Genomic DNA, 48,182 nt, shown 5'->3' on the forward strand with positions numbered 1-48,182 from the left:
AGCCTCAGCTCCGTCCGGCCGCCGGCCGCGTGGAACGTCACCGCCTGCTGGTCGACCGCCTGCATCGTGAGCTCGCCCGGGTCGAACACCGCCGGCTCCTCACGCGGAGTACGCCACCGCACCGGACCGTCGCCGACCACCAGCCAGCCTCGCCGCTCGCGGCCGGACGTCAGCTCCTCGTCGCGCAGCACGCACGGGTACTCCACGGGCTCGCCGCGGGCCGCGGCCGCCGCTCGGGCGCGGCGGCGGCGTCCGCCGAACAGCTCGACCGTGTCGATCATCGTCAGCAGGTTGCCCGCCAGCACGATGACGCCCTTGACCAGCACCCCGACCAGTTCCCCCATGCGTCCAGTAATACCGGACCGTGCCACGCTGGGGCGCATGACCGACCGCATCGTCAGCGACCACTCCGGCGGCGTCGCACTGCTGACCGTCGACGCGCCCGGCAGCCGGAACGCGCTGACCCTCGACCTCTCCGCGCAGCTCGCCGCCGCCGTCGAGGCCGCGGAACGGGACGAGTCCGTGCACGCCGTCGCCGTCACCGGGACGCCGCCCGCCTTCTGCGCCGGAGCCGATCTGTCCGCGCTCGCTACTGCCGGCGAAGCCGGCCTGCGTGCCATCTACGAAGGCTTCCTCGCCGTGGCGCGGTGCGAGCTCCCGACGATCGCTGCCGTCGGCGGGGCTGCCGTCGGGGCCGGGCTGAACCTCGCCCTCGCCGCCGACGTCCGGCTGGCCGGGCCGCGCGCGAAGTTCGTCGCCCGGTTCCTCGAACTCGGGCTGCACCCGGGCGGCGGCATGACCTGGATGACGCAGCGGCTCGCCGGCCCGCAGCAGGCCGCCGCCATGACGTTGTTCGGCGAGGCGCTCGACGCCGAGGCCGCGGTGCGGGCCGGACTGGCGCTGCGTGTGGTCGAAGGCGGCCATGACGAACTGCTGACGGCCGCGCGTGAGCTCGCTCACCCCGCCGTCGCCGCTCCACGGGAGGCGTTGATCGCCGCCAAGCGCAGTCTTCGCACCACCGCGGGCCTGGCCGAACACAGTGCCGCCGTCGACGTCGAGATCCGGCCGCAGCTGGCCTCACTGGCGTCACCGGAGTTCGCCGAACGGCTTTCCCTGCTGCGGGACCGGATCCGTTCTCGCCCGTGACTCGAGCCGACGGCCCTACCCTCCGGGAGACACGCATCACAACGCGGTGCAGCAGCTACCCGTTACCATCGGTTACAGGTATCTGACGTACCTGCGAAAGAGGCATTGAAGAGCATCGATGAGGTCGCCCAACAGCCGGGACACTACCAACATCGGTGTTGAGGGCGAGCTAACCTCGAGAGTAGACCTGGTGAGCGCAGCCGCGGCACCGGCAGGCGAACGGAAGCCGTACCGTCGGGAGAAAGGGAATCCCTGACCCATGAGCACGAGCGCGAGTGCGAACGGCAACGGCGCTGGTCACGGCTCGCTCGCCGCAACCAGGCCGACCGAGGTCAGCAAGCTGGACCGGGTGGTCATCCGGTTCGCGGGCGACTCCGGTGACGGCATGCAGCTGACCGGCGACCGCTTCACGTCCGAAGCCGCCGCGTTCGGCAACGACCTGTCGACGATGCCGAACTTCCCCGCCGAAATCCGCGCCCCACAGGGCACCATCCCGGGCGTCTCCAGCTTCCAGGTGCACTTCGCCGACTACGACATCCTCACCCCCGGCGACCGGCCGGACGTGCTGGTGGCGATGAACCCGGCCGCGCTGAAGGCGAACCTCGCCGACGTCCCGCACGGCGGCACGATCATCCTCAACACCGACGAGTTCATCAAGCGCAACCTGACCAAGGTCGGCTACGCGACGGACCCGCTGGACGACGACACGCTCGCGCCCTACCAGGTGCACCGGGTCGCCATGTCGGCACTGACCCAGGGCGCGCTCGCCGACACCGGCCTCGGCAAGAAGGACGCCGAGCGCTGCAAGAACATGTTCGCGCTCGGCCTGCTGTCGTGGATGTACCACCGGCCGACCGAGGGCACCGAGCGGTTCCTGCGCGAGAAGTTCGCGAAGAAGCCGGACATCGCCGAGGCCAACATCCTCGCCTTCCGCGCGGGCTGGAACTACGGCGAGACGACCGAGTCGTTCGCGACGACGTTCCAGGTCGCGCCGGCGAAGCTGAAGCAGGGCACCTACCGGCAGATCACCGGCAACACCGCGCTGGCCTACGGGATCGTGGCCGCCGGGCAGCGCTCCGGGCTGCAGATCCTGCTCGGCACGTACCCGATCACCCCGGCGTCGGACATCCTCCACGAGCTGTCCAGGCACAAGCACTTCGGCATCATCACCTTCCAGGCCGAAGACGAGATCGCCGGCATCGGCGCCGCGCTCGGCGCGTCCTACGGCGGCGCGCTCGGCGTCACCTCGACGTCCGGGCCGGGTGTCGCACTGAAGTCCGAAGCCGTCGGCCTCGGCGTGATGGTGGAGCTGCCGCTGGTCGTCATCGACGTCCAGCGCGGGGGCCCGTCCACCGGGCTGCCGACCAAGACCGAGCAGGCCGACCTGCTGCAGGCGATGTTCGGCCGCAACGGCGAATCGCCGGTCCCGATCGTCGCGCCGCTGTCGCCGGCGGACTGCTTCGACGCGGCCGTCGAGGCGACCCGGATCGCGCTGAAGTACCGCACGCCGGTGCTGCTGCTCTCGGACGGCGCGATCGCGAACGGCTCCGAGCCGTGGCTGATCCCGGACGTCGAATCGCTGCCCGACCTGCGGGTCGAGTTCGCCACCGAACCCAACGCGGACAACGACTCCGGCGAGTTCTGGCCGTACGTCCGCGACCCCGAGACCCTCGCTCGCACGTGGGCGGTCCCGGGCACCCCCGGGCTGCAGCACCGCATCGGCGGGCTGGAGAAGGCCGACAAGACCGGCCACATCTCCTACGACCCGGACAACCACGACAAGATGGTCCGGCTGCGGCAGGCGAAGATCGACGGCATCGACGTCCCCGACCTCGTCGTCGACGACCCGAGCGGCGGCAAGGCCCGCGTGCTCGCGCTCGGCTGGGGCAGCTCGTTCGGCCCGATCGGCGCGGCCTGCCGGCGCGTGCGCAAGCTCGGCCTGCCGATCGCGCAGGCCCACCTGCGGCACCTCAACCCGTTGCCGGCCAACCTCGGCGACGTCCTGCGCAGCTACGACAAGGTCGTGGTGCCGGAGATGAACCTCGGGCAGCTGTCGCTGCTGCTGCGGGCGAAGTACCTCGTGGACGTCCACTCGCACACCAAGGTCGCCGGAATGGCGTTCAAGGCCGAAGAGCTGCAGAACCTGTTCTCGGAGATCATCACCGGCGTTGCTACGGAGGCGGCGAAATGACCGCAATCGATCTGGGGATACCCAACCTCGGTGGCCTGGACCTCGTGCCCACCACCGACGAGCCGCAGAAGGCCAAGGACTACAAGTCGGACCAGGAAGTCCGGTGGTGCCCGGGCTGCGGTGACTACGTCGTCCTGAACGCCGTCCAGTCGTTCCTCCCGACGCTCGGCCTCAAGCGCGAGAACATCGTGTTCATCTCGGGCATCGGCTGCTCGTCGCGGTTCCCGTACTACCTGAACACCTACGGCATGCACTCGATCCACGGCCGCGCGCCGTCGATCGCGACCGGCCTGGCCACCACGCGGCCGGACCTGTCGGTGTGGGTCGTCACCGGCGACGGCGACGCGCTGTCCATCGGCGGCAACCACCTGATCCACGCGCTGCGGCGCAACGTGAACATCAAGATCCTGCTGTTCAACAACCGGGTCTACGGGCTGACCAAGGGCCAGTACTCCCCGACGTCCGGGCCGGGCATGGTCACGAAGTCGTCCCCGATGGGTTCGGTGGACACGCCGTTCAACCCGCTGTCGCTGGCGATCGGCGCGGAGGCGTCGTTCGTGGGCCGGGCCATGGACTCCGACCGCAAGGGCCTCACCGAGGTCCTGCAGGCCGCGGCGCAGCACCGCGGGTCGGCGCTGGTCGAGATCTACCAGAACTGCCCGATCTTCAACGACGGCGCGTTCGACGTCCTCAAGGACGCCGACGAGGCCGCGGCGCGCCTGATCCCGCTACGTGCGGGCGATCCGATCCGCTTCGGCCCGAACCAGGAGTTCGGCGTCAAGCGCGGCGACTGGGGCGGGCTGGACGTCGCCAAGGTCGCCGACATCGGCGAAGACAACATCGTGGTGCACGACCCGTCGATCGCGGACACGTCGTACGCGTTCGCGCTGTCGCGCCTGGGCGACCAGAGCCTGAACCACGTCCCGACGGGCATCCTCCGCCAGGTCGAGCGCCCGACGTACGACGACGGCGCCCGCGCCCAGGTCGAGGAGGCCCGTGCGGCCCGCAAGCCGGACCTGCAGGCCCTGCTGCGCGGCAAGGACACCTGGACGGTCGCGTAACCGAGAACCGCCGAAGGCCACCATCGGGACTCCCGATGGTGGCCTTCGTGGTCTCACGGTCACGCCGGTCGGACAGCTGTCCCGGATTCCGGGCCGCCGGGCCGGACCTCAGCCGAGCGGCCGGAACCCGACCCGCTCGGCGTCCTCCGCGGTCCGGAACCAGACCTCGGCGACCATCTTCGGGAACTGCGCCGATTCCTCGGTGCAGTACCGCAAAGCCGTCACGCTGGCCTTCACGGCGAAACTGTCGCTGGGTGCGCCGCCGCCCGGGCGCGGCATCGCCGAACCGGGTCCGAACGGGCCCGGCGGGACCGAGTCGCCCGCCGCCTGGCGGGCCGGGGGCGGCTCCGGCGCCACGACGCCGGCGGCCGCCTGGTTCGGCTGGACCGACGGCTCGAACAGCGAGCCGCTGTGCGCACCCGCCAGGTCGGGCTCGCGGCGCTCCACCGTGCGCATCGACGGCTGGATCGGCTGCGGCGCGTCGAACCCGCCGCGCACCGCCTCCCGCGGCTGCCGCTTCGGCAGCACCTGCGTCGCTTCGGCGGGGGTCTCCGGCGGCACGTCCAGCTCGGCGGCGATGTCCCCACCGAACGCGTACTTGGGCGGCTCGGCGTCGTCTTCCTCGTCCCGCACGGAACCGGGGTGCTCGCCGATGTAGCGCGTGCGCTCCACCGGCTCTTCGAACGCCGACCGCTGGGACGGCGCCTCGTGGTCGAACCAGTCCGGCTCGGCCGCCGCCTCGCCGGACGGCGGCCGGAACAGCGAGCCCGCGGGGTCCGGGCCGGGTTTCTGCGCGAGCCGCGACAGGGCGGGCAACTCGGGCTCCGCGTCGTCGTCGAACGAATCCCCGGCCGGGACCAGGTACTGCGTCGCGGTGGCGCGGTGGGGGTCTTCGGGCTTCGGTTCGGCGTCCGGCGTCAGGAACTGGGTGGCCGCGCTCCGGTACGGGCCGTCCTCCTCGAGCTCCGGCTCGGGCACGCGGACGGGTTCCGGCTCCGGCGGGATCCGCGGCGGCACCTGGGCGTCCAGCTCGGCGAAGTCCTCGTCGATGTCGTCGTGGACGTCGTCGCGGTGGATCGGCGGCGCGGCGACCAGCGTGCCGGGGTAGGAGGTCTCCTGGCGGGAGGGCTCCGGTTCGGGCCGCCGGAAGGCCTGGCCGCCACCCACCGCGGCGGCGTTCGCCGGGGTGCGCGCGGCGTCGGCGTGGGCCTGGGCCAGCGAGCTCTCCAGCCGGCGGACGCTCTTGCGGAGCGGCAGCACCAGCACCAGCCAGGTGAGGATGGCCCCGACGAAGAACGCGGCCAGGCTCCACAGCCAGACCTGTCCGAATATGGACATCTTTTCCTGCCCCTGTTAAGTGCTCAGCGCGTGCGCGCGACCAGGTAGTCGGCGACCGACTCGCACGCGTCCCGGGCGGGTGACGCGGGGAGCGCGGTGAGCTCGGCTCGCGCGCGCTGAGCGTAGTCGGAAAGGGTGACGCGTGCTCGATCGAGTCCGCTACTGACCCGCAGCAGCTCCAGCGCCTCCTGCACGAGCGCGTCGTCGGCGATCGGGCCGGACAGCAGCTCCACCAGCCGGGGGTCGGTGGCCGGGTCGGCCAGCGCGTACAGCATCGGCAGTGTCCGGACGCCTTCGCGCAGGTCGGTGCCCTGTGCCTTGCCGAGCTCGTCGGACGGCGACGCGATGTCGATGATGTCGTCGGAGATCTGGAACGCGGTGCCGATGATGTCGCCGAACCGGCGCAGCGCCTCGACGTGCGCCTCGGCGGCGCCGGACATCATGCCGCCGAAGCGGCCGGACGTGGCGATCAGCGAGCCGGTCTTCTGGGCGATGACGGTGAGGTAGTGCGCGACGGCGTCGTCACCCGGTCCGGGTCCGACGGTCTCGCGCATCTGGCCGGTGACCAGCTCACCGAAGGTCTCGGCGATGATCCGCGCGGCGTCCGTGCCCAGGTCGGCGACCAGGCGCGAAGCGTGCGCGAAGAGGAAGTCGCCGGTGAGGATGGCGATGGTGTTGTCCCAGCGGGCGTTGACGCTCTCGGCGCCGCGCCGCATGGTGGCCTCGTCCATGACGTCGTCGTGGTAGAGCGTGGCCAGGTGCACCAGCTCGACCGCGGCGGCGGCGATCACCACGTGGTCGTCCTGCTTGGGGCCGAACTGCGCGGCGAGCAGCGTGAACAGCGGACGGAAGCGTTTGCCACCCGCCTCGACCAGGTGCAGCGCGGCGTCGTTGACGGCCTGGACGTCACTGCGGACGACGTCACGCAGCAGCTTCTCGACCTCGGTCAGCCCGCCGGCGATCGAGCGCAACAGGGTTTCGTCGGCGATCTGAAGCCCGACCGACGCCCGCAGGTCGTCGAGGGCGCCGCCCGGCGCAGCGGGGAGGGATCCCGCCCCGGGGGCTGGGGAAGGCACAGACACGTCGGCTCCGCTCTACTCGTGCACCGGTCGGTTGCCCCTTGAGCGTAGTGGCTACGCCGCGCGGTCGTTTACCCGCTGTCCTGCGGAAACGGTGACGAACATGACACCGGCCACCGCCACCCACCGGGTGGTTCGTGATCCTCGAAAGGGTGATCGGCGATTCCGGGCGCAACGGACGTCTCCGGCGCGCGGATATTCAGTCGTGGAAGAGCGGCGGCCCACGACCGCTCTCCGGGCGGCGAGGAGAACAGCGGATGCGCAGCACGATCGTCACGGCCTTGGCGGTGACGGGCCTGGCAGCTTCGGCCGTGACGGCCTCGGCGGCCCCCCAGCCGGGCGCGGCGGACATCGGCTCGGCATCGTTCACGAAGGCGGGCTCCCCGGTCACGGTGCCGGCGCAGGGACGGTGCGCCCTCGGCGGCCCGGCAACCGCAACGGCGGCGAGCATTTCGAAGCCGGGAATCACCTTCGGCGGCGGCACCTCGTCGTGCGAGGAAACAAAGCTGACGGCGACGGGCAAGAACTTCGAGCTGACGGCGCTGATGAGCGCGGGAGGGCCGAGGGTGAAGCTGTCGAGCTTCACGGTGACGTGCGAGGCGGCCCAGACCCAGACGACCGCGAACTGGTCGTACGGCGGAATGTCGGGAATCCCGAACCCCCCGAACCCGGTACCGGCGGGCTACGTGGCCCCGATCAAGAAGGCGGACGGAACGGCACTGGCGAACGCGGTGTTCAACACCCAGGAGCTCCCGGGCGACGGAAGCATCGGGTTGACGATGTTGCGCATCGAATTCCTCCCGCAATCGGGCATTTCCGGCCACGTGACATTGGGCCGAACAAGCTGCGCACCAACCCCATAGCCGTCCCGAGGGCCGCGGCTTGGGAGAAAGCCGAGAGGACCGCCGCGGCCCTCGTGACCTCGCTTTTCCGAGGAGGGAACCCTGGTAGGGTGCGAAACGTCGGATACGCAGGGTGCTCGGGGTGGAGCACACTGCAAGCTAGGGGAGAGCTGATGACGACGGTGCGCTGTGTCTGAAGGACCGGTTTACGACCCGGGCGGCAATTGGCAGCTACCGGGCCCGAACGGCGTTCCGCACGCCGGGACCTACGGCGGCGGTGATGCGGGGGCGGGGTTCGAGTACGACGAGCAGACGCTTCGTGAGCTGATGCACGAGTGGAACGACCTGGCCAACGAGTTCCGCGACGATCAGCAACGCGCACAATTGCTGGCTCAGGCGCAGGGTCCTGGGCTCGAGTACGCAAGCGAAGGCAATGCCGAGCAGATCCGCAGCTCCGGCATAGCGTTGCTGGCCACACTCGGCGAGCGAGAACGATACTGCCGGTCGATGGCGAAGAAGTTCGAAGCGGCATTAGGCAGATACGCAGCCATCGAAGACGCGAACAACACGGAGATCAGGCAGACCGGAGGCACGCTTTGATCCGCCGGATTGTCGTTCTGCTCTGCGTCTCAGTGCTGGCGCTGGCGGCCTGCACCGACCGCATGGATGGCACTGCATCACCGTCTACTTCCGGCTCGCAGCCGACTACTGCGCCTTCATCGGCTGTCCCGGGCCCCGGCGTGCCAAAGGTCGCCAACCCGCTCGACGTCAGCCACTTCCGGCAAGCGCCGTGTGACTCACTCACCGCCGAGCAGGGCCAGGAGCTTCTCGGCCCGGACGTCACAACCCATCCGGCGGTCGACGATCAAGCCGGCCCCACTTGCCGTTGGAACGTCCCCGCGGTGTCCCAAGCCGGCGTCGCGGTGACCTACTTCAAGACAACTCAGCTCGGACTGACCGGCGTCTACCGGGCGAAGGACACCGTGTATCCGTTTTTCCAGCCACTCGACCCGATCGACGGCTACCCCACAGTGGCTTTCGGTCAGATCGACGAGAGAAGCACCAAGGGGCGATGCCTGCTCGCGCTCGGCACGAGCGACACTCAGCAAGTCGATATCGCCATCTCCCTGTCAGAAGGGAATATCGGGAAGAAGGATCCTTGTACAGCCGCCCATGATGTGGCGGCAAAAGTTCTGGAAAACCTGCGGAAGGCGAACTGATGGTCACCGAGGGCCCGTTGACGGCAGCGCAGATATACGAACAGGTTACCGGCGGGGCCGGCAGCGATTCGCTCGCCAGCGCGCAAGACGGTGCTACGGACCTGACCACCCGGATGGTTGAGCGGGCTCAGCGGATCAGCGCTCTCCGCGCCAAGACCATGGCCGGATGGCAGGGTAATGCCGGCGAAGCGGCTGCTGATGCCACTCGGCCTCTTGTTCATGCTGCCGCTGATGATGCCGTTCATCTTCAGAATGCGCAGAGTGCCGTTGGGGCTCAGATGGATGCCTTTGGTACCGCCAAGAACTCCGTCAAGCCCGTTGCCGCCCAGCCGCCTGAGCTTGACAAGAATGATGTTGTCAATGTCATCACCGGCAAAGGGTGGGATTCCTACAACACCAAAGTTGCCGGGTGGCAGGCGGACAGCCAAGCCAACATCGATGCCTTCAGTGCCTACCACGCCGCCAGCACCGACAACGGTGGGCAGATGCCCGCGCAGTACGCGCAGCTCGCCGGCTCCGGGGCTCCCGTCTCCATGACCACCGACGACGACAAGAAAACCGGGTCCACCGATACCGGCGAGTGGACGCGGAATCCACGGGACACCCAGATTCCCACCCAGGATCGGCAGATCGTTCGACCAGGGCAAACCCAAGTCGAGGACAAGCAGAACCAGAAGCAGACCACAAACCAGCAATACCAGCGGCACCAGCAAAATCAACAGGAACAGCAGATCCGGCCCGGCACCACGGATCCCGGCAACACCCACGCCGACAGCTACGTCCCCAAGCCCGTCCTGCCCGCCGCCCAGGGTGGGTACGAGTTCGGGCCTACCGGGCAGCCCGTCAGCAACCTGACCGGCACCGGCACCGGCACCAACTGGGCCGGCGGGTTCGGGCCCGGGACCGGGCCGTACTCCGGCGGTGGGTACCAAGCCGGACCCGGGACCCCAGGGAGCAGCACAGGCAGCCGGCCAGGTCCAGGAAACGGGCCGAACCAGCCCGGTACCCGGCCAAGCCCCGGCAGCGGACCGAACCAGCCCGGGCCGGGGAACAGCACCGGCACCCGCCTCCCCGAAGAACGCTTCCCCACCTCCGCCCGCGGCTCTGCCGGGCCCCGGGGTGCCAACGGTTTCCCCATGGGTGGTGGCCCCATGGTCGGACGCGGTGGCAAAGAAGAAGACCACGAAAAGAAGAAGGCACCTTACCTGCAGAACCCCGATCCCGACGAAACCTTCGGCGGCTTCACCGAAAAGCCCATGCCGCCGGTCATCGGGGAAAACCGGAACAAGAAACCGTGATGGCCGTTTTCTCGCTGACCACCCTGCTCACCGCCATGCGGCACGTCGGGTGCGGGGATCCGCACCCCGTTTTCGCGAAAGGGCTTCGGTACGTCCCGCCCTCCGCGAAACAACAAGTCTCCCGGGAAGCCTTCGAGGAACTCGGCCCTTACGGCTTTACGCAAGGTGACGGCTTCTCCCCCGAATTCGAAGATCTCCTGCACCTCATCGACCACCCCGCACAGGAATACTCCGCCTACGCCCGTGACACCACCGGGCAGATCGGGGTGCTCGTGGCCGTCAAGGGACCGGACGCGGTCTGCGTGGTCTGCCGGGACGATCAGGTCGAACTCACCGACGTCGACACCCATCCCGCCGATGCCCTCGTCGCCCAGCTGCCCGGCTACCCGCCCGCGGACATCAGGCCCTTTTCGCTGCCGCAAGAGCAGCACTCCCCGGCAAGCGACATCTTCGACGAAGCACGCAGCAGGGAGGCGGAAGAACTCGACGCGCTCCTGCAGCAACCGCACTTCGGCGTCGGGCAGCTCCAAACCGGCGACAAGACCGTCAGCTACCTCGATCTGGAAGCCGGACGAATCGGGATCGCCGTTGCCGACGGCTACATCAGCGTTCTGCCCGGGGCCAACAAGGATCTGAGCCGGAAACTGAAATAAGGCCGCCACTCCCCCGGAACGGGAGAGTGGCGGCCCGGAGAAAGAAACCTCAGAAAGCGAACCCGCCCGAACCGGCCCAGCCGAGTGCGAAGGCCGGGACCAGGCCCAGCACCAGCGTCACCGCCGTGCCGAGGAAGATCGCCGTTTTCGTGCCGAAGCCCGGGACCGAGACCGAAGGCCCGTCCGCCGCCGGCTCGGAGAAGTACATCAGCACGATCACGCGCAGGTAGAAGAACGCCGCCACCGCGCTGAAGACCAGCGCCACGACGACCAGCGGCGCCATGCCGTCCGACAGCGCCGCCGAGAACACCACGAACTTGCCGACGAAGCCCGACGTCAACGGGATGCCCGCCAACGCCAGCAACAGGAAGGTGAAGACGCCCGCCAACAACGGGGAGCGCTTGGCCAGCCCCGCCCACGCCGAAAGGTGCGTTGCCTCGCCCGAGGGATCCCGGACCAGGCTGATCACGCCGAACGTCGCCAGCGTCGTGAAGCCGTACGCCAGCAGGTAGAACAGCGTGCTCGAAAGCCCGTCGCGCGTCATCGCGATCGCACCCACCAGCAAGAACCCGGCGTGGGCGATCGACGAATACGCCACCATGCGCTTGACGTCCGTCTGGGTCAGGCCCAGCACCGCGCCGATCACCATCGAGATGATCGCCACGCCCCAGAGGACTCCGCGCCACTCCCAGCTGGTCGAGCCGAACGCCACCGACAGCACCCGCAGGATCGCGCCGAACGCCGCGACCTTCGTGCACGCCGCCATGAACGCCGTCACCGGCGTCGGAGCGCCCTGGTACACGTCCGGGGTCCAGGTGTGGAACGGGCCGACCGAACCCTTGAACAGCAGGCCGACCACCAACAGACCCAGCCCGGCGAACAGCAGCGTGTCCGACCGGTCCGAACCCGCCGCCGCGGCCGCGATGTCACCCAGCTTCACCGAGTTCGCGTAGCCGTACAGCAGCGCCAGCCCGTACAGGAAGAACGCCGAGGAGAACGCGCCGAGCAGGAAGTACTTGACCGCCGCTTCCTGCGAAAGGAGACGGCGGCGGCGGGCCAGGCCGCACATCAGGTACAGCGGCAGGGACAGCACTTCCAGCGCGATGAACATCGTCAGCAGGTCGTTCGCCGCGGTGAACGCCATCATGCCGCCGAGGGCGAACAACGTCAGCGGGAACACCTCGGTCTGCATGACCGTCGCCGTCTGGGCGCGGTCCTGGACCGTGCCCGGGCGGATGCCGGCCTGGGCGACCAGTGCGCCGCCCGGCTCGACCACGCGATCCGAAATGAGCAGCACCGCGCCGACCGCCAGCGCCAGCAGCGTGCCCCAGAGGAACAGCGCCGGCCGGTCGATCGAGATCGCGCCGCTGAACGTCGTGACGCCGGCCGCGGGCGCGCTGCCCGTCGCGTAGATGACCAGGCTGACGCCGGCCGCGACGATCGACGCCAGGCTGAGCCCGACCTGGATGCCGAACCGGGACCGCTTCGCGGCGAACGCCTCGACCAGCACGCTGACGCACGCCGCGCCGAAGACGATCAGCACCGGCAGCACGGCCGGGTAGTCGATCGACGGCACCTGCACCGGCGGCTCCGGTGCCTGGGTCAGGAGGATGTCGAGCACTTTTACTTGCCTCCCTGGACCGCGGACAGCGTCTGCTGCACCGTCGGGGTGACTGTGTCGAGCACCGGCTTCGGGTAGAAGCCGAGGACGATGATCAGCACGACCAGCGGCGCGAGGATCGCGATCTCACGGCCGTTCAGGTCGCGGATGGCCTTCTTGGCGCCCAGCTCCGGCGCGATCGCCGTGCCCGGCCCCCCGCCGACGCCCACGAGAGCGTCACCACGGACCGGGCCCTGCATCACGCGCTGGTAGAGCCACAGGACGTACGCCGCGGCCAGGACCATGCCCACCGTGGCGAGGATCGTGTACACCGGCTGGTCCACGAACGCCCCGATGAGCACCAGGAACTCGGAGACGAACGAGTTGGTGCCCGGCAACGAAAGCGTCGACAGGCCGGCGAGGAGGAACATGCCCGCCAGCAGCGGAGTCACCTTCGCCATGCCGCCGTAGTCCGAAATCTTCGAAGACCCGCCGCGCGCGATCACCAGGCCGATCACCACGATCAGCATGCCGGTCGCGAGGCTGTGGTTCAGCATGTACGTCGCCGAGCCGACCATCGCCTGCTCGTTGAACGCGAAGATGCCGAGCGAGATGAACCCGAAGTGCGCGATCGAGACGTAGGCGATGAACCGCTTCATGTCCCGCTGGCCCGCCGCGAGGATCGATCCGTAGAGGACACCGATCACCGAGAGCACCAGCACCAGCGGGGCGAGGGTCCTGCTCGCGTCCGGGAACATCGGCAGGCAGTAGCGCAGAAAGCCGAACGTGCCGACCTTGTCCAGCACGCCGACCAGCAGGACGGCGACGCCGATCGGCGCCTCCCCCGCCGCGTCCGGCAGCCAGGTGTGGAACGGCACCAGCGGCGCCTTGATCGCGAAGGCCAGGAAGAACCCGAGGAACAGCCAGATCTGCGTGGACAGCGGCGCGTCGCGCACCACCGTCACCAGCGTGGCCCAGTCGAAGGTGCCGTGCCCGAGCTTGTCCACCGCCAGCGAGTACGCCCCGATCGCCGACGCCAGCATGATCAGGCCGCCGAGGAACGAGTAGAGGAAGAACTTCACCGCCGCGTACTGCCGGTTCGCGCCGCCGTAACCGCCGATGAGGAAGTACATCGGGATCAGCATGATCTCGAACAGCACGTAGAACAGGAAGACGTCGGTCGCGGCGAACACGCCGATGGTGAGCGCCTCCTGCAGCAGGATCAGCGACAGGAACCCGCCCGCGCTGCGCCCCGGCGGGAGCTTGTCCATCGTGCCGAGGCCGCCGACGACGATCGGCACCAGCAGCGCGATCACCGCGATCATGACCAGCGAGATGCCGTCGGTGCCGAACGAGATGTGCACCCCGAAGCTCGGGATCCAGTCGAAGCTCGACGTCATCTGCAGCCGCGCGCCCGAAGGCGAGTAGCTGAGCCAGAACGGAATGATCAGCAGGAGCTCGAGGATCGAGAACGCCAGCGCGGTCAGCACCGCGGCGCGGTCGTTCCCCTTGAGGAACGCCAGCACCAGGGAGCCGGCGAGCGGCACCAGGATGAGGATCAGCAACCAGGTCATCAGGAGAACCTCACCAGCAGGAGAGCCGCCAGAAGCAGGAACGTGCCGCCCAGCATCGACAGCGCGTAGGACCGGACGAACCCGGTTTGGAGCCGCCTCAGCCGGCCGGAGCCGCCGCCGAGGCCGGCGGCCAGGCCGTTGACCGCGCCGTCGACGCCGCGGTTGTCGACGAACACCAGCGCCCGCGAGAGCCAGGTGCCCGGGCGGGCGACCAGCGTCTCGTTGAGGGTGTTGCCGTACAGGTCCTTGCGTGCGGCCCGGGTGACGAACGAGACCCGCTGGGGCTGCTCGACCGGGACGTCACGGCGGAAGATCAGGTACGCGATCACCGCACCGAGCACCGAGAGCGCGACCGCCGCCACCGAGATCACCCAGGCGTCGAACGGCGCGTGGTGCGCCTCCTCCAGCTCGCCGACCGAGGGAGCCAGCCAGTCGCTGAAGCGGTGGCCGAGTGCGAAGAACGCGCCCGCGCCGACCGAACCGAGTGCCAGCACCGCCATCGGGATCCACATGACCGACTTGGACTCGTGCGGGTGGAAAGGTCGTGGGCCGTCTCCCGAAGATCCGCTTGCGGGATCGAGCTCCAACGCTGTGTTGATGTCCTTCCAGCGCTCCTTGCCGAAGAACGTCATCATCATCAGCCGTGTCATGTAGAACGCGGTGAGGCCGGCGCCGAGCAGGGCCGCGCCGCCCATCACCCAGCCGCGCCAGCCGCCCTGGCCGAACGCCGCTTCGATGATCGCGTCCTTGGTGAAGAAGCCCGACAGCGGCGGGATGCCGATCAGGGCCAGGTAGCCGAGGCCGAAGGTGATGAAGGTGATCGGCATGTGCTTGCGCAGCCCGCCGAACTTCCGCATGTCGACTTCGTCGTTCATGGCGTGCATGACCGACCCGGCCCCGAGGAACAGCCCGGCCTTGAAGAAGCCGTGCGCCACCAGGTGCATGATGCCCAGCGCGTACGCGATCGGCCCGAGCCCGACGGCCAGCATCATGTAGCCGATCTGGCTGACCGTCGAATAAGCGAGGACCTTCTTGATGTCGTCGTACGCGCAGCCGATGATGCACCCGAGCAGCAGGGTCACCGTGCCGACCAGCGTGACGATCAGCCTGCCGTCCTCGGTGGCGTTGAAGATGTCCTTCGAGCGGGCCACCAGGTAGACGCCCGCGGTCACCATCGTGGCCGCGTGGATCAGGGCCGACACCGGGGTCGGGCCCTCCATCGCGTCCGGGAGCCAGGCCTGCAGCGGGAACTGGCCGGACTTACCGCAGGCACCCAGCAGGAGCAGGATCGCCATCGCGGTGATCGCGCCCGGCGAGAACTTGCCGTCGCCGACCGCCTGGAACACCTGCGCGTAGCCGGTGGAGCCCGCGTACTTGAACATGATGAAGATGGCCAGCGCGAGCCCGACGTCGCCGACGCGGTTCATCAGGAACGCCTTCTTCGCCGCGGTCGCGGCGGACGGGCGGCCCTGGTACCAGCCGATCAGCAGGTAGGACGCGAGACCCACGCCTTCCCAGCCGAGGTACAGCGTCACGAAGCTGTTGCCCAGCACCAGGATCAGCATCGACGCGACGAAGAGGTTCAGGTACGCGAAGAAGCGGTACCGGCCCTCGTCGTCGGCCATGTAGCCGATCGAGTAGTAGTGGATCAGCATGCCGACGCCGGTGATGAGCAGCACGAACGTCAGCGACAGCGCGTCGATCCGCAGCCCGAAGTCGATCTGCAGCGCGCCGGCCGGGATCCACGAGTACAGCTTGGTGTCCGTCGTGGTGCCCGTGTCGGCGGTGAAGAACAGGATCAGCCCGTAGACGAAGGCGAGCGTGACGGTGGCACAGCCGAGCAGATGCCCCCACGCCTTCGCGCGCTTGCCCGCCAGCAACAGGATGAGCGCGCCGAGGCCCGGGAGGGCCACCAGCAGCCACGATGATGCGGTCACTCGGGGGTCTCCTAGTACTTCAGCAGGTTGGTGTCGTCGACCGAAGCCGAGCGCCGGGTGCGGAAGATGGCCATGATGATCGCCAGGCCGACCACGACCTCGGCGGCCGCGACGACCATGACGAAGAACGCCATGACCTGGCCGTCGAGCCCGCCGTTGATCCGGGCGAAGGTGACCAGCGACAGGTTCACCGCGTTGAGCATCAGCTCGATGCACATGAACACGACGATCGCGTTGCGCCGCACCAGCACGCCGACCGCGCCGAGCGCGAACAGCAGCGCGGACAGCAGCAGGTAGTACGTCGGGGTCATTTCTTCTCCCCCTCGGTTTCCGCAGCGTCGGAGCCGACCAGCGCGTGCGCGTCCGGGTGCGGGCCCTCGTCCGCGACGAGCTTGCGTTCCTTCGCCAGTTCGATCGCCGAGGTGGACTCGATGATCGCCGACAGCGACTCCGGCGCGACCGAGCCGTCCGGCAGCAGCGCCGGGGTGGCCACCGAGTTGGCGGTGGCGAAGACACCCGGGCCGGGCAGCGGCGACGGCCGGTCGTGCTCGCCGCGGAAGCGGAGCAGGACCAGTTCCTTCTGCGTGAGCTTCCCGCCCTTGCCGTGGCGGTCGGTGAAGGCCAGCACCATCGCGCCGATCGCGGCGGTGATGAGCAGCGCCGACGTCAGCTCGAACGGGAACAGGTAGTCGGTGAAGATCAGCCGGCCGAGCCCCTTCGGCCCGCCGCCCGCCGGGGTGGCCGAGTCGAGCGGGATGGCCGGGGTGACGTTCTCCATGGCCCGGTAGATGCCGGTCGCCAGCAGCGCGGCCAGCCCGATGCCGAGCACGGTCGCGGCCAGCCGCTGTCCACGGAGGACCTCGACGACCGAGTCCGAGCTCTCCCGGCCGACCAGCATCAGCACGAACAGGAACAGCATCATGATCGCGCCGGTGTAGACGATGATCTGCGTGAAGCCCAGGAACGGCGCCGACTGGATCATGTACAGCGCGCCCAGGTTCAGCATGGTCAGCACCAGCCACAGCGCCGAGTGGACGGCGTTGCGGGAGAAGATCATGCCGAGCGCACCGAGCAGGGACAGGGGCCCGAGGATCCAGAACGCGACGGCCTCGCCGGTGGAGACACCCGCGGACGCGTTCGGCGCCTGGGTCAGGAGTGCGGCTATCACTTCGAAGCCTCCCCGCCGCGGGCCAGTTCGGGGCCGTTCACGTAGTAGTCCTGCTCGTTCTCGCCGAGCCGCATCGGGTGCGGCGGCTGCTCCATGCCGGGCAGCAGCGGGGCGAGCAGGTCTTCCTTCGTGTAGATCAGCCGCTGGCGGTCGTCGTCGGCCAGCTCGTAGAAGTTGATCATCGTCAGCGACCGCGTCGGGCACGCCTCGACGCAGAGACCGCAGCCGATGCAGCGCAGGTAGTTGATCTGGTAGTCCGCGCCGTACCGCTCACCCGGGGAATACCGGGCCTCCTCGGTGTTGTCACCGCCCTCGACGAAGATCGCGTCCGCCGGGCACGCCCAGGCGCACAGCTCGCAGCCGACGCACTTCTCGAGGCCGTCCGGGTGGCGGTTCAGCTGGTGCCGTCCGTGGTACCGCGGGGCGGCGGGGGCGCCGGCTTCCGGGTACTCCTCGGTGGCGACCTTCTTGAACATCATCCCGAAGGTGACGCCGAAGCCCTTGACGGGATCAAGAAACCCCATCTTGTGCCCCTTCCTTTGCGGTACCGACGGCCGCCGGCTTGCGGCGGGCCGCCTTCGCCTCGGCCTTGGCCAAAGCCTTCTGACGCGGGGTGGTCTGCGGGACCTTGAGGTCCAGCGGCGGGACCGGGAAGCCGCCGCCGGTCACCGGGATACTCTCGCTCTCCTCTTCACGGCCCGCGGCGCGGACGTAGAAGAACAGCGCGACGACGATGAAGATCGCGACCGCGGCGATGATGACGGACGCGGTGTTCCAGGTGATGACCTTCGCGAAGGTCACCATGATGATCCACACCAGGTTCAGCGGGACCAGGACCTTCCAGCCCAGGCGCATGAACTGGTCGTAGCGCAGGCGGGGCAGCGTGCCGCGCAGCCAGATGAACCCGAACAGCAGGACGAACATCTTCGCGAAGAACCACAGCACCGGCCACCAGCCGGTGTTGAGCACGTTGTTCCCGATCAGCGACAGCGGCCACGGGGCCATCCAGCCGCCGAGGAACAGCGTCGTCGCGAACGCCGACACGATCACCATGTTGACGTACTCGGCGAGGAAGAACATCGCGAACTTCATCGAGCTGTACTCGGTGTGGAAGCCGCCGACCAGCTCCGACTCGGCCTCCGGGAGGTCGAACGGCGCCCGGTTGGTCTCGCCGACCATCGAGATCAGGTAGATCACGAAGCTCGGGACCAGGTAGAGGAACCACGCGGGCTGCTGCTTGCCGACGATGTCGGCCAGGTTCAGCGACCCGGCCTGCAGGATCACCGCGACGATCGACAGGCCCATCGCGATCTCGTAGGAGATCACCTGCGCCGCGCTGCGCATGCCGCCGAGCAGCGGGTACGGCGAGCCGGACGACCAGCCGGCGAGCACGATGCCGTAGACGCCGATCGAGGAGCAGGCCAGGATCACCAGCGCGCTGACCGGCAGGTCGAGCAGCTGGAGGACGGTCCGCTCGCCGAAGATCGACACGACGGGCCCGAACGGGATGGCCGACAGCGCGATCAGCGAGGGCACCACGCAGACGACCGGGGCGAGGAAGTACACCTTGCGGTCGGCGGTGTCCGGGATGATCTGTTCCTTGAACGGCAGCTTGATCGCGTCCGCCAGCGACTGCAGGTAGCCGCCGGGGCCGACCCGGTTGGGACCGGGCCGGTTCTGCATCCGGCCGACCGCCTTGCGCTCCCAGACGATCAGGAAGATCGTCAGGATCGGCCCGATCAGCAGGATGACCACGCACTTGAGCAGGATCAGCCAGAACGGGTCGTCCGCCAGCAGCGCCGCCCGCGTCGCCGCGTCCGGCACACTGCCGACGGCGGTTTCGGTCAGCAGCGGGGTCATTGCCCACCTCCAGCGAGGTTCACGACGGCGCCGTGTCCGGCACCGAGCGTCTTGGCCACGGCGGAGCCGTCGGAGTTGCCCGGCAGCCACACGACGCCGTCGGGCAGGTCGGCGATCTCCACCGGCAGCGTGATCGCACCGCGTTCGGTGCTGACCCGCACGGTCGTACCCAGCCCCTCGGCGGTCTTCGCGGAGAGCCGCGCGACCGGCGTGCGCTGGGTGCCCTTGAGGTGCGGCTCGCCGTCCTGCAGCGAACCGTTGTCGATCAGCTGGCGCCAGGTCGACAGGATCGCCTGGCCGTCACCCGGCGTCGCGGGCGGCGCGACCTCGGCGGCGACGTCGCTCCAGCGCAGCGCCGAAGCCGGGCCCAGCTTCTCGAAGTCGCCGCGGGCGGCGGCCGGCGTCTGCGTGAACAGGTCCGCGTCCATCTCGACGGCGAGGGTGTCGAGCACCCGGCAGTCCGGCAGGGCGCCGGTGCCTTCGAGGGTGACGTCGAACGGGCGGGTGCGGCCCTCCCAGTTGAGGTAGCTGCCCGCCTTCTCGTCCGACGCGGCCACCGGGAGCACGACGTCCGCGTGCTCGGTCACCGCGCTGTGCCGCAGTTCGAGGCTGACCACGAACCCGGCGGCGTCCAGCGCACGCAGCGCAAGAGCCGGGTCCGGCAGGTCGTACGGGTCGACGCCGCCGACGATCAGGCCGCCGAGCTCGCCGGCCGAAGCGGCCAGCAGGATGTCGGTCGTGTCGCGGCCCGGGGTGGCCGGGAGCGGGACGCCCCAGGCGTTTTCGACGGCGACGCGGGCGGCGTCGTCGCCGACCCGGCGGCCGCCGGGCAGCAGCGACGGCACGCAGCCGGTCTCCAGCGCGCCCCGGTCGCCGGCGCGGCGCGGGATCCACGCGAGCCGGACGCCGGTGCGCTCGACCAGGTCGTGCAGGGCGGCGAACAGGCCGGGGATCGCGGCGGCGCGCTCGCCGACCAGGACGACGGCGCCTTCGCCGCGCAGGGCCTCGTCGAGGTCCGGCGCGTGCTTGGCGATGCCTTCGACGGCCGCGGCCTCTGTGCCGGGGACGCAGGCGAGCAGCTCGCCGAACGTCTTGCGCACCGACGACGTCGTCCACTGTCCCAAGTGGACGACACGGGTCCGGTTCCGGCGGGCCGCCTTGCGCAGCCGCAGGAACACGATCGGGGCCTCGTCCTCGGGCTCGAACGCGACGCACAGGACCGTGCGGGCCCGCTCGATCTCGCCGAAGGTGACGCCGGACTCCGGCGTCACGCCCACGACGTGCGAGGTGAGGAACGCGAGTTCCTCGGCCGAGTGCGGGCGGGCGCGGAAGTCGACGTCGTTGGTCCGCAGGGCGACGCGGGCGAACTTCGAGTACGCGTAGGCGTCCTCGACGGTCAGCCTGCCACCGGGCAGGACACCGACGCCCCCGTTCGACCGGGCTTCGACGAGCCCGGCCGCGGCGATGCGCAGCGCGTCGGTCCAGGACGCTTCCGCCAGCTCACCGGTCTCGCGGTTGCGGACCAGGGGACGCCGGATGCGGTCCTCGGCGCCGGTGTAGCGGAACGCGAAGCGGCCCTTGTCGCAGATCCACTCTTCGTTGACTTCCGGGTCGTCGCCGGCCAGCTTGCGCTGGACCTTGCCGCGCCGGAAGTCGGTGCGCTCGGCGCAGCCGGACGAGCAGTGCTCGCAGACGCTCGGCGAGGACACCAGGTCGAACGGCCGCGACCGGAACCGGTACGCCGCGCTGGTCAGCGCGCCGACCGGGCAGATCTGGATGACGTTGCCGGAGAAGTAGCTCTGGAACGGCTGGCCGGACGTCGTCCGCGAGGCCAGGTCCAGCACGTCCGCCGTCTCCGCGGTGCCGATCTGCTGGTGGGCGCCGCGTTCGAGGAGCTCGATGAACGGGTCGCCGGCGATCTCGCGGGAGAACCGGGTGCAGCGCTGGCAAAGCACGCAGCGTTCCCGGTCCAGCAGCACCTGCGTCGAGATCGGCAGGGCCTTCTGGAACGTCCGCTTGGTGTCGACGAACCGCGACTCCGCGCGGCCGTGCGCCAGCGCCTGGTTCTGCAGCGGGCACTCACCGCCCTTGTCGCAGATCGGGCAGTCCAGCGGGTGGTTGATGAGCAGCAGCTCCATCACCCCCTGCTGGGCCTTGTCCGCGACCGCCGACGTCAGCTGCGTCTTGACGACCATGCCGTCGGCGACGGTCATCGTGCAGGACGCCTGCGGCTTCGGCATCGGCCTGCCGCCCATCTCAACCTCGACCAGGCACTGGCGGCAGGCGCCCGCCGGGTCGAGGAGCGGGTGGTCGCAGAACCGCGGGATGACCGTGCCGAGGCGTTCGGCCGTGCGGATGAGGAGCTCGCCCTTGGGGGCGATGACCTCTTCGCCGTCGATGACCAGCTTGACGTGGCCTTCGGGGACCGGCGTCTCTTGGGTCTCGGGCTTGTCGGGCGCGATCGTCATGCCTGCGCTCCCACCAGTTCGGGCTTGGTCTGTTCGTGCCGGTTCTTCTCGCACAGCGCCAGGAATTCCTCGCGGAAGTACTTGATGCCGCTGGTGATCGGCGAGACAGCGCCGTCGCCGAGTGCGCAGAACGACCGGCCGAGGATGTTGTCGCAGACGTCGAGGAGGGTGTCGATGTCCTCTTCGGTCCCGTGGCCCTCGACCATCCGCTCGAGGATCTGCGCCAGCCAGTAGGTGCCTTCGCGGCACGGCGTGCACTTGCCGCAGGACTCGTGCTCGTAGAACTGCGTCCACTTCATCACGGCCCACGGCACCGACACGGTCTCGTTGAAGACCTGGACGGCGGTCGTGCCCAGCATGGAGCCGGCTTCCGCCGCGCCTTCGAAGTCCAGGGGAACGTCGAGGTGCTCGGCGGTGAACATCGGGGTGGACGAGCCGCCCGGGGTCCAGAACTTGAGCGGGATGCCGTCCTTCATGCCGCCCGCCATGTCCAGCAGCTCACGCAGCGTCGTGCCGAGCGGGCACTCGTACTGGCCGGGCTTCTCGACGTGGCCGGAGATCGAGTAGATCTTCGGGCCGGGCGACTTCTCGCGGCCCATCTCGCGGAACCAGCTCGAACCGGCGTTGACGATGTAGGGCGCGCTCGCGATGGTCTCGACGTTGTTCACCGTGGTCGGCGCGGCGTAGAGACCGGCGGCGGCCGGGAACGGCGGCTTGAGCCGCGGCTGGCCGCGACGGCCTTCGAGCGAGTCGAGCAGCGCCGTCTCCTCGCCGCAGATGTACGCGCCCGCGCCGGCGTGGACGGTGATCTTGAGGTCGAAGCCGGAGCCGAGGATGTTCTCGCCCAGGTAACCCGCCGCTTCGGCTTCGCGCACGGCCGCGTTGAGGCGGCGGATGCAGTGCAGCGCCTCGCCGCGGACGTAGATGAAGCAGTGGTTGGACCGCATCGCGTACGAGGCGATGATGCAGCCCTCGATGAGCGAGTGCGGGTCCGCCATCATCAGCGGGATGTCCTTGCAGGTCCCCGGTTCGCCCTCGTCGGCGTTGATCACCAGGTAGTGCGGCTTGTCGAAGTTCGGCGGCATGAACGACCACTTGATGCCGGCCGGGAAGCCCGCGCCGCCGCGGCCGCGCAGGCCGGAGTCCTTGATCAGCTGGACCAGCTGCTCCGGCGTCCCGGCCAGTGCCTTGCGGATGGCGGTGTAGCCCTCGAGGGCCTCGTACTGGCCGATCTGCCAGGAGTTCGGCGACAGCCAGCGCTTCGTGAGGACCGGGGTGATGGGGTCGGCCATTACTTCTTCTCCACCTCGGGAAGCGGGACATCGGAAGCGGCCGGGGCGACCCAGCCGCGCTCCTGCGCGAGCTGCGCGCCCCGCAGCGTCTCGACGGCCTGCGACGGGCCGTCGACGTCCTTGCGGTAGACCGCCTCGTCCTCCGGGAAGAACCCGGCGAGCTGCAGCTCGGCGCCCTTGAAGTTCGTGAGCGGGGCACCGCGCGTCGGGGCCGGCTTCTTGCCCGCCTGCAGCGCGTCGACCAGCGCGACGGCCTTGTCCTCGGTCTGGTTGTCGAAGTACTCGTAGTTGACCTGGATGACCGGCGCGAGGTCGCAGGCCGCGAGGCACTCGGCGTGCTCGAGGGTGATCGAGCCCGGCTCGTTCGGCGTGCCCGCGGTCTCGTTGTGCCCCAGCGGCTGCTCCTCGGAACCGAGGTGCGTCTGGAGCTTCTTGTAGATCGCGTCGCCGCCCATGGCCGCGCACAGCGTGTTGGTGCAGACGCTCACGAGGTGCTCGCCGCACGGACGCCGCTTGTACATCGTGTAGAACGTCGCGACCGCGCTGACCTCGGCGTCGGACAGGTCGAGCTGCTTCGCGCAGAACGCGATGCCCTCCTGGCTGACGTAGCCCTGCACCGACTGCACGAGGTGCAGCATCGGCAGCAAAGCCGAGCGGGACATCGGGTAGCGGGCGATCAGCTCCTGCGCCTTCGCGTGGGTGTCCGCGTCGAAGATGTCTTCCAGGGGCGTCTCGGTGATGATGCCGGCGGCCACATCGGGGTCCGGCGCGATGGCGACGACGTCGGTGTCCGGCCCGGCCGCGGCGTGCGTTGCCGCGGCGTAGCGGGGACCCGGCTCGGGAACTGCGGTGGTCATCGGTCCACTCCCCCCATGACGGGGTCGATCGAGGCGATGGCGGCGATCACGTCGGCGACCAGGCCGCCTTCGGCCATGGCGGGCATCGACTGCAGGTTCACGAAGCTCGGTTCGCGCACGTGGACCCGCAGCGGCCGGGTGCCGCCGTCGGAGACCAGGTGCACGCCCAGCTCGCCGCGCGGCGACTCGACCGGCGCGTAGACCTGGCCCGGCGGGACCTTGAAGCCCTCGGTGACCAGCTTGAAGTGGTGGATCAGGGACTCCATGGACTGGCCCATGATCTTCTTGACGTGCTCGAGCGAGTTGCCCATGCCGTCGCTGCCGATCGACAGCTGCGCGGGCCAGGCGACCTTCTTGTCCTCGACCATGACCGGGCCCGGCTCGAGCTTCTCCAGGCACTGCTCGATGATCTTGAGGCTCTCGTGCATCTCGTGGACCCGGATCAGGTAGCGCGACCAGCAGTCGGCGCCGTTGTCGACCGGGACGTCGAAGTCGAACTCGTCGTAGCAGGAGTACGGCTCGGTCTTGCGCAGGTCCCACGGGAGGCCGGCGCTGCGCAGCACCGGGCCGGTGACGCCGAGTGCGAGGCACGCGTCGACCGGCAGGTAACCCACGCCCTTGAGCCGGTTCCGCCAGATCGGCTGCCCGGTGAACAGCTTGTCGTACAGCGGAAGGCGTTCCTTCATCGTCTTGATGAAGGCCTTGACGACCTCGACGTAGTCGGCCGGCATGTCCTGCGCGAGACCGCCGGGGCGGATGAACGCGTGGTTCATCCGCAGGCCGGTCAGGTGCTCCAGCAGGTGCAGCACCTCTTCGCGCTCGCGGAAGCCGAGCGTCATCGCGGTGGTGGCGCCGAGCTCCATGCCACCGGTGGCGATGTAGACCAGGTGCGAGCCGATCCGGTTGATCTCCAGCAGCATCACCCGCAGCAGCTGCGCGCGGCGCGGGGCTTCGATCTGCAGCAGCTTCTCGACGCCGAGGCAGTACGCCATCTCCGTCGACAGCGGGGCCAGGTAGTCCATGCGCGTCACGAAGGTGACGCCCTGGGTCCAGGTCCGGTACTCGCAGTTCTTCTCGATGCCGGTGTGCAGGTAGCCGATGACCGACCGCAGCTGCGTGACGGTCTCGCCCTCCATCTCCAGCACGAGCCGGAGCACGCCGTGCGTCGACGGGTGCTGCGGGCCCATGTTGATGACCATGCGCTCGTCGTGCGCCGCGTCGGCGATGACGTCGTCCCAGTCGCCGCCGGAGACCGAGTAGACGCGGCCTTCGGTGGTGTCACGGGAATCCGCGTAGTTGACGTCGTCGGTGCTGTCGCTGCCGGTCTCGGTGGTGCTCGTCCCGGTCGTGACGTCCGACAGGTTCTCGGTGCTGCTCACGAGTAAGACCTCCGCTGGTCCGGCGGCGGGATCTCCGCGCCCTTGTATTCGACCGGGATCCCGCCGAGCGGGTAGTCCTTGCGCTGGGGGTGGCCGTCCCAGTCGTCCGGCATCAGGATCCGGGTCAGCGCCGGGTGGCCGTCGAAGACGATCCCGAACATGTCCCAGGCCTCCCGTTCCTGCCAGTCGGCGGTCGGGTAGGTCTCCACCAGCGACGGCACGTGCGCGTCCTCGACGTCGAGGGTGACCTCGAGCCGGATCCGGCGCCGGTAGGTCAGCGACGTGAAGTGGTAGACCGCGTGCAGCCGCTGCGGGACGTCGACGCCGTAGTCCACCCCGGACACCGACGACAGCAGCTCGAAGCGGAGGCCGCCGTCGTCGCGCAGCGTCTTCGCGATGGCGGGCAGGTGCTCGCGGGCGACGTAGAAGGTGATCTCGCCGCGGTCGACCGTCGTCTGCAGGATCGCCTCGACGGGGATCTTGCGCTCGGCCAGCGCGGCGTAGAACTCGTCGGCGAACTGGTCGAACCAGCCGCCGTACGGGCGCTCGGCCGGCGCCGGGCTGTACGCCGGGAGCCGGACGCCGCCGTAGCCGGAGGTGTCACCGGTGCCGTGGACACCGAACATGCCCTGGCGCTCGCGCCCGGTGACGACCGATTCGGCCGCTCCCGGGCCCTTCGCCGTCAGGCCGGTTTCGGCACGCTCGGCGCTCGACTGCTCGTCGCCGGGTTGGGGGTTCTCAGTCATCGCTCTACTTCTTCGCGTACTTGATCGACGACGCGACGAGCTCGGTGCGCTCCCCGCTCGCGGCGCGGATGGCGGCGCGGCGGGCGTTGATCGGCTCGTCCTGGATCTTGGCGTGCAGCTTGAGGATCGCGTCCAGCAGCATCTCCGGCCGCGGCGGGCAGCCGGGCAGGTACATGTCGACCGGCACGATGTGGTCGACGCCCTGGACCACGGCGTAGTTGTTGAACATGCCGCCGGAGGAGGCGCAGACGCCCATCGCGAGCACCCACTTGGGCTCGGCCATCTGGTCGTAGATCTGGCGCAGGACCGGCGCCATCTTCTGCGTGACGCGCCCGGCCACGATCATCAGGTCGGCCTGCCGCGGCGTCGCGCTGAAGCGCTCCATGCCGAAGCGGGCGATGTCGTAGCGGGAACCGCCGACGGTCATCATCTCGATCGCGCAGCAGGCGAGCCCGAAGGTGGCCGGCCACATCGAGTTCTTCCGCGACCAGTTGACGAGACCTTCGAGGCTGGCCAGCAGGATGCCGTTGGGGAGTTTCTCTTCGAGGCCCATGGGTCTAGTTCCAATCCAGGCCGCCGCGCCGCCACACGTAGGCGTACGCGAAGCCGACCGTCGCGATGAACAGCAGGATCTCCACCAGGCCGAACGTGCCCAGCGCGTCCGCCTGCACGGCGAACGGGTAGAGGAAGACCATCTCGATGTCGAACAGGATGAACAGCATCGCGGTGATGTAGTACGCAACCGGCATCCGCCCGGCGCCGACGAGCGGCTGCGGGGACGGCTCGATGCCGCACTCGTAGGCGGACAGCTTGGCCTTGTTGTACCGGCTGGGACCGACGAGCGGGCCCAGCAGGACCGACAGCACGGCGAAACCGAGTGCCAGCACGAACAACAGGACCAAGGGCAGGTAGGGCTTCAGGCTCGGGGCCTCTTGGGCCAGCTGCACCGTCTCGGTCCGGGTCAGCAACGTCAGCACGGGGTCTTCGCCATCCTTTCCGCGCCGCTGCGGTTGTGCTTGTGGTGGGGAACCGCTGGGCCTCGTCGGCACCCTAAGGGACCTGGGTCACACCGCCGAGGGTCAGGGTCTCCTTACGGCCCGTGGCTGGACCTCAAGGTGCTTGTGAAATAGTTCACAAGCCACTCGTCGCGGATGTGAAGGGATTCACAAAGCATGGGGGGAGTCTAGGACGCGACTCACACTCTTGTCCCTAGTACCCCGTGTTATAAGGGTGCCCTAAGTTCACGCGCCATCGTTGTCACGGGTCGGCGTCACCGCGCGCGCGACCTGCGCGAAAGGGCTTCAAGATCGCGTTCCGGACGGACAAAACGGGCGTTGACCTGTGATCTATCCCACTGACCGCACGGCCAACTTGTTAGTCCACCCGAGTGTCCGCGCGCGACCCACCCCCGAGCTTTCCCTAGGAAAGATGCGTCGCGAGGGCCCGCAGACGCATCTTTCCCAGGGAAAGTGACGGCTTCGGGTCAGCGGGGGGTGGGGGTGGCGCGGGCGAGGGCCGCGATGAGGCGGTCGACGCCGTCGCCGCCCTTGGCGTCGTAGCAGCCCGAGAGGCCCTTGTAGACCAGCGGCAGGAGCTTGTTGATGCGCAGCCCGTACTTGGTGCAGGCGTGCATGATCTTCGGCTTGCCGATGATCTTCGCGAACACGTTGCCCAGCTGGTAGTAGCCGCCCATCAGCTCGCCGACCGCCCGTGGGTACGCCTCCAGCGCCCGCTCCCGCGAAGGCCCTTCCCTCCGGGCCAGCGCCTGCACGACGACCTCCGCGGCGATCTGCGCGGACTCCATCGCCGCCGAGATGCCTTCGCCGTTGAACGGGCTGACCATGCCGCCCGCGTCGCCGAGCAGCAGCAGGCCGTCGCGGTAGTGCGGGGTGCGGTTGAAGCCCATCGGGAGGCCGGCGCCGCCGACCTTGCCGATCGCGTTCTCCTCGCGGTAACCCCACTCCTCCGGCGTCCCGTCGAGCCACTGGCGCAGCAGCGCGCGGTAGTCGGTGTTCCGGAACGACGCCGACGTCGAGAGCATGCCGAGGCCGACGTTCACCGTGCCGTCGCCGAGCGGGAACGCCCAGCCGTAGCCCGGCAGCAGCTTCGGGTCCCGAGGGTCCGAGCGGTCCCACAGCTCGAGGTGGCCCTCGATGAACGGGTCGTCGTGGCGCGGGCTCTTGTAGTACTGGCGCACCGCGACGCCCATGGGGCGCTTCTCGTTCTTCTGGATCCCGACGCTCAGCGCGAGCCGCGCGGACACGCCGTCGCAGGCCAGGACGAGCGGCGCGCGGTAGCTCACCGCCGTCCGCTCCGGGCCGACCTTCGCCTCGACGCCGACCACGCGCCCGCTCGCGTTGGTGATCGCGCCGGTGACGGTGGTGCGTTCGTACAGCCGCGCGCCGGCTTTGACCGCCAGCTTCGCCAGGAGGTCGTCGAAGTCGTGGCGGGTCCGGGAAACGCCGTACGGCGGGTAGCTCGTCAGGTCCGGCCAGTCGAGTTCCAGCGTCAGGTCGCCGGTGAGGATCCGCAGGCCGCGGCTGTGCACCCAGCCCGCGTCGGTGGCTGTATCTATTCCAAGGTCGATCAGCTGCTTGACGCCGCGCGGGGTCAGGCCGTCGCCGCAGACCTTCTCGCGGGGGAACTCGGTCTTCTCCAGCAGCAGCACGTCGACGCCCGAGCGGGCCAGGTAAGTCGCGACGGTGGACCCGGCCGGTCCGGCGCCGACGACAATGACCTCGGCGTCTTGTTCTGGGCTACGACGGCTCATACCCGCGAGTTTAGGCAGGCTTTCGCGCGCGGTGGATCGCCACGACCCCGAATGTGAGGTTCAACCACTCGACGTCGGTCCAGCCCGCGCTCGCGATGATCTCGCCGAGCGTGCGCTGGTCGGGCCAGGCCAGCATCGATTCGGCCAGGTACGAGTACGCCTCGGGGTTGGACGACGTCCGCTTGCCGACCCAGGTGAGCAGCTTCAGCATGAACCGCCGGTGGACGAACCGGATCGGCGCGAACGGCGGCGTCGAGACCTCGCAGATCACCAGCCGGCCACCCGGCTTGACCACCCTGGCGATTTCGGTCAGCGCGGCCTTCGTGTCGACGAAGTTGCGCAGCGCCAGCGAGATCGTCACGGCGTCGAAGCTCTCGTCCGCGAACGGCAGGTTGAGCGCGTCGGCCGCAACCATCGGCACGTTGCGGTGCTTGCCGGCACGGAGCATGCCGAACGAGAAGTCCGCGGCCAGGCACCAGGCGCCCCCGCGGGCGTACTCGACGGTGGACACCCCGGTGCCGGCGGCCAGGTCCAGGACCTTCTCGCCGCGGCGGGCGTCGAGGACGCGGGCGGTGGTGGTGCGCCAGCGCCGGTCGAAGCCGAAGGTCATGAACGAGTTCGCCCGGTCGTACCCGTCCGCGACGCCGTCGAACATGGCGGCGACTTCGTGCGGGTCCTTGTCCAGGCTTGCGCGTGACATGGCTTGAGATTACGGGTACCTCAGCCGAACGTGGCCAGCATCCCCGCCACCGCCGCCGGCCAGGTGAACTCCTCCGCCCGGGCTCGCGCCGCAGCACGCCGGGTCTCCTCCGGGCACTCCAGCAGGTCCGTCACCGCCGTGGCGAACGCAGGCGCGTGGTCGTCGACCGCGGCGCCGCACCCCGGCCGCACGATCTCCCGCAGCGCCGACGACGCCGACACGACCACCGGCGTCCCCGACGCCAGCGCCTCCAGCGCCGCGAGCCCGAACGTCTCGTGCGGGCCCGGCGCGAGGGAGACGTCCGCGCTGGCCAGCAGCCGCGCGACGTCGCCGCGGCCGGACAGGAACCCGAGGAACGTCACCGGCAGGCCACGCGCCCGGCGCTCGAGCGCCCGCCGTCGCGGCCCGTCGCCCGCCACGACCAGCCGGACCCGCGCGCCCGATTCCGTCAGCTCGGCAACGGTGTCCACGCTGCGCTCGACGTGCTTCTCCGGCGACAGCCGTCCACAGTGGACGAGCAGGGCGTCCGCTCCCCCGGCCAGGCCCGCGCGCCAACCGTCGTCGCGCATGGCGGGCCGGAACGTCGCGAGGTCGACGCCGAGCGGGACGCGGCGGACGTTCGGCGCCGCGATCCGGTCGAACTCCGCACGCGCGAACGCCGTCGTGCAGACGACCGTGTCGTAGCTCGCGGCCATCCGCCGGTTCGCGGCGTCGGCGACGCGGCGCGCCACCGGCGCGGGCAGCAGGAACTGCTCCAGCAGGCGGTCGAGCCGCTCGTGGGAGATGACCGTGCTGGGCACGCCGTGGCGGCTCGCCCAGCCACCCATCCCCCGCAGCGTCAGCCGGTCGGACACCTCCAGGCGGTCCGGCTCGAGCTTCCGCAGCACCGCGCGGACCCGGTGCGGGTCGACGGCGCGGTAACCGCCGGTGCCGGGGATCTTCGGCGCCGGCAGGGAGAACCGGCGCACCCCGGTCGGCAGCACCTCGTCGGCGTACCGGGTACCGGGCACCACCAGCGTCACCTCGTGCCCGCGCGCGACGTAGCCGGCGCCGAGGTGGTGCAGTGCGGTGCGCAGCCCGCCCGAGCGCGGCCCGTAGAAGTTCGCGAGCTGGACGATGTGCATGTCAGGCCGCGCGGGCGGCGCGGCCCTGCACGGCTTCGTAGTGGCCGACCAGCTCGCGGCAGACGGCGGGCCAGGTGCGGCCCAGCACGACCTTGCGCGCCTTCTCGCCGAGCCTCGCGCGCAACGCGGCGTCGCGGAGCGCGTCGACCTTTTCGACGAGGGCCGGGCCGAACCGCTCGCGGTCCGCGGGCAGCAGGTAGCCGGTGCGGCCGGGCAGGACGAGGTCCTTCGGCCCGCCGGCGTCCGGGGCGAGCACCGGCAGCCCGGAGGCCATCGCCTCCTGCACCGCCTGGCAGAACGTCTCGTGTGGTCCTGTGTGGACGAAGACGTCGAGGCTCGCGTACGCCTTCGAGAGGTCTTCGCCGTACTTCGCGCCGAGGAAGGCCGCGCCGGGCAGCTGCTCACGGAGGGTGCCGAGTTCGGGCCCGTCGCCGACGACGACCACGCGCACGCCCGGCAGCCCGGCGAGCGCGGCCAGCCGGTCGACCTCCTTCTCGGGCGCCAGGCGTCCGACGAACCCGACGAGCAGCTCGCCGTCGGGGGCCAGCTCGGCTCGCAGCGCCGGGTCGGCGTGCGCCGGGGAGAACCGGTCGATGTCGACGCCGCGCGCCCACCGGTGCACCCGCGGGACGCCGTGGAGCCGCAGTTGTTCGACGGAGTCGCTGGACGGCGCGAGGGTCCGGTCGGCGCGCGAGTGCAGCCGCCGCACCCACCGCCACGCGGCGCGGGCGGCGATGCCGAAGCCGTACGCGGCGGCGAACCCGGCGATGTCGGTCTGGTAGACGGCGATCGAGGGGACGCGCAGCCGTCTCGCCGCGGCGAGCCCGCGCGCGCCGACGACGAACGGCGACGCCAGGTGCACGACGTCCGGGCCGAACGCGGTCAGCGCGTTCAGCACCGTGCGCGTCGGCAGGCCGATCGGCAGGGAGCTGACCCCGGGGACGTCGAGCGCGGGGATCCGGACCACGGGGGCGCCGCGGTAGGAGTCCGGGCCGGGGCCGGGCGCGATGATCAGCACCTCGTGCGCGCGTTCGCGCAGGTGCTCGACGACCCGCAGGACGGAGTTGGTCACGCCGTTCACCTGGGGCAGGAAACTTTCGGTGACTATGGCGACTCGCACGCCCCCGACGATCGCAGCCGAGGCTGGCGGCGGCGTGACACTGCGGCCAACGGTGCCGGAACAGATCGGCTACGACATGTCATCTCAAGGTCGTGTGCCGGAAACCCGCGGGGCCCAGACTAAGCAGGCATGACCCTCTTGTCCTCACGGCCGCCGCGGCCCGTCGAGCCCGGCCTGCTGTCGAGGGCGCTCGAAGTGGCCGGGCGGCTGGCCAACGACGCCACCGACGTGATCACCGCGACCGCCGGCCGCGGCGCCCACCCTTCCACGCTGGACTCGCCGTTCGACTGGGTCACCGACACCGACCGCATCCTGGAGCGCCACACCCGGCGCGTCCTGACGGCGGAGTTCCCGGGCATCCCGGTGGTCGGCCACGAGTTCGGCGCCGACCACGGCGCCGACGTCGCGGAGTACCGCTGGGTGGTCGATTCGGTGGACGGCACGGCGAACTACGTGGCCGGGGTGCCGTGGTGCGCGTACAGCCTGGCGCTGGTGGACGCGGCGGGCCCGGTGGTCGGAGTGGTGGCGGACCCGTACCGGGCCCAGATCTACGCCGCGGCGCGCGGCCGGGGGGCCCGCGCGAACGGCAAGCCGATCCAGCTGAGGGACCGCTGCGTGACGGCGGGAGCCCTGGTGTGCACGGAGCTGGCCCGCACCGGCCCGTGGCCGGGAATGGGCGGCTTCATCGAGCGCGCGGCGGCGGCCCACGCGGGCGTCCGGGTGCTGGGCTCGGCGGCGTTGTCGATCGCGCAGGTGGCGCTGGGCCACGCGGCGGCGGCGGTGCTGCACAGCTACCACGAGTGGGACGTGGCGGGCTCGGTGGCGATGGCCATCGAGGCGGGTGCGGTGGTGCTGGACAAGCACGGCGAGGACACGGCCCTCCCGACGGACGGCCTGCTGGTGGCGGCCCCGGGCGTGGCGGACGAGGTACTGGGCTGGTGGCAGGAGACGGCGGGCTAATCGGGTTGCGTCCGGTGTGAAGATCGGGACATGCCGACCCTGCACACACCGCGGCTCGAGCTCGTGCCGCTGAGCGACGAGCACCTCGAGCTGGAGTACGAGCTGGACTCCGACCCCGAGGTGATGCGGTTCCTGACCGGCCGGGCCTCGACCCGGGAGGAGGTCCGGCGGGCGCACACCCGCCGGATGGCCACCGCACCGGGGTTCGGCTTCTGGATGGGTTTCGCGGGTGACGATTTCGTGGGGTGGTGGCTCCTGCGCCCACCGCACGGGCCCGACCAGCCGGACGTCGACGGCGAAGCGGAGCTGGGGTACCGCCTGCTGCGCCGCCACTGGCGACAGGGCTACGCCCGCGAAGGCTCCCTCGAGCTGCTGCGGTACGGCTTCGAGGAGCTGGGCCTCGACCGCATCTTCGCCCAGACGATGGCGGTCAACACGCCATCCCGGGCCACGATGGCTTCGGCGGGGCTGACGTTCGCTCGCGCGTTCACCTCGGCCGGGGAGTACGACGACCCGATCCCTGGGGCGGAGGAGGGCGAGGTCGAGTACGAGATCACGCGCCGCCGCTGGCTCGAGGTGGCGGGCTGAGCTGTCGACGGTGGCGGGTTGCGTCACTCGAGGTGGCGGGCCGAGTTGCTTGAGGTGGCGGGCCAAGTCGCTTGAGGTGGCGGGTCGCGTCGCTTGAGGTGGCGGGCCGCGTTGTCCACGGCGGCGGAGCTGAGTTGTCCACATCGAGTCCGGCTGTCCACAGATTTGCCGCGTCACCCGATTGTGCAGCCCCCCACCGATAGACTGGAACAGGGCACGCCCCCCAGGGTGTGGCGGGGAGCTGTCCGGGCGGCCAGAGAGCCGGCACAGTCGATTGCCAGGCAGGTCCTCGCGACGTTCGAAGCCCCGCTGCTGCACCCGGCTGCTCGGCCGACCTTGCCAAAGCCCCCCAGGGTGTGGCGGGGAGCGGTCAGGAGGCCGGCACAGCCTCGGCCTTCGCCAGCTTGTTCTGCCGGCGGATCCACCACAACGCCGGCCCGGCCACCAGCCACGTGAAGAACACGAAACTCCCGAGCGGCAGCAACGTCAACGTCGCCGATCGGCCGGCCACCCTGGCCAGCTCCGGGTCCGATGCGTCGTACTCGATGCGGACCAGCTGGCCCGCCGCCAGGCCGTCCGGGTACAGCACTCCGTTCGCCGGGCTGTGGACGACGCCGTCCGGGGTCTCGAAGTGGATGATCGTGCGGTCGAACGCCACCGAGTCGACCGTGGCCGTTGCCGTGCCGAGCTGGGCCGAGATCGCTCCGTCGTTGCGGATGGCCGCGAACAGCAGGCACACGCACATCACGGTGAGGAGCGAGGCGACGCCGAGGGTGGTCCACCACCCGACGCGCCTCGCCCGCTCACCTCTCGTGCTCACGCCGCGAGCGTAGCGGTCCCGGTCAGCCCGCGTGTTCCGCGGCGAGGAACCGGTGGTTCTGCTGGATCTGGTCGTACGAGCGAGGCTTGACCGAAGCCGAAGCCGAAGCCGCGGAACGGAAAGCGGCGGCAGCGCCGTTCGGGCCGACCGAAGGCTTGCCCGCCGTGTACAGCCACGTCTGGAACAGGTCGTGCAGCGGCTTGCCCGAGATCTTCTCCGCCAGCGCGATGAACTCGAGGATCCGGCCGTGCGACCCGCTCTTCGTTGCGTGCCAGGTCCGCAGGATGTCGAAGAACGCCTGGTCACCGACGGCGGTCCGCAATGCCTGGAGCGTCAGCGCGCCCCGGTCGTAGACGGCGTTGTCGAACTGGTTGTCCGCGCCGGGGTCGGCCGGGACCAGCTTCCACAGGTCGGCGTCGGCCGGGTTGGCGTCGTACGTGTACTGCGCCAGCTCGGCGACCGTGCCCTCGCCCTCGTGCTCCGACCACAGCCACTCCGCGTAGGACGCGAAGCCCTCGTTCAGCCAGATGTCGCTCCAGCGGCCCACTGCGACGCTGTCGCCGTACCACTGGTGGGCGTTCTCGTGCGCGATCAGCGTCGTGTTCGAGCCCGCGCGGAAGTTCCGGGCCCCGTAGACCGGCCGGGTCTGGTTCTCCAGGGAGAAGCCGATGCCGCTGGTCACGACGCCGCCCTCGGCCTCGAACGGGTACGGCCCGAACTGCGTCGCCAGGAACTCGTTGATCTCCGGCGTCCGCTCGACGCTGGCCTTCGCCGCGCCGAGCGAGTCGCCGAGGTCGGCACCGTACGCCGTGACGAACGGCTTGCCGCCGGGCGTCGTGGCCTCCACGACCTCGTACTTGCCGACGACGAACGCCGTCAGGTAGGTCGCCTGCGGTTTCGTGCTCCGCCACTGCCAGCGGGTCCACCCGGCGCGCTGCTTCGTCTTGCGGACCAGGGTGCCGTTGGAGATGGCGGCGTTGCCGTCCGGCGCCTCGATCGAGACGTCGTAGGTCGCCTTGTCGGTCGGGTGGTCGTTGGCCGGGAACCACCACGCCGAGCTCTGCGGCTCGTCGATGCCGAGTGCGCCGAAGCTGCCCTTCTTCCACGCGTTGAGCCCGTCCACCGTCGCGGTCGACGGCGTGTCCGCGTAGGCGACGACGACCGTCGCGGTCTGGCCCTTGAGCAGCGGCTGCGCCGGCGTGACGACGAGCTCGCCGTTGCCGGTCTGGTTGGTGAACTGCGCCGGCCGGCTGTTCACCCGCACGCTCGACGCCTTCAGCGCGAAGTCCAGGTCGAACCGCGAGAGGTCCTGCGTCGCCGTGAGCAGCAGCGTCGTGGTGCCCGACAGGAGATCGGTGGCGGGCTGGTAGGTCAGCCGGATGTCGTAGTGCAGCACGTCGGTGCCGCCGTTGCCGGCGTTCGGGTAGTACGGGTCGCCGACGCCGGGGGCGCCGGGCGAGGGCGCCGCGCTCGCGGTGCCGGCGAGCAGCACCGAAACGATGCCGGTCGCGAGCGCACCGAGACCGGTGCGCGTTCTTGCACGCATTCGAATTCCTCCTGAAGGAGTGAGAAGCAGCGCGCTTGAACGTAGCCAGCCAGGATCCCCCCAGGAACAGCCGAAGGGAGGTTTCTTGCCTGCTGGGAATGTACCCGGAAAGCGGTTGACGTCAGACCGCGGACACGGCCGTGGACACCGCCGCGCGCAGGCGGGCGTGCAGGTCGCGGTGCCGCGACCGGTCCACCCGGACCTCGACGACCCGCAGTCCCGGCGCCGGCTCCAGCGCCGCCCGGAACTCCGTCAGGGTCTCCGCGACGACGTGCGGGACGCGGTAGCCGGCGCACAGCGCACCCAGGTCGGCGCCGTGCGGGGTGCCGAAGACGCGCTCGAAGCTGGCCGAATGCTCCGGCGCACCCTGCTCCAGCAGGGAAAAGATCCCGCCGCCGTCGTCGTTCAGCACGACGATCGTCAGGTCGGGGCGCTGCTCGGCGGGCCCGGTCAGCAGCCCCGACGCGTCGTGCAGGAACGTCAAGTCGCCGAGCAGCGCGTACGACGGGCCGCGGTGCACGTACGCGGCACCGATGGCCGTCGAGACCGTGCCGTCGATGCCCGCGACGCCGCGGTTGCGGTGCACCAGGACGTCCGGGCGCAGCCGTCCCGCCAGCGCGACGTCCCGCGTCGGGTTGGACGAGCCCACCACCAGCAGCGAGTCCGGCGGCAGCGCGTCCACCAGCTCGGTGGCCACGCGCAACCCCGACGGCCACGGCTCCGAAGCCAGCGTCGACGCCACCGCGGCCGCGGCCGCCGCGTCCGCCCGGCGCCAGCTGGCCAGCCACTCCGGGTCGGCGGGCTTGGTCGGCTCGTCGAACCACTGCCCGACCTGCCGGACGTTGTGCGCCGGCGCCGGCCAGTCCGAGTCCGGGCGCACCAGCAGCACCTCGACCGAGGCGTCCGAGAGCACCTGCTGGATCTGCCGGAACACCGTCGGCCGGCCGAGGCAGAGCACCTGCTCGGGCTTGTGCCGCGAGATGAACTCCTCGACGCCGAGCAGCCACGCGCCGGACGAGATCGCGGTGCCGCCGGACAGCCCGATCCCGCCGGTTTCGGAGATCACCGGCCAGCCGTGCAGCTCGGCCCACTCGCTGGCCGCCTGGACGCCGGTGTCGCACGCGATCACCAGGCCGTGCCGCGCCGAGGGCACCACGAACGACGGCAGCGCGCCGAAATCCGGCAGCTCGGTCCAGCGAGAGCCGTCCGCGCGGCCGTCCAGGGATTCGTACCATTCGCCGTCGTCGTCCAGGTCGGGCACCAGCGGCTCGCGGAACGGGATGTTCAGGTGCACCGGCCCGCAGCGCCACTCGCCGTAGGCGGCGTTCCAGGCCCGGCAGATCTGGCTGCGCCAGTACGAGTTCTGGCCGGCCCGCCGCTCGGCGACGGCCAGCTCGTCGAAGTAGCGGATCGCGTCGCCGTAGAGCTGGTGCTGGTCGATGACCTGCGACGCCCCCGCGGCCCGCAGCTCGGGCGGCCGGTCGGCGGTCAGCACGATCAACGGGACACCGGCCCGGTCGGCCTCCAGGACCGCCGGGTGGAAGTTCGCGGCCGCGGTGCCGGACGTGCAGAGCACGGCCACCGGGCGGCCGGTGCGGGCGGCGATGCCGAGGGCGAGGAAGGCGGCGCCGCGCTCGTCGATGCGGACGTGCAGCCGGAGCTTGCCCGCCGCGGCCGCGTCATACAGCGCGATGGACAGCGGCGCGTTGCGGGAGCCCGGGCAGAGGACGACGTGCGAAACGGTGTTGCGGACGAGTTCGTCGACGATGACCCTGGCCTGCGCGGTGGATGGGTTCATCTCCGGCAGGCTCCAGACGCGTCCGATTCAACTGAGTCCACAGGTCCTATCCTCGCAAACGTGGATGACGCCCGAGTTTCCGAGCTGTTCGACCCCGCCGCGTGGACCGAGGTCGAAGGTTTCGCCTTCACCGACATCACTTACCACCGCTCCGCTGAGAGCCGCGGCGGCAAACGCGTGGTGCGCATCGCGTTCGACCGCCCCGAGGTCCGCAACGCCTTCCGGCCGCACACCGTCGACGAGCTCTACCGGGCCCTCGACCACGCCCGGATGAGCGCCGACGTCGGTTGTGTCCTGCTCACCGGGAACGGCCCGTCGCCCAAGGACGGCGGGTGGGCGTTCTGCTCCGGTGGTGACCAGCGTATTCGCGGACGCTCCGGGTATCAGTACGCGAGCGGGGAGACCTCCGACACGGTGGACCCGGCGCGGGCGGGCCGGCTGCACATCCTCGAAGTCCAGCGGCTGATCCGGTTCCTGCCGAAACCGGTGATCGCGGTCGTGCCGGGCTGGGCCGCGGGCGGCGGGCACTCCCTGCACGTCGTGTGCGATCTCACCCTCGCCTCGGCCGAGCACGCGAAGTTCAAGCAGACCGACGCCGACGTCGGCTCGTTCGACGGCGGCTACGGCTCGGCCTACCTGGCGAAGATGGTCGGCCAGAAGTTCGCCCGGGAGATCTTCTTCCTCGGCCGCGAGTACTCCGCCGAGCAGATGCACCAGATGGGCGCGGTGAACGCCGTCGTGCCGCACGCCGACCTGGAAAAAGAGGCGCTGACCTGGGCGTGGGAGATCACCCGCAAGTCGCCGACGGCGCAGCGGATGCTGAAGTACGCGTTCAACCTGACCGACGACGGCCTGGTCGGCCAGCAGCTGTTCGCCGGCGAAACCACCCGGCTGGCCTACATGCAGGACGAAGCCGTCGAAGGCCGTGACGCCTTCCTCCAGAAGCGCGACCCCGACTTCAAGGACGTCCCCTACTACTACTGACTTCGCACTTTCCCCAGGAAAGTGCGAAGTCCTCACACGGACTTCACATCGGAAGGTGACATGCGGACGGTCGAACTCGACGGCACTCCCGAAGCGCTCGAAGCGCTGAAGGCGGCCGTCGCGGACGCGCTCGGCGGCGGCCCGGCCGTGCTGCCGTTCACCGACCCCGCGCTGCGCGACGCCATGGCGCCGGCCGAGCCCGCCGAACCGGGCACCGCCGTGGTCATCGCCACCTCGGGTTCGACCGGCGCCCCCAAGGGCGTGCTGCTGTCGGCCCGCGCGCTGATCGCGTCCGCCGAGGCCACGCACGCCCGGCTCGGCGGGCCGGGCCACTGGCTGCTGGCCACGCCGGCGCACTACATCGGCGGGCTGCAGGTGCTGGTCCGGTCGCTGCTGGCCGGGACGACCCCGGCGCTGCTGACCGGCACCGGCTTCCGCCCGGACGACTTCGCCGCCGCGGCGGCGAAGCTGGCGGGCAGCCCGCGCTACACGGCGCTGGTGCCGACCCAGCTGGTCCGCCTGCTCGACGACGGCGGCGCCGGGCTGGCCGCGGCGAAGGCGTTCGACGCGATCGTGGTCGGCGCCGCGGCGACCCCGCCGTCCCTGCGGGAGCGTGCCGCGGACGCCGGGGTGCGGATCGTGCCCGCCTACGGGATGAGCGAGACGGCCAGCGGCTGCGTCTACGACGGCTTCCCCCTCGACGGCGTCCGCGTCGACCTCTCCGGTGACCGGATCCGGATCGCCGGGGACGTCCTCGCGCACGGCTACCGCCGCCGTCCGGACCTGACCGCGGAGTCCTTCTCGGACGGCTGGTTCACGACGTCCGACCGTGGCGTCCGCCACGACGACGGCCGCATCGAGGTACTCGGCCGGGCCGACGACATGATCAACACCGGTGGCGTGAAGGTGTCGGCGAACGCGATCGAACGGTGTCTGCGCGCGCAGCCGGGAGTGCGCGACGCGTGCGTCGTCGGCGTGCCGGACCCCGAGTGGGGCGAGGCCGTGGTCGCGCTGGTCGTCCCGGAGGGTGAGCACGGCGACCTGCGCGCGGCCGTCCGCGCGGAACTGGGTGCCGCGTCGGCCCCGAAACGCCTCGAATACGGCCCCGAGCTGCCGCTGCGCGGGCCGGGCAAAGTCGACCGGGCGGCGGTGAAGGCCCGGGTCACGCGGGGTGCGACCCGCTGAATGGCGGCACTTCGTTGACACGCACAGGGTGCGCCCGCTTGGCTACTCACCATGACGCGCTGGATCAGAACTGCTCTCCTCGGCACCGCCGTCACGCTGGGCCTTCTCGTGCCGTCGGCCACGGCCCTGGCCGACGGCGTGGACCCCAACAGCGGATCGCTCGTCTGGCAGCTGCCGACCGGCGACTGACTTCCCGGGTTCGCGCTCGCCGCTGATCACCATGGCGTTGAATGGCGCCATGGCGAGCTTGAGCGAGTGGATCGAGGGGGCCCGGCCGCGGACGCTGCCCAACGCGGTGGCGCCGGTGGTGGCGGGGGTCGGTGCGGCGATCGCGCTGGACGCGTTTTCCTGGTGGCGTTCGGCGCTGGCGCTGCTGGTCTCCCTCTCGCTGATCGTCGGCGTCAACTACGCCAACGACTACTCCGACGGCATCCGCGGCACGGACGAAAACCGCGTCGGCCCGCTGCGGCTGGTCGGCGCGGGTGTCGCCGCCCCGAAGGCCGTGCTGACGGCCGCGCTGGTCGCGCTGGGCCTGGCCGGGGTGCTGGGACTGGTCCTGGTGGCCGTCAGCGGCCACTGGTGGCTGCTGGCGATGGGCGCGCTGTGCATCCTCGGCGCGTGGTTCTACACCGGCGGCAAGAAGCCCTACGGGTACTACGGCTTCGGCGAGATCGCCGTCTTCGTGTTCTTCGGCCTGGCCGGCGTGCTGGGCACGGTCTACGTCCAGGCGGGCCGGGTCAGCTGGGCGGCGCTGGCGTGCGCGGTCGCGGTCGGCTGCTTCTCGACGGCGGTCCTGACGGCCAACAACCTCCGGGACATCCCCACGGACATCGAGTCCGGCAAGCGCACCCTGGCCACCCGCCTGGGCGACAAGGGCACGCGCCGGCTCTACCTGGTGCTGGTGGCCGTGCCGTACGTGATCAGCGTCGTGCTGGCCGCCACCGGGCAGGGCCTGGTCGCGCTGGCCGGCCTGACCATCGGCCTGCTGCTCCCGGCGGTCGGCGCGGTCCACGGCGGCAAGACCGGGCGTGCGCTGATCCCCGCGCTGCGGGACACCGGCATGGCCATGCTGGTGTGGGCCCTGGCCACCGCGATCGGCTTGAACATCTAGCTCTCGGGGACGAACTTCCCGGTCGTCAGGAACTCCTCGAACAACGCCGTGTGCGGCGCGAGGTCCAAGCCCTGCTTCGCGACCCACTCGTCGTTGTAGTAGGTGTGCGCGTACCGCTCGCCGCCGTCGCAGAGGAGCGTCACGACGCTGCCCGCCTGGCCGTCCTCGACCATCCGGGAGATGAGCCGGAACGCGCCGTAGAGGTTGGTGCCGGTCGAGCCGCCCGCCCAGTGCCCGGTCCGCTCGCGCAGCAGCCGGATGGCCGCCAGGGAGCCCGCGTCGGGGATCCGGAACATCTCGTCGATGACGCCGGGGACGAACGACGGCTCGCAGCGCGGCCGCCCGATGCCCTCGATCCGCGACGGCATGCCGGTGGCGTAGTCCAGGGCCCCGGTCTCCCAGGCGCCGTAGAACGACGAGTTCTCCGGGTCGACGACGCAGACCTTCGTCGTGTGGCGCTTGTAGCGGACGTACCGGCCGAAGGTGGCGCTCGTGCCGCCGGTGCCCGCGCCGACGACGATCCAGGCCGGCACCGGGTGGCGCTCCGAGCGCATCTGCGCGAACACCGACTCGGCGATGTTGTTGTTCCCGCGCCAGTCCGTCGCGCGCTCGGCGTAGGTGAACTGGTCGAGGTAGTGCCCACCGCACTCGGCCGCCAGCCGTTCGGCCTCGGGGTACATCGCCGGGGCCTCGTCGACGTAGTGGCACTCGCCGCCGTAGAACTCGATGAGCGCGATCTTCTCCTTCGACGTGCGCCGCGGCACGACGGTGATGAAGCGCAGCCCCAGCATCCGGGCGAAGTAGGCCTCGGACACCGCGGTGGACCCGCTGGAGGCCTCGACGAGCACGGTGTCCGGCCCGATCTGGCCGTTGACCAGCCCGTAGAGAAACAGCGACCGGGCCAGCCGGTGCTTCAGCGAGCCGGTCGGGTGCACCGACTCGTCCTTGAGGTACAGGTCGATGCCCCACTCCGGGGGCAGCGGGAAGACGTGCAGGTGCGTGTCGGCGCTGCGGTTGGCGTCGGCCTCGATGATCCGGACGGCCTCGCGGACCCAGCTGCGGCTGTGGCTCATTCGGGCTGACCGGCGGCGTCGCCGCGCAGCTGGGCTCGCAGCTGCGCCCGGGCCCGCGCACGCTTCTCGTTGCGCTTCGCCAGCCCGGCGGTCACGCGGGCGTTGAGCGGGCGGAACAGCAGCAGGCCGAGCGGCAGCCCGACGACCAGGCCGATCAGCAGGGCGACCAGCAGCGGCACCCCGGCCAGGGACAGCGCCCCCGCGATCACCCCGACCAGCACGAACCGCGCCAGCAGGTACAGCGTCAGGTCACGGGGCAGGTGGTCGGCCTTCACGTCGCTCACATCAACGCAGGCTACGCCCCGCCCGCCCGGTCCTTCTGCAGGCCCGCGTTGTTCGGGCGGCCCTCGAACCGGGTCGAGAGCACGACCGTGGTGTTCGTCCGCCCGACGCCGGGGATGCGGCGCAGCCGGCCGAGCGTGCGTTCCAGCTCGTCGACGGTCGACACGCGCACCTTGACGACGAAGGCCTCGTCGCCTGCCACCGCGTAGCAGCTCTCGACCTCGTCGAGTTCGGCGAGCGCGTCGGCGACGTCGTCCTCCGTGGCGGTATCGGTCGGGTGAATGCTGACGAGGGCGGTGACGCCGAGGCCGACCGAGCTGGGGTCGACGACCGCGTGGTAGCCGGTGATCACGCCGGCGGCTTCCAGCTTGCCCACGCGCTCGTGCACCGATGACGCGGACAGCCCGACGGCACGTCCGAGATCGGCGTAAGTGGCCCGTCCGTTGATGCGCAACGCTGCGATGATCTTCCGGTCCAACTGATCCACGGGGATCACTCTATGCGGTTGGACAATCCCCCATTGGCACCACGCCTCACCGCCGGTGGCCGCAGGAGGGCACGTCTTCGCACGTCACGTCACCGAACCGCCCGGCGAACGGCCGATGACCTGTCCGTTTTGACCTTTAAGGGCTCTTTACTCAAAGACAACCGTTCGAGTACCCGACGGGTGAAGTGCAACGATTGCCTCGTTGGCTACCCGGCGCGACGGGCAGAAGGGCCCGGACGCCTCCCGGTATAGCAGTGAGTTCGTTAAGGAGGCGGAAAATGACCGCGACGATGGGCGGACGCCTGCTCACCCCAGGCGAAGTGGCAGCGCTGTTCCGAGTGGACCCGAAGACGGTGACGCGGTGGGCGACCGCGGGCCGCATCGGCTCGATCCGGACCCCGGGCGGGCACCGGCGGTTCCGGGAGTCCGAGGTGAACGAGCTCCTCGCCGAGCTGACCACCGACGCCAGCGAACCGGCTCGCATCGCCTGAACCATCCGGACGCCAGGGCCGTGTCGGATACGGGAACCACCCGTACCCGACACGGCCTTCGTGCTTTACCCGCCCGGCTTCAGACCCATCACACGGCCGGACCGGTTAACCTCGGGGGACAGGCAGCCATACGGAAGGATCCGGCATGCTCGCTCTGCTCGCAGCGGTCGGCGCACTGATCGTCGCCCTGCTCTTGTGGCGGTCGTTCGCCGGCCAGCGGATCGGGGTGCCCTCGGCTCCGCGCCGCGCCCCGCTCGCCCCGGACGACGACCCCGACTTCCTGCGCCAGCTGGCCGAACAGCAGCGCAAACGCCGAGACGAAGACCTTTAGGAACCCCTTTACCTTCGCCGCCCCTCGCCCCGCGCCGCACTTTCCCCGTGAAAGTGTTGTGGAGTGACGACCTCCGGATCACTTTCCTGGGGAAAGTTCGGTCTGGGTCGGGGGATGGTCAGCGGTAGCCCTGCGAGAGCGGGGTCGCGAAGCCGTCGGCGACGGTGGCCGCCAGCTCCAGCAGCGCGAGGCGGGTTTCGCCGGAGAGGCGGTCCAGCTCGATTTCCGCGCCTTCCTCCAGGTGCGGGTCGAACGGCACCTTGCAGACGGCCCGGACCTTCGCGCCGAAGTGCGCCGACAGCTTGTCGAGGTCGACCGAGCCGCCCTTGGGCCGGACCGAGTTGATCACCGCCACCGAGCGCTTGACCAGCTCGCCGTAGCCGTGGGCTTCGAGCCAGTCCAGCGTCGCCGAGGCGCTGCGGGCGCCGTCGACCGAGCCGGACGACACCACGACCAGCGCGTCCGCGACGTCCAGGACGCCCTTCATCGCCGAGTGCATCAGGCCGGTGCCGCAGTCGGTGAGCACGATGTTGTAGAAGTGCTCGAGCAGGTTGACCGTGCGCCGGTAGTCGTCCTCGGAAAAGGCCTCCGACACGGCCGGGTCCTGCTCGCTGGCCAGGATCTCCAGCCGGCTGGAGCCCTGGGACGTGTAGGACCGGACGTCGCTGTAGCGGGTGATGCGGGCGGCATCACGCAGCAGGTGGCGGACGGTCGCGGTCGTCTCCAGCGGGATCTTCTGCGACAGCGTGCCGCGGTCCGGGTTGGCGTCGACGGCGACGACGCGGTCACCGCGCAGGGAGGCGAACGTCGAGCCCAGGGTCGTCGTCACCGTGGTCTTGCCGACGCCGCCCTTGAGCGACAGCATCGCGATCTTGTAGCAGCCGCGCAGCGGCTGGTTGACGCGGGCGATGAGCTCGCGGCGGCGGGTGTCCGCCGGGCTCTCCCCCGGGTTGACCAGCTTGCCGGTGCCGACGTAGAGCGCCTTGCGCCAGCCGGACTGCGGGGGCCGCTTGGTCTGCTTGACCAGGTGCGCGGTCGACAGGTCGTGGCCGTGACCCGGCTGCGGCGGGGCCGCGTGCCGGCCGCCCTGGGGCTGCGGCAGCCCGGACGGCTGCTGCTGCTGCTGCGGGTACTGGGCCTGGGCGTGCGCCTGGTACTGCTGCGCCGGGTCGCCGTACTGCGGCTGCAGCGGCGGGAGGTTCTGGTCGTAGCCGTAGGGCGCCTGGTGCGGCCCCGACACGGCGGGGTTGGGCACCTGGTGCGGGCCCGACACCGCCGGGTTGGGTGGCGGCGCCACCGCCTGCGTCGGCTGCACGTCGAACGCCCCCGACGCGTCGGGGTGCGGGTGCGAGTCCGTCCGATCGTCGGCGAACAGGCCCGGCTGCGGCGGTGCAGCGGCCGGGTCGGCCTGTTCGGGGTGGCCAGGAGCCGATTCTTCGCTGGGTCCGGTCACCGGTGAAAACCTCCGCGCTCCGCCTGACACATCAGTCCCCCGATGTCGACGGTAGTCGGCGGACGCGCGAGATGCTCAGCCCACCCCGGCGTAGGAGTGCAGGCCGACGGAGACCAGGTTCACGAAGAACAGGTTGAAGATCATCGCGGCGAACCCGACGATGTTGATGATCGCGGCCCGTGCCCCGCGCCAGCCGGCGGTCGCCCGCGAGTGCAGGTAGGCCGCGTAGACGACCCAGGCGATGAACGCGCAGGTCTCCTTGGGGTCCCAGCCCCAGAACCGGCCCCACGCCGACTCGGCCCAGACCGCGCCGCAGAGCACGCCGAAGGTGAACACCGGGAAGGCGAAGATGGTGGTCCGGTAGGCGATCCGGTCGAGGACGTCGGCCGCGGGCAGCTTCGGGGCGAACCGGGCGAACTTCGTGGCGTCCTTCTCGTGCGCCGCGCGGAACAGGTAGAGGACGCTGGCCACGCCCGGCACGAGGAAGACGCCGGAGCCGATGATGGCCGCCGCGACGTGGATGACCAGCCAGTACGACTGCAGCGCGGGCTGCACCGGCGCGGCGATCGTGTACAGCAGCGTGCCGTTGATGAACATCAGGATCACGACGGGCAGCAGCAGGAAGCCGGTGAGGTGCCGGACCGGGAACTTCCGCAGCACGACCAGCCAGGTCACCACCGTGATGAAGGTGACGGCCATGCCGTACTCGTACATGTTGCCCCACGGCGCGCGGTGCACGGCGAGCCCGCGCAGCACGATCGCCGTCAGCTGCAGCACTGCGCCGAGGACGAGCAGCGCCGCGCCCATCCGGCCGATCCGCTCGGGGCGGCCGACCTCGCGCTGCGCGGCCGGGACGTCTTCGACCGGCGGGCCGCCGGCCCCGACGAGCTCCCGCGCCCGCAGCTTCGCGCGCTCGGTGGCGAGCCGCCCCTTGGCGCCGAAGCCCTGCTCGATCAGCGTCATCATCAGCGCGACGACGTAGATCGCCGCGGCGGTGGTGTACAGCCAGTCGCTGTAGGTCGACAGCGTCTCGTTGATCGGCATGCCTCAGCCCTTCTGCCCACTGATCAGGCGTTCGCTGACCCGGTGGAACTCTTCGCCGTACCCGGCCTGGTCGGTGCGCGCCAGGCCGGCGACCTCGATCACGGTACCCGGGTCGTCTTCGGTCCCCGGTTTCACCCGCACCCACAGCCGTCGGCGCTTGACCAGCAGGGAAGCGCCGAGGCCGAGGAACATCGCGATGGCGAAGCCGAGCACGAACCCCTGCGTGGGGTCGTGGGAAACCTGCAGGGAGACCCACTGGCCGACGCCGTCGAAGCGGATCTTCGTGCCGTCGTCCAGCTTGAGCTCCTGGCCGACCTTCAGGTTCTCGCGGGCGACCTTCTTCAGCCTGCCGTCGTCGACGAGCGACTGGTCGACCTCGAACACCGACTGGCCGCGCCCGGCGTCGAGGCCGAGGTCGCCCCGCAGGACGTCGACGGCGACCGCGGGATCGTCCGCCTCGGGCGCCGACGACGTCAGGACGTTGCCGTGCAGGAACGCGGTCGGGGCGAACAGGCCGGTGACGGCCAGCTGGCGGGTCCGCCGCTGCACCTCGTCGGTGATGCCGGGCTGGTCGAACTTCGTCGCGCCCTCGGCGAGCATCGTCGACGGGTCGACCGTGCGCCACTGGGTGTTCTGGGTGCGCTGGGAACCGTCCGGGAAGGTGACGGTGAACTTCGGCGAGTAGCCGTGGCCGAGCAGGTAGACGCGGTCGCCGGCGGTGCGCAGCGGCGAGTTGACCTCGAGGCCGTACGGGCGCCAGGTGTTCGTCTCCAGGTCCGCGCCGGACTGGTACTCGATGTTCGCGTGGTAGTAGTCGGGCTGGCCCGACTCGGTGAACCGCGCGGCGAAGTCGTTCACCTTCACGCAGAAGGGGTTGAGATCGGTGCCGTCGACGCGCAGGCCCGCGTTGAACGAGTCGTAGTTGTAGATGCCGGCGTTGCAGAAGCTGTCGCCGTCCGCCTGGACGATGACCTGGCCCTCGTAGCTGTAGAGCTTGCCGAGGGCGAAGAACACGATCAGGCCGAGCATGCCGAAGTGGAAGAGCAGGTTGCCGGTCTCGCGGAGGAACCCTCGCTCTGCGGAGATCGTGCGGACGCCGCCGTCCTCTTCGCGCTCGATGCGGCGCCAGCCGGAGAGCTGCTTGTGGACGGCCGCGACCTCGGCGGCGACGTCGGCTCGGCCGCGGCCGAGCCGGTAGTGCGGCATCCGGGCCAGGTTGCGCGGGGTGAGCACCGGCTTGGCCCGCATCGCCTTGACGTACTCGAAGCTGCGCGGGGTCAGGCAGCCGACGAGCGAGATCATCAGCAGCAGGTAGATGGCCGAGAACCAGATGCTGGAGTAGACGTCGTAGAACTCGAGCTTGTCGAGCAGGGTGCCCCACCAGCCGTGGGCGGTGATGTACTCGGCGACCTTGGGCGCGTTGAGCGTCCGCTGCGGCAGCAGCGCACCCGGCAGGGCGGCCAGCGCCAGCAGGAACAGCAGGACGAGCGCGGTGCGCATGGACGTCAGGCCGCGCCAGGTGTTGCGCAGGAAGGCGAAGGCGCGCTTGGCGGGCGTGGGACCCTGCGGCGCCGCGGGCGGGGCTTCGGAGGTGGTCGTCACAGCGGCAGCCTCAGGTCCACGACGAGTTCGTTGCGGAGCCAGCCCATCAGATCTCCCCAGACGCCGGTGACCAGCAGGATGCCGACGACCATGAGCAGCGCGCCGCCGAAGATCTGCACCTGGCGGCCGTGCCGGCGGACCCAGTCGGTGGCGCGCACGGCCCAGCGGGCGCCGAGCGCGATGAGCAGGAACGGCAGCCCGAGGCCGAGGCAGTAGACGGCGATCAGCAGGTACCCGCGGGCCTCGGCACCACCGGTGGCGCTGGCCAGCGTCATGACTGCGGACAGGGTAGGACCGATGCACGGCGTCCAGCCGAGCCCGAAGATCGCGCCCAGCAGCGGTGCTCCCCAGAGGCCGCCGCGCGGGACGTGGTGCGAACGCACCTCACGCTGCAGGCCGGGGATCCAGCCGAGGAAGACGAACGCCATGGCGATGGTGAGGACCCCGCCGACGCGCTGCAGGATGTCCTGGTTGAGGGTGAGGGTGGCGGTCAGCCACACCAGCGTGCCGAGAGTGGCGACGAAGACCACCGTGAACCCGAGCACGAACAGCAGGGCGGCCCCGACGACGGCCCACCGCCCCCGCTTGCGCTCCTCATCGGCGCTGACGGCGGGCGCCTCGGCCCCGACGAGCGCGGCGAGGTAGGCGAGGTACCCCGGCACGAGCGGCACGACGCACGGCGAGGCGAAGGAGATCGCCCCGGCCAGCAGCGCGACACCCGCGGCGAGCAGCAGCGGCCCGGAGAGCGCCAGCTCGGTAACGGAGTTCACCCCGTTGAGGGTAGGCAGTGAGGTCCTGGTGAGAACGCCGGGGCCGCTTCACAGGACCTCGGTCACAGCACTTCAGGACCTTCGTCCCGCCCCGCCCCGCCCCCAAGCGCCCCAATGGGGTTGTTTCATCGTGGTTGTTGCTGGTGGGGGCGGTGTGGCAGGGCTGGTTCGGTTGGTGTGGCAGCAACCGGCGTCGGGACGGTGTGGTGTCCGCGGGTATGAGTGAAGCCCTCG

The 48,182-nt window shown here is 70.3% G+C and carries 47 protein-coding genes (1 of these 47 cut by a window edge); 16 read left to right on the forward strand and 31 right to left on the reverse strand.

Annotated features, from left to right (window positions below; translation table 11 throughout):
- Positions 1–344 carry the 5' portion of a hypothetical protein gene (locus tag ACLJQE_RS14740; RefSeq protein ID WP_410639734.1) on the reverse strand. Its footprint begins 46 nt before the window's first position, so the window shows 344 of its 390 coding nt (coding positions 1–344); its start codon is at positions 342–344; its stop codon lies off the left edge, out of view.
- A 37-nt stretch (positions 345–381) separates the two neighbouring features.
- Here ACLJQE_RS14740 and ACLJQE_RS14745 point away from each other — a divergent pair, with 37 nt between their 5' ends.
- The 3 genes from ACLJQE_RS14745 to ACLJQE_RS14755 all read left to right on the forward strand — a co-directional run bounded on the left by ACLJQE_RS14745 (position 382) and on the right by ACLJQE_RS14755 (position 4,398).
- The gene (locus ACLJQE_RS14745) at positions 382–1,146 is read left to right on the forward strand and encodes an enoyl-CoA hydratase (protein ID WP_410639735.1); all 765 of its coding nucleotides are present in this window, start codon (positions 382–384) and stop codon (positions 1,144–1,146) included.
- A gap of 259 nt (positions 1,147–1,405) precedes the next feature.
- Positions 1,406–3,337: a 2-oxoacid:acceptor oxidoreductase subunit alpha gene (locus tag ACLJQE_RS14750; RefSeq protein WP_410639736.1), complete on the forward strand. Its 1,932-nt coding sequence runs from the start codon at positions 1,406–1,408 to the stop codon at positions 3,335–3,337.
- On the forward strand, positions 3,334–4,398 hold the full coding sequence (locus tag ACLJQE_RS14755; protein ID WP_410639737.1) for a 2-oxoacid:ferredoxin oxidoreductase subunit beta: 1,065 nt from the start codon (positions 3,334–3,336) through the stop codon (positions 4,396–4,398). The genes ACLJQE_RS14750 and ACLJQE_RS14755 overlap by 4 nt, the downstream gene beginning before the upstream one ends.
- Positions 4,399–4,506: 108 nt before the next feature.
- On the opposite strand, the gene ACLJQE_RS14760 is transcribed toward ACLJQE_RS14755, so the two are convergent.
- Both ACLJQE_RS14760 and ACLJQE_RS14765 read right to left on the reverse strand, forming a co-directional pair.
- Complete coding sequence (locus ACLJQE_RS14760) at positions 4,507–5,736, reverse strand: hypothetical protein (protein ID WP_410639738.1); 1,230 nt, start codon at positions 5,734–5,736, stop codon at positions 4,507–4,509.
- A gap of 23 nt (positions 5,737–5,759) precedes the next feature.
- A complete protein-coding gene (locus ACLJQE_RS14765; RefSeq protein ID WP_410639808.1) occupies positions 5,760–6,812 on the reverse strand; it encodes a polyprenyl synthetase family protein in 1,053 nt (350 codons plus the stop codon).
- Between the two features lie 260 nt (positions 6,813–7,072).
- On the opposite strand from ACLJQE_RS14765, the gene ACLJQE_RS14770 reads away from it, so the two are divergent.
- The 5 genes from ACLJQE_RS14770 to ACLJQE_RS14790 all read left to right on the forward strand — a co-directional run bounded on the left by ACLJQE_RS14770 (position 7,073) and on the right by ACLJQE_RS14790 (position 10,828).
- Positions 7,073–7,678, forward strand: coding sequence for a hypothetical protein (locus ACLJQE_RS14770; protein WP_410639739.1), 606 nt, complete (start codon positions 7,073–7,075; stop codon positions 7,676–7,678).
- A 168-nt stretch (positions 7,679–7,846) separates the two neighbouring features.
- Positions 7,847–8,257 (forward strand): hypothetical protein, encoded by a 411-nt coding sequence (locus tag ACLJQE_RS14775; protein ID WP_410639740.1) that lies wholly within the window; start codon positions 7,847–7,849, stop codon positions 8,255–8,257.
- Positions 8,254–8,877 carry a DUF3558 domain-containing protein gene (locus ACLJQE_RS14780; RefSeq protein WP_410639741.1) on the forward strand — a complete coding sequence of 208 codons (624 nt, stop codon included), beginning with the start codon at positions 8,254–8,256 and terminating at the stop codon, positions 8,875–8,877. The genes ACLJQE_RS14775 and ACLJQE_RS14780 overlap by 4 nt, the downstream gene beginning before the upstream one ends.
- Entirely contained in the window at positions 8,877–10,175 is a 1,299-nt protein-coding gene (locus ACLJQE_RS14785) for a hypothetical protein (protein ID WP_410639742.1), read from the forward strand. Before ACLJQE_RS14780 ends, ACLJQE_RS14785 begins: the two co-directional genes overlap by 1 nt.
- Positions 10,175–10,828, forward strand: a complete 654-nt coding sequence (locus ACLJQE_RS14790; protein WP_410639743.1) for an ESX secretion-associated protein EspG — start codon at positions 10,175–10,177, stop codon at positions 10,826–10,828. The genes ACLJQE_RS14785 and ACLJQE_RS14790 overlap by 1 nt, the downstream gene beginning before the upstream one ends.
- Positions 10,829–10,877: 49 nt before the next feature.
- Here ACLJQE_RS14790 and nuoN read toward each other — a convergent pair whose 3' ends face one another.
- The 18 genes from nuoN to ACLJQE_RS14880 all read right to left on the reverse strand — a co-directional run bounded on the left by nuoN (position 10,878) and on the right by ACLJQE_RS14880 (position 31,375).
- On the reverse strand, positions 10,878–12,449 hold the full coding sequence (gene nuoN, locus ACLJQE_RS14795; protein ID WP_410639744.1) for an NADH-quinone oxidoreductase subunit NuoN: 1,572 nt from the start codon (positions 12,447–12,449) through the stop codon (positions 10,878–10,880).
- A gap of 2 nt (positions 12,450–12,451) precedes the next feature.
- Entirely contained in the window at positions 12,452–14,002 is a 1,551-nt protein-coding gene (locus ACLJQE_RS14800; protein WP_410639745.1) for an NADH-quinone oxidoreductase subunit M, read from the reverse strand.
- Complete coding sequence (nuoL, locus tag ACLJQE_RS14805; RefSeq protein ID WP_410639746.1) at positions 14,002–15,939, reverse strand: NADH-quinone oxidoreductase subunit L; 1,938 nt, start codon at positions 15,937–15,939, stop codon at positions 14,002–14,004. The genes ACLJQE_RS14800 and nuoL overlap by 1 nt, the downstream gene beginning before the upstream one ends.
- An 11-nt stretch (positions 15,940–15,950) precedes the next feature.
- Positions 15,951–16,250, reverse strand: a complete 300-nt coding sequence (gene nuoK / locus ACLJQE_RS14810) for an NADH-quinone oxidoreductase subunit NuoK (protein ID WP_091303926.1) — start codon at positions 16,248–16,250, stop codon at positions 15,951–15,953.
- Positions 16,247–17,107 carry an NADH-quinone oxidoreductase subunit J gene (locus tag ACLJQE_RS14815; protein ID WP_410639747.1) on the reverse strand — a complete coding sequence of 287 codons (861 nt, stop codon included), beginning with the start codon at positions 17,105–17,107 and terminating at the stop codon, positions 16,247–16,249. Before ACLJQE_RS14815 ends, nuoK begins: the two co-directional genes overlap by 4 nt.
- Positions 17,104–17,631, reverse strand: a complete 528-nt coding sequence (gene nuoI, locus ACLJQE_RS14820) for an NADH-quinone oxidoreductase subunit NuoI (RefSeq protein WP_410639748.1) — start codon at positions 17,629–17,631, stop codon at positions 17,104–17,106. The genes ACLJQE_RS14815 and nuoI overlap by 4 nt, the downstream gene beginning before the upstream one ends.
- A complete protein-coding gene (nuoH, locus tag ACLJQE_RS14825) occupies positions 17,618–18,967 on the reverse strand; it encodes an NADH-quinone oxidoreductase subunit NuoH (protein ID WP_410639749.1) in 1,350 nt (449 codons plus the stop codon). The genes nuoI and nuoH overlap by 14 nt, the downstream gene beginning before the upstream one ends.
- The gene (locus ACLJQE_RS14830; protein WP_410639750.1) at positions 18,964–21,435 is read right to left on the reverse strand and encodes an NADH-quinone oxidoreductase subunit G; all 2,472 of its coding nucleotides are present in this window, start codon (positions 21,433–21,435) and stop codon (positions 18,964–18,966) included. Before ACLJQE_RS14830 ends, nuoH begins: the two co-directional genes overlap by 4 nt.
- Positions 21,432–22,727 (reverse strand): NADH-quinone oxidoreductase subunit NuoF, encoded by a 1,296-nt coding sequence (gene nuoF, locus ACLJQE_RS14835; RefSeq protein WP_410639751.1) that lies wholly within the window; start codon positions 22,725–22,727, stop codon positions 21,432–21,434. The genes ACLJQE_RS14830 and nuoF overlap by 4 nt, the downstream gene beginning before the upstream one ends.
- On the reverse strand, positions 22,727–23,584 hold the full coding sequence (gene nuoE / locus ACLJQE_RS14840) for an NADH-quinone oxidoreductase subunit NuoE (protein WP_410639752.1): 858 nt from the start codon (positions 23,582–23,584) through the stop codon (positions 22,727–22,729). The genes nuoF and nuoE overlap by 1 nt, the downstream gene beginning before the upstream one ends.
- On the reverse strand, positions 23,581–24,963 hold the full coding sequence (locus ACLJQE_RS14845) for an NADH-quinone oxidoreductase subunit D (protein WP_410639753.1): 1,383 nt from the start codon (positions 24,961–24,963) through the stop codon (positions 23,581–23,583). The genes nuoE and ACLJQE_RS14845 overlap by 4 nt, the downstream gene beginning before the upstream one ends.
- On the reverse strand, positions 24,960–25,709 hold the full coding sequence (locus ACLJQE_RS14850) for an NADH-quinone oxidoreductase subunit C (protein ID WP_410639754.1): 750 nt from the start codon (positions 25,707–25,709) through the stop codon (positions 24,960–24,962). Before ACLJQE_RS14850 ends, ACLJQE_RS14845 begins: the two co-directional genes overlap by 4 nt.
- Positions 25,710–25,713: 4 nt before the next feature.
- Entirely contained in the window at positions 25,714–26,262 is a 549-nt protein-coding gene (locus ACLJQE_RS14855; RefSeq protein WP_410639755.1) for a NuoB/complex I 20 kDa subunit family protein, read from the reverse strand.
- A gap of 4 nt (positions 26,263–26,266) precedes the next feature.
- Positions 26,267–26,686, reverse strand: coding sequence for an NADH-quinone oxidoreductase subunit A (locus tag ACLJQE_RS14860; RefSeq protein WP_410639756.1), 420 nt, complete (start codon positions 26,684–26,686; stop codon positions 26,267–26,269).
- Positions 26,687–27,192: 506 nt separating this feature from the next.
- Entirely contained in the window at positions 27,193–28,479 is a 1,287-nt protein-coding gene (locus ACLJQE_RS14865; RefSeq protein WP_410639757.1) for a geranylgeranyl reductase family protein, read from the reverse strand.
- 10 nt (positions 28,480–28,489) lie between these two features.
- On the reverse strand, positions 28,490–29,179 hold the full coding sequence (locus tag ACLJQE_RS14870) for a demethylmenaquinone methyltransferase (RefSeq protein WP_103351845.1): 690 nt from the start codon (positions 29,177–29,179) through the stop codon (positions 28,490–28,492).
- A 20-nt stretch (positions 29,180–29,199) separates the two neighbouring features.
- The gene (locus ACLJQE_RS14875) at positions 29,200–30,303 is read right to left on the reverse strand and encodes a glycosyltransferase family 4 protein (RefSeq protein WP_410639758.1); all 1,104 of its coding nucleotides are present in this window, start codon (positions 30,301–30,303) and stop codon (positions 29,200–29,202) included.
- A 1-nt stretch (position 30,304) separates the two neighbouring features.
- Complete coding sequence (locus ACLJQE_RS14880; RefSeq protein WP_410639759.1) at positions 30,305–31,375, reverse strand: glycosyltransferase family 4 protein; 1,071 nt, start codon at positions 31,373–31,375, stop codon at positions 30,305–30,307.
- Positions 31,376–31,552: 177 nt separating this feature from the next.
- On the opposite strand from ACLJQE_RS14880, the gene ACLJQE_RS14885 reads away from it, so the two are divergent.
- Both ACLJQE_RS14885 and ACLJQE_RS14890 read left to right on the forward strand, forming a co-directional pair.
- Complete coding sequence (locus ACLJQE_RS14885; RefSeq protein ID WP_410639760.1) at positions 31,553–32,383, forward strand: inositol monophosphatase family protein; 831 nt, start codon at positions 31,553–31,555, stop codon at positions 32,381–32,383.
- Between the two features lie 30 nt (positions 32,384–32,413).
- Complete coding sequence (locus tag ACLJQE_RS14890) at positions 32,414–32,971, forward strand: GNAT family N-acetyltransferase (protein ID WP_410639761.1); 558 nt, start codon at positions 32,414–32,416, stop codon at positions 32,969–32,971.
- Between the two features lie 370 nt (positions 32,972–33,341).
- Here the strand turns inward: ACLJQE_RS14890 and ACLJQE_RS14895 are convergent, their stop codons facing one another.
- The 3 genes from ACLJQE_RS14895 to menD form a co-directional block, all read right to left on the reverse strand.
- Entirely contained in the window at positions 33,342–33,791 is a 450-nt protein-coding gene (locus tag ACLJQE_RS14895; RefSeq protein ID WP_410639762.1) for a DUF3592 domain-containing protein, read from the reverse strand.
- A 22-nt stretch (positions 33,792–33,813) separates the two neighbouring features.
- Complete coding sequence (locus ACLJQE_RS14900) at positions 33,814–35,337, reverse strand: M1 family metallopeptidase (RefSeq protein ID WP_410639763.1); 1,524 nt, start codon at positions 35,335–35,337, stop codon at positions 33,814–33,816.
- Positions 35,338–35,458: 121 nt separating this feature from the next.
- Positions 35,459–37,135: a 2-succinyl-5-enolpyruvyl-6-hydroxy-3-cyclohexene-1-carboxylic-acid synthase gene (gene menD, locus ACLJQE_RS14905; protein WP_410639764.1), complete on the reverse strand. Its 1,677-nt coding sequence runs from the start codon at positions 37,133–37,135 to the stop codon at positions 35,459–35,461.
- Positions 37,136–37,195: 60 nt separating this feature from the next.
- Here menD and ACLJQE_RS14910 point away from each other — a divergent pair, with 60 nt between their 5' ends.
- From ACLJQE_RS14910 to ACLJQE_RS14925, 4 genes are read left to right on the forward strand one after another with little or no spacing between them, the layout of a single operon-like run.
- Entirely contained in the window at positions 37,196–38,119 is a 924-nt protein-coding gene (locus tag ACLJQE_RS14910; RefSeq protein WP_410639765.1) for a 1,4-dihydroxy-2-naphthoyl-CoA synthase, read from the forward strand.
- A 60-nt stretch (positions 38,120–38,179) separates the two neighbouring features.
- Positions 38,180–39,304, forward strand: a complete 1,125-nt coding sequence (gene menE / locus ACLJQE_RS14915) for an o-succinylbenzoate--CoA ligase (RefSeq protein WP_410639766.1) — start codon at positions 38,180–38,182, stop codon at positions 39,302–39,304.
- A 51-nt stretch (positions 39,305–39,355) separates the two neighbouring features.
- Positions 39,356–39,493 carry a hypothetical protein gene (locus tag ACLJQE_RS14920; protein ID WP_410639767.1) on the forward strand — a complete coding sequence of 46 codons (138 nt, stop codon included), beginning with the start codon at positions 39,356–39,358 and terminating at the stop codon, positions 39,491–39,493.
- Between the two features lie 49 nt (positions 39,494–39,542).
- Positions 39,543–40,415, forward strand: coding sequence for a 1,4-dihydroxy-2-naphthoate polyprenyltransferase (locus tag ACLJQE_RS14925; protein ID WP_410639768.1), 873 nt, complete (start codon positions 39,543–39,545; stop codon positions 40,413–40,415).
- Here ACLJQE_RS14925 and ACLJQE_RS14930 read toward each other — a convergent pair.
- Genes ACLJQE_RS14930 through ACLJQE_RS14940 form a run of 3 tightly spaced genes read right to left on the reverse strand, consistent with a single transcriptional unit; the run spans position 40,412 to position 42,257 of the window.
- Entirely contained in the window at positions 40,412–41,488 is a 1,077-nt protein-coding gene (locus ACLJQE_RS14930) for a PLP-dependent cysteine synthase family protein (protein WP_410639769.1), read from the reverse strand. The two genes, ACLJQE_RS14925 and ACLJQE_RS14930, sit on opposite strands and share 4 nt — an antisense overlap.
- Positions 41,485–41,772 carry a DUF4229 domain-containing protein gene (locus tag ACLJQE_RS14935; protein WP_410639770.1) on the reverse strand — a complete coding sequence of 96 codons (288 nt, stop codon included), beginning with the start codon at positions 41,770–41,772 and terminating at the stop codon, positions 41,485–41,487. Before ACLJQE_RS14935 ends, ACLJQE_RS14930 begins: the two co-directional genes overlap by 4 nt.
- Positions 41,773–41,783: 11 nt before the next feature.
- The gene (locus ACLJQE_RS14940; protein ID WP_199191200.1) at positions 41,784–42,257 is read right to left on the reverse strand and encodes an Lrp/AsnC family transcriptional regulator; all 474 of its coding nucleotides are present in this window, start codon (positions 42,255–42,257) and stop codon (positions 41,784–41,786) included.
- Positions 42,258–42,535: 278 nt separating this feature from the next.
- Here ACLJQE_RS14940 and ACLJQE_RS14945 point away from each other — a divergent pair, with 278 nt between their 5' ends.
- Both ACLJQE_RS14945 and ACLJQE_RS14950 read left to right on the forward strand, forming a co-directional pair.
- On the forward strand, positions 42,536–42,748 hold the full coding sequence (locus tag ACLJQE_RS14945; protein WP_410639771.1) for a BldC family transcriptional regulator: 213 nt from the start codon (positions 42,536–42,538) through the stop codon (positions 42,746–42,748).
- A 145-nt stretch (positions 42,749–42,893) separates the two neighbouring features.
- On the forward strand, positions 42,894–43,079 hold the full coding sequence (locus tag ACLJQE_RS14950; RefSeq protein WP_360263457.1) for a hypothetical protein: 186 nt from the start codon (positions 42,894–42,896) through the stop codon (positions 43,077–43,079).
- 118 nt (positions 43,080–43,197) lie between these two features.
- Here ACLJQE_RS14950 and ACLJQE_RS14955 read toward each other — a convergent pair whose 3' ends face one another.
- From ACLJQE_RS14955 to ACLJQE_RS14970, 4 genes are all read right to left on the reverse strand, one after another.
- Positions 43,198–44,532, reverse strand: coding sequence for a MinD/ParA family protein (locus ACLJQE_RS14955; RefSeq protein WP_410639772.1), 1,335 nt, complete (start codon positions 44,530–44,532; stop codon positions 43,198–43,200).
- Between the two features lie 75 nt (positions 44,533–44,607).
- Positions 44,608–45,576 (reverse strand): c-type cytochrome biogenesis protein CcsB, encoded by a 969-nt coding sequence (ccsB, locus tag ACLJQE_RS14960; RefSeq protein WP_410639773.1) that lies wholly within the window; start codon positions 45,574–45,576, stop codon positions 44,608–44,610.
- 3 nt (positions 45,577–45,579) lie between these two features.
- Positions 45,580–47,178, reverse strand: coding sequence for a cytochrome c biogenesis protein ResB (locus tag ACLJQE_RS14965; protein WP_410639774.1), 1,599 nt, complete (start codon positions 47,176–47,178; stop codon positions 45,580–45,582).
- Positions 47,175–47,948 carry a cytochrome c biogenesis CcdA family protein gene (locus tag ACLJQE_RS14970; protein WP_410639775.1) on the reverse strand — a complete coding sequence of 258 codons (774 nt, stop codon included), beginning with the start codon at positions 47,946–47,948 and terminating at the stop codon, positions 47,175–47,177. Before ACLJQE_RS14970 ends, ACLJQE_RS14965 begins: the two co-directional genes overlap by 4 nt.
- Positions 47,949–48,182: the final 234 nt, after the last annotated feature.

It is taken from the genome of Amycolatopsis sp. lyj-346, from assembly GCF_046548975.1.
Taxonomy (GTDB): Bacteria; Actinomycetota; Actinomycetes; order Mycobacteriales; family Pseudonocardiaceae; genus Amycolatopsis.

Excerpts from the sequence above, each read along its gene's own strand:
- ACLJQE_RS14745 (WP_410639735.1), top strand. The coding sequence starts at position 382 with ATGACCGACCGCATCGTCAGCGACCACTCCGGCGGCGTCGCACTGCTG.
- ACLJQE_RS14750 (WP_410639736.1), top strand. The coding sequence starts at position 1,406 with ATGAGCACGAGCGCGAGTGCGAACGGCAACGGCGCTGGTCACGGCTCG.
- ACLJQE_RS14755 (WP_410639737.1), top strand. The coding sequence starts at position 3,334 with ATGACCGCAATCGATCTGGGGATACCCAACCTCGGTGGCCTGGACCTC.
- ACLJQE_RS14760 (WP_410639738.1), bottom strand. The coding sequence starts at position 5,736 with ATGTCCATATTCGGACAGGTCTGGCTGTGGAGCCTGGCCGCGTTCTTC.
- ACLJQE_RS14770 (WP_410639739.1), top strand. The coding sequence starts at position 7,073 with ATGCGCAGCACGATCGTCACGGCCTTGGCGGTGACGGGCCTGGCAGCT.
- ACLJQE_RS14785 (WP_410639742.1), top strand. The coding sequence starts at position 8,877 with ATGGTCACCGAGGGCCCGTTGACGGCAGCGCAGATATACGAACAGGTT.
- ACLJQE_RS14790 (WP_410639743.1), top strand. The coding sequence starts at position 10,175 with ATGGCCGTTTTCTCGCTGACCACCCTGCTCACCGCCATGCGGCACGTC.
- ACLJQE_RS14800 (WP_410639745.1), bottom strand. The coding sequence starts at position 14,002 with ATGACCTGGTTGCTGATCCTCATCCTGGTGCCGCTCGCCGGCTCCCTG.
- nuoK (WP_091303926.1), bottom strand. The coding sequence starts at position 16,250 with ATGACCCCGACGTACTACCTGCTGCTGTCCGCGCTGCTGTTCGCGCTC.
- nuoI (WP_410639748.1), bottom strand. The coding sequence starts at position 17,631 with ATGGGGTTTCTTGATCCCGTCAAGGGCTTCGGCGTCACCTTCGGGATG.
- nuoH (WP_410639749.1), bottom strand. The coding sequence starts at position 18,967 with ATGACCCCGCTGCTGACCGAAACCGCCGTCGGCAGTGTGCCGGACGCG.
- ACLJQE_RS14830 (WP_410639750.1), bottom strand. The coding sequence starts at position 21,435 with ATGACGATCGCGCCCGACAAGCCCGAGACCCAAGAGACGCCGGTCCCC.
- nuoF (WP_410639751.1), bottom strand. The coding sequence starts at position 22,727 with ATGGCCGACCCCATCACCCCGGTCCTCACGAAGCGCTGGCTGTCGCCG.
- nuoE (WP_410639752.1), bottom strand. The coding sequence starts at position 23,584 with ATGACCACCGCAGTTCCCGAGCCGGGTCCCCGCTACGCCGCGGCAACG.
- ACLJQE_RS14850 (WP_410639754.1), bottom strand. The coding sequence starts at position 25,709 with ATGACTGAGAACCCCCAACCCGGCGACGAGCAGTCGAGCGCCGAGCGT.
- ACLJQE_RS14855 (WP_410639755.1), bottom strand. The coding sequence starts at position 26,262 with ATGGGCCTCGAAGAGAAACTCCCCAACGGCATCCTGCTGGCCAGCCTC.
- ACLJQE_RS14865 (WP_410639757.1), bottom strand. The coding sequence starts at position 28,479 with ATGAGCCGTCGTAGCCCAGAACAAGACGCCGAGGTCATTGTCGTCGGC.
- ACLJQE_RS14870 (WP_103351845.1), bottom strand. The coding sequence starts at position 29,179 with ATGTCACGCGCAAGCCTGGACAAGGACCCGCACGAAGTCGCCGCCATG.
- ACLJQE_RS14875 (WP_410639758.1), bottom strand. The coding sequence starts at position 30,303 with ATGCACATCGTCCAGCTCGCGAACTTCTACGGGCCGCGCTCGGGCGGG.
- ACLJQE_RS14885 (WP_410639760.1), top strand. The coding sequence starts at position 31,553 with ATGACCCTCTTGTCCTCACGGCCGCCGCGGCCCGTCGAGCCCGGCCTG.
- ACLJQE_RS14890 (WP_410639761.1), top strand. The coding sequence starts at position 32,414 with ATGCCGACCCTGCACACACCGCGGCTCGAGCTCGTGCCGCTGAGCGAC.
- ACLJQE_RS14900 (WP_410639763.1), bottom strand. The coding sequence starts at position 35,337 with ATGCGTGCAAGAACGCGCACCGGTCTCGGTGCGCTCGCGACCGGCATC.
- menD (WP_410639764.1), bottom strand. The coding sequence starts at position 37,135 with ATGAACCCATCCACCGCGCAGGCCAGGGTCATCGTCGACGAACTCGTC.
- menE (WP_410639766.1), top strand. The coding sequence starts at position 38,180 with ATGCGGACGGTCGAACTCGACGGCACTCCCGAAGCGCTCGAAGCGCTG.
- ACLJQE_RS14920 (WP_410639767.1), top strand. The coding sequence starts at position 39,356 with ATGACGCGCTGGATCAGAACTGCTCTCCTCGGCACCGCCGTCACGCTG.
- ACLJQE_RS14925 (WP_410639768.1), top strand. The coding sequence starts at position 39,543 with ATGGCGAGCTTGAGCGAGTGGATCGAGGGGGCCCGGCCGCGGACGCTG.
- ACLJQE_RS14930 (WP_410639769.1), bottom strand. The coding sequence starts at position 41,488 with ATGAGCCACAGCCGCAGCTGGGTCCGCGAGGCCGTCCGGATCATCGAG.
- ACLJQE_RS14945 (WP_410639771.1), top strand. The coding sequence starts at position 42,536 with ATGACCGCGACGATGGGCGGACGCCTGCTCACCCCAGGCGAAGTGGCA.
- ACLJQE_RS14950 (WP_360263457.1), top strand. The coding sequence starts at position 42,894 with ATGCTCGCTCTGCTCGCAGCGGTCGGCGCACTGATCGTCGCCCTGCTC.
- ccsB (WP_410639773.1), bottom strand. The coding sequence starts at position 45,576 with ATGCCGATCAACGAGACGCTGTCGACCTACAGCGACTGGCTGTACACC.